General features: G+C 70.3%; 54 protein-coding genes, 5 tRNA genes, 1 other RNA gene and 1 pseudogene (1 of these 61 cut by a window edge). 25 read left to right on the top strand and 36 right to left on the bottom strand.

Features of this window, described 5'->3' with window-relative positions; genetic code table 11:
* Nucleotides 1–38: 38 nt before the first annotated feature.
* From IO20_RS0107930 to IO20_RS0107905, 6 genes are all read right to left on the bottom strand, one after another.
* Complete coding sequence (locus IO20_RS0107930; protein ID WP_030549658.1) at nucleotides 39–332, bottom strand: Dabb family protein; 294 nt, start codon at nucleotides 330–332, stop codon at nucleotides 39–41.
* A gap of 9 nt (nucleotides 333–341) precedes the next feature.
* Nucleotides 342–506, bottom strand: coding sequence for a hypothetical protein (locus IO20_RS40680; RefSeq protein WP_169749513.1), 165 nt, complete (start codon nucleotides 504–506; stop codon nucleotides 342–344).
* A gap of 416 nt (nucleotides 507–922) precedes the next feature.
* Nucleotides 923–1007 (bottom strand) — tRNA-Ser (locus IO20_RS0107920).
* Between the two features lie 67 nt (nucleotides 1008–1074).
* The gene (gene tadA, locus IO20_RS0107915; RefSeq protein WP_245684898.1) at nucleotides 1075–1503 is read right to left on the bottom strand and encodes a tRNA adenosine(34) deaminase TadA; all 429 of its coding nucleotides are present in this window, start codon (nucleotides 1501–1503) and stop codon (nucleotides 1075–1077) included.
* A gap of 104 nt (nucleotides 1504–1607) precedes the next feature.
* A complete protein-coding gene (locus IO20_RS0107910) occupies nucleotides 1608–2141 on the bottom strand; it encodes a tRNA adenosine deaminase-associated protein (protein WP_030549656.1) in 534 nt (177 codons plus the stop codon).
* Nucleotides 2142–2436: 295 nt separating this feature from the next.
* Entirely contained in the window at nucleotides 2437–2634 is a 198-nt protein-coding gene (locus IO20_RS0107905) for a hypothetical protein (protein ID WP_030549655.1), read from the bottom strand.
* A gap of 93 nt (nucleotides 2635–2727) precedes the next feature.
* Here IO20_RS0107905 and upp point away from each other — a divergent pair, with 93 nt between their 5' ends.
* Nucleotides 2728–3363: a uracil phosphoribosyltransferase gene (gene upp, locus IO20_RS0107900; protein ID WP_030549654.1), complete on the top strand. Its 636-nt coding sequence runs from the start codon at nucleotides 2728–2730 to the stop codon at nucleotides 3361–3363.
* Nucleotides 3364–3436: 73 nt separating this feature from the next.
* Here upp and IO20_RS0107895 read toward each other — a convergent pair whose 3' ends face one another.
* Both IO20_RS0107895 and IO20_RS0107890 read right to left on the bottom strand, forming a co-directional pair.
* On the bottom strand, nucleotides 3437–4066 hold the full coding sequence (locus IO20_RS0107895) for a LytR C-terminal domain-containing protein (protein WP_037634883.1): 630 nt from the start codon (nucleotides 4064–4066) through the stop codon (nucleotides 3437–3439).
* Between the two features lie 116 nt (nucleotides 4067–4182).
* A complete protein-coding gene (locus tag IO20_RS0107890; protein WP_015034993.1) occupies nucleotides 4183–4479 on the bottom strand; it encodes a type II toxin-antitoxin system VapB family antitoxin in 297 nt (98 codons plus the stop codon).
* Nucleotides 4480–4576: 97 nt separating this feature from the next.
* Here IO20_RS0107890 and IO20_RS0107885 point away from each other — a divergent pair, with 97 nt between their 5' ends.
* Nucleotides 4577–6253: a helicase HerA-like domain-containing protein gene (locus tag IO20_RS0107885; RefSeq protein ID WP_030549652.1), complete on the top strand. Its 1677-nt coding sequence runs from the start codon at nucleotides 4577–4579 to the stop codon at nucleotides 6251–6253.
* Here the strand turns inward: IO20_RS0107885 and IO20_RS0107880 are convergent, their stop codons facing one another.
* The 5 genes from IO20_RS0107880 to IO20_RS0107860 form a co-directional block, all read right to left on the bottom strand.
* Nucleotides 6254–7807: a M28 family metallopeptidase gene (locus IO20_RS0107880; RefSeq protein ID WP_030549651.1), complete on the bottom strand. Its 1554-nt coding sequence runs from the start codon at nucleotides 7805–7807 to the stop codon at nucleotides 6254–6256.
* 130 nt (nucleotides 7808–7937) lie between these two features.
* A complete protein-coding gene (locus tag IO20_RS0107875) occupies nucleotides 7938–8561 on the bottom strand; it encodes an HhH-GPD-type base excision DNA repair protein (protein ID WP_030549650.1) in 624 nt (207 codons plus the stop codon).
* A 43-nt stretch (nucleotides 8562–8604) separates the two neighbouring features.
* Complete coding sequence (pip, locus tag IO20_RS0107870) at nucleotides 8605–9555, bottom strand: prolyl aminopeptidase (RefSeq protein ID WP_030549649.1); 951 nt, start codon at nucleotides 9553–9555, stop codon at nucleotides 8605–8607.
* A 65-nt stretch (nucleotides 9556–9620) separates the two neighbouring features.
* Entirely contained in the window at nucleotides 9621–10193 is a 573-nt protein-coding gene (locus IO20_RS0107865) for an RBBP9/YdeN family alpha/beta hydrolase (RefSeq protein ID WP_030549648.1), read from the bottom strand.
* A 118-nt stretch (nucleotides 10194–10311) separates the two neighbouring features.
* Nucleotides 10312–10947, bottom strand: a complete 636-nt coding sequence (locus IO20_RS0107860; RefSeq protein WP_030549647.1) for a TetR/AcrR family transcriptional regulator — start codon at nucleotides 10945–10947, stop codon at nucleotides 10312–10314.
* Between the two features lie 202 nt (nucleotides 10948–11149).
* Between IO20_RS0107860 and wrbA the strand changes: the two genes are divergently transcribed.
* Entirely contained in the window at nucleotides 11150–11761 is a 612-nt protein-coding gene (gene wrbA / locus IO20_RS0107855; RefSeq protein WP_030549646.1) for an NAD(P)H:quinone oxidoreductase, read from the top strand.
* 56 nt (nucleotides 11762–11817) lie between these two features.
* On the opposite strand, the gene IO20_RS0107850 is transcribed toward wrbA, so the two are convergent.
* Complete coding sequence (locus IO20_RS0107850; RefSeq protein ID WP_030549645.1) at nucleotides 11818–12105, bottom strand: metal-sensitive transcriptional regulator; 288 nt, start codon at nucleotides 12103–12105, stop codon at nucleotides 11818–11820.
* 80 nt (nucleotides 12106–12185) lie between these two features.
* Between IO20_RS0107850 and IO20_RS0107845 the strand changes: the two genes are divergently transcribed.
* Nucleotides 12186–12788, top strand: a complete 603-nt coding sequence (locus IO20_RS0107845; protein ID WP_030549644.1) for a rhodanese-like domain-containing protein — start codon at nucleotides 12186–12188, stop codon at nucleotides 12786–12788.
* On the opposite strand, the gene IO20_RS0107840 is transcribed toward IO20_RS0107845, so the two are convergent.
* The gene (locus IO20_RS0107840; protein ID WP_030549643.1) at nucleotides 12764–13468 is read right to left on the bottom strand and encodes a TetR/AcrR family transcriptional regulator; all 705 of its coding nucleotides are present in this window, start codon (nucleotides 13466–13468) and stop codon (nucleotides 12764–12766) included. The two genes, IO20_RS0107845 and IO20_RS0107840, sit on opposite strands and share 25 nt — an antisense overlap.
* A 64-nt stretch (nucleotides 13469–13532) precedes the next feature.
* Between IO20_RS0107840 and IO20_RS0107835 the strand changes: the two genes are divergently transcribed.
* Complete coding sequence (locus IO20_RS0107835) at nucleotides 13533–14999, top strand: DHA2 family efflux MFS transporter permease subunit (protein ID WP_030549642.1); 1467 nt, start codon at nucleotides 13533–13535, stop codon at nucleotides 14997–14999.
* Nucleotides 15000–15097: 98 nt separating this feature from the next.
* Here the strand turns inward: IO20_RS0107835 and IO20_RS0107830 are convergent, their stop codons facing one another.
* The gene (locus tag IO20_RS0107830) at nucleotides 15098–15514 is read right to left on the bottom strand and encodes a YciI family protein (RefSeq protein WP_030549641.1); all 417 of its coding nucleotides are present in this window, start codon (nucleotides 15512–15514) and stop codon (nucleotides 15098–15100) included.
* A gap of 130 nt (nucleotides 15515–15644) precedes the next feature.
* Here IO20_RS0107830 and IO20_RS0107825 point away from each other — a divergent pair, with 130 nt between their 5' ends.
* Nucleotides 15645–16274: a MarC family protein gene (locus IO20_RS0107825; protein ID WP_030549640.1), complete on the top strand. Its 630-nt coding sequence runs from the start codon at nucleotides 15645–15647 to the stop codon at nucleotides 16272–16274.
* Nucleotides 16275–16305: 31 nt separating this feature from the next.
* Here IO20_RS0107825 and IO20_RS0107820 read toward each other — a convergent pair whose 3' ends face one another.
* From IO20_RS0107820 to IO20_RS0107805, 4 genes are all read right to left on the bottom strand, one after another.
* Entirely contained in the window at nucleotides 16306–17508 is a 1203-nt protein-coding gene (locus IO20_RS0107820) for a winged helix DNA-binding domain-containing protein (RefSeq protein WP_245684892.1), read from the bottom strand.
* Nucleotides 17509–17572: 64 nt separating this feature from the next.
* Entirely contained in the window at nucleotides 17573–18631 is a 1059-nt protein-coding gene (locus tag IO20_RS0107815; protein ID WP_030549638.1) for an aldo/keto reductase, read from the bottom strand.
* A 46-nt stretch (nucleotides 18632–18677) separates the two neighbouring features.
* Nucleotides 18678–19517, bottom strand: a complete 840-nt coding sequence (locus IO20_RS0107810; RefSeq protein ID WP_030549637.1) for an alpha/beta fold hydrolase — start codon at nucleotides 19515–19517, stop codon at nucleotides 18678–18680.
* Between the two features lie 41 nt (nucleotides 19518–19558).
* A complete protein-coding gene (locus tag IO20_RS0107805) occupies nucleotides 19559–20545 on the bottom strand; it encodes an ArsR/SmtB family transcription factor (RefSeq protein ID WP_030549636.1) in 987 nt (328 codons plus the stop codon).
* A gap of 115 nt (nucleotides 20546–20660) precedes the next feature.
* On the opposite strand from IO20_RS0107805, the gene IO20_RS0107800 reads away from it, so the two are divergent.
* Nucleotides 20661–21902: an MDR family MFS transporter gene (locus IO20_RS0107800; RefSeq protein WP_051874434.1), complete on the top strand. Its 1242-nt coding sequence runs from the start codon at nucleotides 20661–20663 to the stop codon at nucleotides 21900–21902.
* A gap of 10 nt (nucleotides 21903–21912) precedes the next feature.
* Here IO20_RS0107800 and IO20_RS0107795 read toward each other — a convergent pair whose 3' ends face one another.
* From IO20_RS0107795 to IO20_RS0107780, 4 genes are all read right to left on the bottom strand, one after another.
* The gene (locus IO20_RS0107795) at nucleotides 21913–22122 is read right to left on the bottom strand and encodes a DUF4287 domain-containing protein (RefSeq protein WP_030549634.1); all 210 of its coding nucleotides are present in this window, start codon (nucleotides 22120–22122) and stop codon (nucleotides 21913–21915) included.
* A gap of 58 nt (nucleotides 22123–22180) precedes the next feature.
* Complete coding sequence (locus IO20_RS0107790) at nucleotides 22181–24412, bottom strand: FtsX-like permease family protein (protein ID WP_106978585.1); 2232 nt, start codon at nucleotides 24410–24412, stop codon at nucleotides 22181–22183.
* A gap of 17 nt (nucleotides 24413–24429) precedes the next feature.
* Nucleotides 24430–25104, bottom strand: a complete 675-nt coding sequence (locus tag IO20_RS0107785) for an ABC transporter ATP-binding protein (protein ID WP_030549632.1) — start codon at nucleotides 25102–25104, stop codon at nucleotides 24430–24432.
* A gap of 71 nt (nucleotides 25105–25175) precedes the next feature.
* On the bottom strand, nucleotides 25176–25589 hold the full coding sequence (locus tag IO20_RS0107780; protein ID WP_030549631.1) for a hypothetical protein: 414 nt from the start codon (nucleotides 25587–25589) through the stop codon (nucleotides 25176–25178).
* A gap of 207 nt (nucleotides 25590–25796) precedes the next feature.
* Between IO20_RS0107780 and IO20_RS0107775 the strand changes: the two genes are divergently transcribed.
* Nucleotides 25797–26375, top strand: a complete 579-nt coding sequence (locus tag IO20_RS0107775) for a hypothetical protein (RefSeq protein ID WP_051874433.1) — start codon at nucleotides 25797–25799, stop codon at nucleotides 26373–26375.
* A gap of 110 nt (nucleotides 26376–26485) precedes the next feature.
* Here IO20_RS0107775 and IO20_RS0107770 read toward each other — a convergent pair whose 3' ends face one another.
* Together IO20_RS0107770 and IO20_RS0107765 are read right to left on the bottom strand one after the other, a co-directional pair.
* Nucleotides 26486–27295: a VOC family protein gene (locus IO20_RS0107770; RefSeq protein WP_030549629.1), complete on the bottom strand. Its 810-nt coding sequence runs from the start codon at nucleotides 27293–27295 to the stop codon at nucleotides 26486–26488.
* Nucleotides 27296–27423: 128 nt separating this feature from the next.
* Entirely contained in the window at nucleotides 27424–27639 is a 216-nt protein-coding gene (locus IO20_RS0107765) for a hypothetical protein (RefSeq protein WP_030549628.1), read from the bottom strand.
* 114 nt (nucleotides 27640–27753) lie between these two features.
* Here IO20_RS0107765 and IO20_RS0107760 point away from each other — a divergent pair, with 114 nt between their 5' ends.
* Together IO20_RS0107760 and IO20_RS0107755 are read left to right on the top strand one after the other, a co-directional pair.
* Nucleotides 27754–28398, top strand: a complete 645-nt coding sequence (locus IO20_RS0107760; protein WP_030549627.1) for a TetR/AcrR family transcriptional regulator — start codon at nucleotides 27754–27756, stop codon at nucleotides 28396–28398.
* Between the two features lie 82 nt (nucleotides 28399–28480).
* The gene (locus IO20_RS0107755; RefSeq protein ID WP_030549626.1) at nucleotides 28481–28909 is read left to right on the top strand and encodes a DUF3052 domain-containing protein; all 429 of its coding nucleotides are present in this window, start codon (nucleotides 28481–28483) and stop codon (nucleotides 28907–28909) included.
* A gap of 267 nt (nucleotides 28910–29176) precedes the next feature.
* On the opposite strand, the gene IO20_RS0107750 is transcribed toward IO20_RS0107755, so the two are convergent.
* Complete coding sequence (locus tag IO20_RS0107750) at nucleotides 29177–29455, bottom strand: AbrB/MazE/SpoVT family DNA-binding domain-containing protein (RefSeq protein WP_245684891.1); 279 nt, start codon at nucleotides 29453–29455, stop codon at nucleotides 29177–29179.
* Complete coding sequence (locus tag IO20_RS0107745; protein ID WP_051874432.1) at nucleotides 29448–30287, bottom strand: GIY-YIG nuclease family protein; 840 nt, start codon at nucleotides 30285–30287, stop codon at nucleotides 29448–29450. Before IO20_RS0107745 ends, IO20_RS0107750 begins: the two co-directional genes overlap by 8 nt.
* 116 nt (nucleotides 30288–30403) lie before the next feature.
* On the opposite strand from IO20_RS0107745, the gene IO20_RS0107740 reads away from it, so the two are divergent.
* From IO20_RS0107740 to IO20_RS0107730, 4 genes and pseudogenes are all read left to right on the top strand, one after another.
* Nucleotides 30404–31717 (top strand): DNA cytosine methyltransferase, encoded by a 1314-nt coding sequence (locus IO20_RS0107740; RefSeq protein ID WP_030549623.1) that lies wholly within the window; start codon nucleotides 30404–30406, stop codon nucleotides 31715–31717.
* Nucleotides 31718–31857: 140 nt separating this feature from the next.
* Entirely contained in the window at nucleotides 31858–32508 is a 651-nt protein-coding gene (locus IO20_RS42140) for a very short patch repair endonuclease (protein ID WP_342668741.1), read from the top strand.
* A gap of 118 nt (nucleotides 32509–32626) precedes the next feature.
* Complete coding sequence (locus IO20_RS38335) at nucleotides 32627–33469, top strand: Eco29kI family restriction endonuclease (RefSeq protein ID WP_078945971.1); 843 nt, start codon at nucleotides 32627–32629, stop codon at nucleotides 33467–33469.
* Nucleotides 33470–33736: 267 nt separating this feature from the next.
* A pseudogene (locus IO20_RS0107730) lies at nucleotides 33737–34270 on the top strand (PE-PGRS family protein); the annotation flags it as partial.
* 90 nt (nucleotides 34271–34360) lie between these two features.
* Here the strand turns inward: IO20_RS0107730 and IO20_RS0107725 are convergent.
* Together IO20_RS0107725 and IO20_RS0107720 are read right to left on the bottom strand one after the other, a co-directional pair.
* Nucleotides 34361–36019 (bottom strand): phospholipase D-like domain-containing protein, encoded by a 1659-nt coding sequence (locus tag IO20_RS0107725; RefSeq protein WP_030549620.1) that lies wholly within the window; start codon nucleotides 36017–36019, stop codon nucleotides 34361–34363.
* Nucleotides 36016–39657, bottom strand: coding sequence for an AAA domain-containing protein (locus IO20_RS0107720; protein WP_078945970.1), 3642 nt, complete (start codon nucleotides 39655–39657; stop codon nucleotides 36016–36018). The genes IO20_RS0107725 and IO20_RS0107720 overlap by 4 nt, the downstream gene beginning before the upstream one ends.
* Nucleotides 39658–39962: 305 nt before the next feature.
* On the opposite strand from IO20_RS0107720, the gene IO20_RS0107710 reads away from it, so the two are divergent.
* Nucleotides 39963–41225: a competence protein CoiA family protein gene (locus IO20_RS0107710; RefSeq protein WP_245684890.1), complete on the top strand. Its 1263-nt coding sequence runs from the start codon at nucleotides 39963–39965 to the stop codon at nucleotides 41223–41225.
* Between the two features lie 90 nt (nucleotides 41226–41315).
* On the opposite strand, the gene IO20_RS0107705 is transcribed toward IO20_RS0107710, so the two are convergent.
* A tRNA-Ser gene (locus IO20_RS0107705) sits at nucleotides 41316–41403 on the bottom strand.
* Nucleotides 41404–41510: 107 nt separating this feature from the next.
* Between IO20_RS0107705 and ffs the strand changes: the two genes are divergently transcribed.
* The 6 genes from ffs (at nucleotide 41511) to IO20_RS0107680 (ending at nucleotide 50028) form a co-directional block, all read left to right on the top strand.
* Nucleotides 41511–41609, top strand: an RNA gene (gene ffs, locus IO20_RS38010) — signal recognition particle sRNA small type.
* 115 nt (nucleotides 41610–41724) lie between these two features.
* Entirely contained in the window at nucleotides 41725–43854 is a 2130-nt protein-coding gene (locus tag IO20_RS0107700; RefSeq protein ID WP_030549617.1) for a DNA polymerase III subunit gamma and tau, read from the top strand.
* Nucleotides 43855–43915: 61 nt separating this feature from the next.
* Nucleotides 43916–45166, top strand: a complete 1251-nt coding sequence (gene purD / locus IO20_RS0107695; protein WP_030549616.1) for a phosphoribosylamine--glycine ligase — start codon at nucleotides 43916–43918, stop codon at nucleotides 45164–45166.
* A 259-nt stretch (nucleotides 45167–45425) separates the two neighbouring features.
* Nucleotides 45426–47339, top strand: a complete 1914-nt coding sequence (locus tag IO20_RS0107690) for a M48 family metalloprotease (RefSeq protein WP_030549615.1) — start codon at nucleotides 45426–45428, stop codon at nucleotides 47337–47339.
* A gap of 192 nt (nucleotides 47340–47531) precedes the next feature.
* On the top strand, nucleotides 47532–48992 hold the full coding sequence (locus tag IO20_RS0107685; protein WP_030549614.1) for a N,N-dimethylformamidase beta subunit family domain-containing protein: 1461 nt from the start codon (nucleotides 47532–47534) through the stop codon (nucleotides 48990–48992).
* 127 nt (nucleotides 48993–49119) lie between these two features.
* A complete protein-coding gene (locus IO20_RS0107680; RefSeq protein WP_030549613.1) occupies nucleotides 49120–50028 on the top strand; it encodes a phosphoribosylaminoimidazolesuccinocarboxamide synthase in 909 nt (302 codons plus the stop codon).
* 84 nt (nucleotides 50029–50112) lie between these two features.
* On the opposite strand, the gene IO20_RS0107675 is transcribed toward IO20_RS0107680, so the two are convergent.
* The 4 genes from IO20_RS0107675 to IO20_RS0107660 form a co-directional block, all read right to left on the bottom strand.
* Nucleotides 50113–50188: transfer RNA gene (locus tag IO20_RS0107675), tRNA-Gly, on the bottom strand.
* A 134-nt stretch (nucleotides 50189–50322) separates the two neighbouring features.
* Nucleotides 50323–50395: transfer RNA gene (locus tag IO20_RS0107670), tRNA-Gly, on the bottom strand.
* Nucleotides 50396–50475: 80 nt separating this feature from the next.
* Nucleotides 50476–50547, bottom strand: a tRNA-Gly gene (locus tag IO20_RS0107665).
* 110 nt (nucleotides 50548–50657) lie between these two features.
* Entirely contained in the window at nucleotides 50658–50999 is a 342-nt protein-coding gene (locus IO20_RS0107660) for a histone-like nucleoid-structuring protein Lsr2 (RefSeq protein WP_030549612.1), read from the bottom strand.
* Between the two features lie 365 nt (nucleotides 51000–51364).
* On the opposite strand from IO20_RS0107660, the gene purS reads away from it, so the two are divergent.
* The 3 genes from purS to purL are packed head-to-tail and all read left to right on the top strand — an operon-like array spanning nucleotide 51365 to nucleotide 54536.
* Complete coding sequence (gene purS, locus IO20_RS0107655) at nucleotides 51365–51610, top strand: phosphoribosylformylglycinamidine synthase subunit PurS (protein ID WP_030221400.1); 246 nt, start codon at nucleotides 51365–51367, stop codon at nucleotides 51608–51610.
* Entirely contained in the window at nucleotides 51607–52287 is a 681-nt protein-coding gene (purQ, locus tag IO20_RS0107650; RefSeq protein ID WP_030549611.1) for a phosphoribosylformylglycinamidine synthase subunit PurQ, read from the top strand. Before purS ends, purQ begins: the two co-directional genes overlap by 4 nt.
* Nucleotides 52287–54536, top strand: a complete 2250-nt coding sequence (purL, locus tag IO20_RS0107645) for a phosphoribosylformylglycinamidine synthase subunit PurL (RefSeq protein WP_030549610.1) — start codon at nucleotides 52287–52289, stop codon at nucleotides 54534–54536. The genes purQ and purL overlap by 1 nt, the downstream gene beginning before the upstream one ends.
* A gap of 72 nt (nucleotides 54537–54608) precedes the next feature.
* Here the strand turns inward: purL and IO20_RS0107640 are convergent, their stop codons facing one another.
* Nucleotides 54609–55013: a nuclear transport factor 2 family protein gene (locus tag IO20_RS0107640; protein ID WP_030549609.1), complete on the bottom strand. Its 405-nt coding sequence runs from the start codon at nucleotides 55011–55013 to the stop codon at nucleotides 54609–54611.
* A 95-nt stretch (nucleotides 55014–55108) separates the two neighbouring features.
* Here IO20_RS0107640 and IO20_RS0107635 point away from each other — a divergent pair, with 95 nt between their 5' ends.
* A protein-coding gene (locus IO20_RS0107635; RefSeq protein ID WP_030549608.1) for a maleylpyruvate isomerase family mycothiol-dependent enzyme crosses the window boundary here: on the top strand, nucleotides 55109–55257 show its beginning. 640 nt of this gene lie beyond the right edge of the window; 149 of the gene's 789 nt are visible here — the first part of the coding sequence; its start codon is at nucleotides 55109–55111; its stop codon lies beyond the right edge, outside the window.

Here is a 55257-nt window from a genome sequence, read left to right as displayed (position 1 = left end):
CCCGCCTCGACGGCAGGGGGCCTCAGGGCGAACGAGGACTAGAAGGCGTAGTCCGCGATCACCCAGGTCGCGAACTCGCGCCACTGGGCCACACCGGCCTGGTGCGCGGGGTGGTCCAGGTAGCGCTGGAGCGCGTCCGTGTCCTCGACGGCCGAGTTGATGGCGAAGTCGTACGCGATCGGCCGGTCCGTGATGTTCCAGTCGCACTCCCAGAACCGCAGCTCCGGAATCTGCCCACCGAGCGCGCGGAACGCCTCGACGCCGGCCACGACGCGCGGCTCGTCACGGGCGACGCCCTCGTCGAGCTTGAAGAGGACCAGATGGCGGATCACGGAGGGCTCCTAATTGATGAGTTCGGTCATGAACTCGCCGACACCCTGGGCGGCGCTGGCTATGCCCTCGAACCCTACGCCCACGAGGTCGGCCGCCCGCTCGGGGGAGTTGATGATCGTGTACAGCACAAAGACCACGACCGCGTACAACGCGACCTTCTTCGCTTGCGCCATTGCCCAGCCCTCCCCTGTTCCCCCGCCGTACGCCCGCGCCACTCTAACCGAGGCCTTATGGACCAAGGACCCGGAGATCGAGGCCTTTTGCCGCCCCCCGGAAGGGTGAAGGGCGAGCAGGATGGATGTCGAGCCCGGCGGATCTGGCAGGAATCGGCAGGGCTCCCTGGAACCGGCCCGCACTGCGGGGTCCGCGCCGCGAGCTTCCCCCTGACTGCGGCGCAGGACTGGTAGGACCGGTTCTCATCGGGGGGAGCGGCTTGTCCCCCCGATGCCGCTCCCCCCGTCCTACGGAGAAGGCCCCGGCCGCGCCACGCGCGCGTACCGGGGCCTTCTCCGTACCGGCCCTGCGCTGCCAGGGGTACGGGGATACGCCGAAGGGCCCGGTGCTGATGCACCGGGCCCTTCGATCGAAGCGGTAGCGGAGGGATTTGAACCCTCGGTGACTTGCGCCACACTCGCTTTCGAGGCGAGCTCCTTCGGCCGCTCGGACACGCTACCGAGAGAGAGCTTAGCCGAAAGTGCCGCCGCGATGAAATCCGTATCCCCGAGGAGGTCAGGAGGGGGTTCAGCGGGTGCGGAAGAAGGCCGTCAGCTGCTCCGCGCACTCCTCGCCGAGCACGCCGTGGATCACCTCGGGGCGGTGGTTCAGCCGGCGGTCCCGTACGAGGTCCCAGAGCGAACCCGCCGCGCCCGCCTTCTCGTCCACGGCGCCGAACACCACCCGCTCGACCCGAGACTGGACGAGCGCGCCCGCGCACATGACGCACGGCTCCAGGGTCACGACGAGCGTGCACCCCGTCAGGCGCCACTCCCCGGTCGCGGCGGCCGCCCGGCGGAGGGCGAGGATCTCGGCGTGCGCCGTGGGGTCGCCGACCGCCTCCCGCTCGTTGTGCGCGCGGGCGAGCACCGAGCCGTCGGGGGCGAGCACCACCGCGCCGACCGGTACGTCACCGGCCGACACGGCCGCGTCGGCCTCGGCGAGAGCGAGCCGCATGGCGTCCCGCCAGGGGTCCCGGACGGGATCGGCCGCCACCGGGCCGCCGAGCGGCTCGCTCGTCGGCCCGCTCCTCGGGTCGGGGCCGGGTACCGCGTGTGTCACTAGCGGACGGCCTCCAGGACCTCGGCCGCGCCCAGCGCGTCCGCGATCTCCGCGAGCGCGTCGCTCTCCAGCGCGAGGAGGTCGGCCGGGGGCATGCCCAGGTCCGCCAGGATCAGCCGGTCGCCGACCGGAGCGGCCGGCACGGCCTCGGCGGCCACGCTCGTGTCCTCGTCCTCGTCCGGGACGCCGTCGAGCGGCTCCCCGTCCTCCGTACCGTCCAGGTCCAGCGACTCGAGCTCGTCGACGATGTCGTCCAGGTCGTCGCCGAGGATCTCCCGGGTGAGGATCTCCCCGTACGAGGAACGGGCGGCGGCGGCGCCGTCCGAGACGTAGATACGAGGGTCTTCCTCACCCTCGATCCGTACGATCCCGAACCACGCGTCCTCCTGCTCGATGAAGACGATCACCGTGTCGTCGTCCGAGGCCTCGCGGGCAAGCTCGGTCAGATCCGACAGGGTCTCCACGTCGTCGAGCTCCGTGTCGCTCGCTTCCCACCCGTCTTCGGTGCGCGCGAGCAGTGCGGCGAAGTACACCTGACTCTCTCCCACTGATCAGAGGTGTGACGTTCCGGCGGCGCGCTCCTGATGCCCGCCCAATCGGCATCGTGACAGAAACGGCGCCCGCAGGAGAGGTCTTCTGCTCTTGCGTCGTGCATCAGTCTGAACGACCCCGCGATCGGGTGGGCGTACGACCCCGGCGCGCGCAGGGGGCGCACAGCGGGCCCGACCGGAGCCGCTCACCAGCGGAGAGGCGGGAGAGGGGGGCGGGACGGGCGTGGCGGGCGGGCGGACCCGAAGGGCTGGACGGGCGTGGCGGCTCCGGCGGGCCTCACCAGCGGAAGGTGCGCATCCGCATCGCCTGGCGCATCCGGGCCGCCCGCGCGCGCCGCGGCTGGACGCGCTCGCGCAGCGCCTTGGCCTCGTTCAGCTCGCGCAGGAACTGGGCGCGGCGCCTGCGGCGCTCCGCGTCGGTCTCCGGGCGAGGCTCCTCTGGGGGCTCGCCACGCTTCTTCGCAAGGTCGGGCATCGGACACTCCACCCCATCGCTGGGTCCCCGTGCCACCCACCTTCCCCCAGCGGCGTGGGTCGACGCCAGTGCGCGGCGGGCTACTGTTGAGTCATGCGTCTCCACGTCGTCGATCACCCGCTGGTCGCCCACAAGCTCACCACGCTGCGCGACAAGCGCACGGACTCCGCGACCTTCCGTCGGCTCGCCGACGAGCTGGTCACCCTGCTCGCCTACGAGGCCACCAGGGACGTCCGCACCGAGCAGGTCGACATCGAGACCCCCGTCACGCCCACGAGCGGCGTCAAGCTGTCGCACCCGCGTCCGCTGGTGGTCCCGATCCTGCGTGCCGGGCTCGGCATGCTCGACGGCATGGTCCGGCTGCTCCCGACCGCCGAGGTCGGCTTCCTCGGCATGATCCGCAACGAGGAGACGCTGGAGGCGTCGACCTACGCCACGCGGATGCCGGAGGACCTCTCGGGCCGCCAGGTGTACGTCCTCGACCCGATGCTGGCGACGGGCGGCACGCTGGTCGCGGCGATCGAGGAGCTCATCAAGCGCGGCGCCGACGACGTGACCGCGGTCGTCCTCCTCGCCGCCCCGGAGGGCGTCGAGGTCATGGAGCGGGAACTCGCGGGCACGCCGGTCACCGTCGTGACGGCCTCGGTCGACGAGCGCCTCAACGAGAACGGCTACATCGTCCCGGGCCTGGGCGACGCGGGCGACCGCATGTACGGCTCGGCGGAGTAGAAGTCACGCCGGCTCCGCCGAGTGGACGTCACGTCGGCTCGGCGGAGTGGTCACTACTGGATCCCGGGGATCCTCAGCACTTTCCGGTCGGTACGGGCGCGGGCTTGGTCAGGGCGACCAGGGCCGCGTCCGCCGTCGCTTTCGGGGCCAGGTTCTTGAAGGCGGTCCCGATGATCAGGTCCACGTCCGCCGTGCCCCGCGTGTCCGTCTTGGTCGTGGCGCCCTTGAGCTGGGTGCCGAGGACCGGGAAGGCGCCCTTGGCTGCGGTCGTGGCGCCGAGGAGCAGGCCGGCGCCCGGAACCTTCTTGTCGTACGCCGTGGGCGCGTTGCCGACCTTGCCGATCTTGAAGCCGCGCTTCTTGAGCTCGTCCGCGGTCGTCTTGGCGAGACCGCTGCGCGGGGTCGCGTTGTAGACGTTGACCGTGATCTGGCCGGGCTTGGGGAGGATCACGGCGGGCGCGGTGGTCGCCCTGGCGACGGGTTTGCAGTCGGCCTGCTTCCCGGCGGTGGTCTTCTTCCCCTCTTCGCCGGAGAAGACGTCGACGAGCTGGAGCGTGCCCCAGCCGGCCGCGCCGAGCACGATCACGGCGGCAGCTGCCGCGAGGACGATCCTGCGCCGGCGATGGGGGCGGCGCATGCGCGGGTAGACGTCCCCCGTGATGCGGTACTTTCCGCCCATTCCGGGGGGAGTGAGCATGCTCATGAACGCAGCGTAATGCCGCCCGTCGGCGATGCCTACTTGATGATCATGTGATCGCGTCCGGATGGGGGCGAACTGACCCCGAAAGGGTCAGTGGGAGCGGGGCCGACCGGGCCGGCTCAGTCCATTTCCAGGACGCGGGCGTGCAGCACCTGGCGCTGCTGGAGCGCCGCGCGGACGGCGCGGTGCAGTCCGTCCTCGAGGTAGAGATCGCCCTGCCACTTCACGACGTGCGCGAAGAGGTCGCCGTAGAACGTGGAGTCCTCGGCGAGGAGCGTCTCCAGGTCCAGCTGGCCCTTGGTGGTGACCAGCTGATCGAGGCGGACCGGGCGCGGGGCGACGTCCGCCCACTGCCGGGTGCTTTCCCGGCCGTGGTCGGGATACGGCTTTCCGTTTCCGATGCGCTTGAAGATCACACGGAAAGCCTACCGGGCGAGCGGCTCCCGGCGCAGCCACGCGAGGACGGTGGGATGCTGGTGCGAACCGTGACATAAGGGAAATCGGGGTGCCGTCATGAGTGTGAGTGAGCAGCCGCAGGACGCTCCGGGCGCCCAAGCCGCCCCGGCCCCGGCTGCCCCGGCCGGGCCCGCTCTCCCCGCCCCCGCCGCCGAGATCGCCACCGGATACGCCTTCGCCGACGAAGCACTCGAACTGGGGGCCCTGCTCTGGGACGGCGTGTGTCACCCGGACGCGCCGGTCCGCATCCCGCTGTCCGTCCTCAACCGCCACGGCCTGGTGGCCGGCGCGACGGGCACCGGCAAGACGAAGACGCTCCAGCTGATCGCCGAGCAGCTGTCGGCGCACGGGGTGCCGGTCTTCCTCGCCGACATCAAGGGCGACGTCTCCGGCGTCTCGGCCCCCGGCGAGGACGGCGAGAAGATTCGGGAGCGGGCCGCGCAGGTCGGTCAGACCTGGGAGGCGAAGGGCTTCCCCTGCGAGTTCTACGGCCTCGGCGGCACCGGCCCCGGCATCCCGGTGCGCGCCACGGTGACCGGTTTCGGCCCCGTGCTCCTCTCCAAGGTGCTCCAGCTCAACCGGACGCAGGAGCAGTCGCTCGGCCTGATCTTCCACTACGCGGACTCCAAGGGCCTGGAGCTCGTGGACCTCAAGGACCTGCGGGCGGTGGTGGCCTTCCTGGTCTCGGACACCGGGAAGGCCGAGCTGAAGGGGATCGGCGGGCTCTCGACGGTGACGGCCGGGGTGATCCTGCGGGCGCTCACGGCCTTCGAGCAGCAGGGCGCCGGCGGGTTCTTCGGGGAGCCCGAGTTCGACACGTCGGAGTTCCTGCGGACGGCGGCGGACGGGCGCGGCATCGTCTCGGTGCTCGAGCTGCCGGCCGTGCGGGACAGGCCGCGGCTCTTCTCGACCTTCCTCATGTGGATGCTCGCGGACCTCTTCCACGACCTTCCGGAGGTCGGCGACCTGGAGAAGCCGAAGCTGGTCTTCTTCTTCGACGAGGCGCATCTGCTCTTCGACGGGGCGTCGAAGGCGTTCCTGGAGTCGATCACCCAGACGGTGCGGCTGATCCGCTCGAAGGGGATCGGCGTGTTCTTCGTGACGCAGACCCCGAAGGACGTTCCCTCCGACGTGCTCGCCCAGCTCGGCAACCGGGTGCAGCACGCGCTGCGCGCCTTCACCCCGGACGACGCCAAGGCCCTCAGGGCGACCGTACGGACGTTCCCGAAGTCGCCGTACGACCTGGAGGAGGTGCTCACGGGACTCGGTACGGGCGAGGCCGTGGTCACCGTACTGAGCGACAGGGGAGCCCCGACCCCGGTGGCGGCGACCCGGCTGCGGGCGCCCGAGTCGCTGATGGCGCCGATCGACGCGGCGGCCCTGGACGCGGCGGTGAAGGCTTCCCCGCTCCACGGGCGGTACGCGGAGGCGGTGGACCGGGAGTCGGCGTACGAGAGGCTGACGGCCGAGCAGCGGGCGGCGGAGACGGCGGCGCTGGAGGCGGCGGCGCAGGAGGCCGACAAGGAGGCCGACAAGGAGGCCGACAAGGACGCGGCACAGGAGGCCGCCGAGGCGCGGAAGGGGGCGAGGGCTCCCCGGGAGAAGGAGGAGCCCTCGCTGGCCGAACAGGTGGTGGGCAGCGGGATCTTCACGTCCCTGGCCCGGTCGATCGGCACCCAGCTGGGCCGGGAGATCAGCCGCTCGCTCTTCGGGACGGCCCGCCGGCGGCGGTGACTACTCGGTGACCTCGTGGTGGTCGTCGTGCAGGCCGCCGCCGCTGCCCGCGTCGCCCTCGGTCGGGACGGAGACGACCGGCTTGCGCAGCGAGGAGATGTCGTGGGCGTAGGTGCCCACGGCGTTGGCGATGACGTCGATGTTCACGTCGAAGGCCGTCATGTTGACGTTGCTGAGGTCGTCGCCCGCGGCGTGGTAGTTCACGTCGTACGCGACACCCGCCTCGCCGCCGTACCTGGCCGCCTGGGCGGCGGTCTTGACGCCCTCGGCGCCGGTGAAGGTGCCGCCGGAGGGGATGCCGACCGCGATGAACGGGCCGTAGTCGGAGCGGCCGGTGAAGTCGGTGCCCTCGTGCGGGACTCCGCGCCGGTCCATGAAGTCGGTGATGTCGCGCTCCAGTTGGGCCGAGCCCTCCGGGCCCGGGTCCGCGCCGACGCCGTCGGAGTTGTCGCCGTCGTACACGAACAGGCCGTAGTTCGGCGAGGCGATCATGTCGAAGTTGAGGTAGAGCTTGATCTCCTTCTTGTCGAGCGCCGTCAGGTTGTTCACGTAGTGCTTGGAGCCGAGGAGGCCGACCTCCTCCGCCGACCACCAGGCGAAGCGGACCTTGTTGCGGACCTTGTCCTTCGACTGGGCGAGCTCCAGGGCGGCCTGGAGGAGACCGGCGGATCCTGAGCCGTTGTCGTTGATGCCGGGGCCCGCGGTGACGGAGTCGAGGTGCGAGCCGAGCATGACGGTGTTGGCGGCGTTGCCGCCCTTCGTCTCCGCGATGACGTTGTTGGTGACGCGCTTCTCCTGGAGCTGGCGGATCTCCAGGTCGAGCGAGACCGGGCCGTTCGCGAGGTCGGCGGCGAGCCGGTCGCCCTCGGCCTGACTGATGCCGCCGGTCGGGATCTTGCCGGCGCCAGGCTCGCTGAGCGTGCCGGAGAGGACGCCGGTGACGTTGTTGTAGATGACGGCGGCGGCGGCGCCCGCCGCGGCGGCCTGCTGCTGCTTGATCGCGAAGGAGCAGCCGCCGCGCTTGATCAGCGCGATCTTGCCGGTGAAGGTGCCGGAGGCGTAGTCGCCCGGCTCGCAGCCGGTGGTGCCGTCGGCGTCGACGGGCACGGCGGCGAGGGCGGCGGTGATGCCGCCGACGGGGGTGGAGGTGGTGTACGTCATCGCCCTGATGTCGAGCGGCTGGGGCGTGGTGCCGACGACGGAGGCCTTCTCGGTGAGCGTCTCCGTGTAGATGAAGTCGAACTTCTCGTACGAGACGTCGTAGCCGGCCTTCTTGAGCTGCGTGTACACGTACGCGGCCGAGGCGTCGTGGCCGAGCGTTCCGGCGGCGCGGTTGCCGCCGGCCGAGTCGGATATCGCCTGGAACTTCTGCAGGTGCTTGTAGGCGTCCTGAGCGGACGTTTCGCGGACCAGCTTCTTCGCCAGCCTGGCGGCATCGCGGGCGGGTGCGGCCGCGGGGTCCTGCCCGGCGGTGGCCGGGGAGGAGAGGACCAGCGGGGTGGCGAGGGCGGCGGCGGCCAGAATGGCCGCGGCTCGGCGCTGGGTAGCGTTCACAGAAGTCCTTCCCGTTACGGACGAGGTTGAGGGGAAGTTAGCGATCCGCCGGGCGTTCTGTGAACACCTTCTCCACAATTCCTCTCGCAAGGAACAGGATTGGAATGTGGAATTATCAATTCCCGGAGGATTAGGTGTCCTTCGCGGCTTTCGCGGCCTTCTCCGCCTTCTCTGCCTTCTCCGCCTTCGCGGCGGCCTTCATCTCCTGCTTGTGCGCACGCACCTTCGCCAGCGACTCCGGCCCGGTGATGTCGGCCGCCGAGCGGTACGAGCCCTGCTCGCCGTACGGTCCCGCCGCCTCCCGCCAGCCGGTGGGCCGCACCCCGTACCGCTTGCCGAGCAGGGCCAGGAAGATCTGCGCCTTCTGCTTCCCGAAGCCGGGCAGCGCCTGGAGCCGCGTGAGCAGCTCCTTCCCCGTGGCGGCGTCCGCCCAGACGGCCTCGGCATCGCCCCCGTACTCCTCGACGAGGAACCGGCACAACTGCTGCACGCGCTGCGCCATCGACCCCGGGTAGCGGTGCACGGCCGGCTTCTCGGAGAGCAGGGCGGCGAACTCCTCCGGGTCCCGGGCGGCGATCTCGTGCGCGTCGAGATCGTCCGCGCCGAGCCGGGTGGCGATGGTGTACGGCCCGGAGAAGGCCCACTCCATCGGGACCTGCTGGTCGAGGAGCATGCCGACGAGCGCGGCGAGCGGGGACCGGCCGAGGAGGGCGTCGGCCTCCGGCTGCTGGGCGAGATGGATCTCGGGGCTCATGCCTCAGATCATCCCGCCCGGGAAGACCGCGCGCCCGGTGGACTCACCCCTTCGCGAAGCCGTCCAGGGCGGTCAACAGATGCCTCCTGGTCTCCTCGCCGCCCAGGTGACCGGCGCCCTCGACCACCCGCAGCTCCGCCCCGGACCAGACCCGCGCCAGCTCCCAGGCGGTAATGAGGGGGCCCGCGAGGTCGGCGCGTCCGTGGACGAGGACGCCGGGGATGCCGGCGAGCCGGTGGGCGTCCCGGAGCAGCGCCCCCTCCTCCAGCCAGGCGCCGTGCGCGAAGAAGTGCGAGCAGATCCGGACGAAGCCGAGCCGGGCGTCGTCGACGCGGTCGGTGTACGGGGTGCCCATGCCCTCCAGGGAGAGCACGGCGTCCTCCCAGGCGCACCAGTCGGCGGCGGCCCTGCGCCGTACGGCGGGGTCGGGGTGCTCCATGAGGGCGGCGTAGGCGGCGACGAGTTCGGCGGCCGGGGTGCCCGTCGGCCGGTCCGCCCCGGCCCGGAAGCGCTCGTGGGCCTCGGGGAAGATCTGGCCGACCCCCTCGTACAGCCACTGGATCTCGGAGCGGCGGGTGGTGGTCACACCGGCGAGCACGATCGCGGAGACGCGCTCGGGATGGGCCTCGGCGTACGCCAGGATCAGGGTCGACCCCCAGGAGCCGCCGAACAGCAGCCAGCGGTCGATCCCGAGGTGCTCGCGCAGCCGCTCCATGTCGGCGACCAGGTGCGCGGTGGTGTTCACCGCCATGTCGGTGGCGGGATCGCTCGCGTGCGGGGTGGAGCGGCCGCAGCCACGCTGGTCGAAGAGGACGAGCCGGTACGCCTCCGGGGCGAAGAACCGCCGGCTGTGCGGGGACGACCCGGAACCCGGCCCGCCGTGGACGACGAGCGCGGCCCGGCCCGCCGGGTTGCCGGAGACCTCCCAGTGGACACGGTTGCCGTCGCCCACGTCGAGCGAACCCTGGTCGTACGGTGCGGTCTCCGGGTGCATCCGGCGGAGCCTACCGGCCGGGGACGCGGGTGGCGGAGTGGCTTCCGGCCGGCCGGTGGCCGGTCCTACCGGCCCTTGATCCGTACGGTCGGGTCCTCGCACCACTCCAGGACCGAGGCCCACTCCCCGTACCCCGAGTCGGGGTTGAGGTGCTCGCCGCCCGGTACGTGGTCCAGGTCGAGGCCGAGCGGGACCCCGTAGTGCAGGTCGGCGCCCTCGGGGCAGTACGGGTCGCCGTCGCCGTACACGAGCCGTGCGTCGAGCCCCTCCTGCGCCAGGTCGAGCCCGTCCGCGAACTCGGCGATCCCGGGAATCGACGCGGTCACGGGCGGCGAGGGCGGAGCGACGAGCAGCACCCGGTCGGCGTCGGGCCGACGGTCACCGGCCCGTAGCCACAGCAGCACGGACAGACTGTGCGCCAGGACCACGAACTCCCCCTCGGCCGGCCGCTCCCCGTGCTCCTCAAGGGCCGCGAGCCACTCCGCGAGCACCGGCGCGTCGGCCTCGGGCAGCTGCGGATACCGCACGTCGTGCCCCCGCTCCCGCAGCCGCCCGGCGAGCCAGTGCTGCCAGTGCCCGGCCGGCCGGTGGTTCTGGTAGCCGTGCAGGATCAGAAAGGTCTTCGCATCACTGGTCATGGCGCGATCGTGCGCTCCACCGGGCGGCTCGGTCCAGAGGGTTCCAACGGGTGGACGGGCGAGTGACCGCAGGGGCCGGGCCCGGCCGGCGGCACGGGCTGGGGGCGTGCCCGTCGCCTCAGGCCCGCAGGCGGAGCAGTTCCCGTACGCCCGCCTTCAGGCGGTCCGCCGACAGTTCCTGTTCGACCGTCAGGTGGTGCACGACGTCGGGGGAGAAGGGCGCGAGCAGCAGGTGGGCCAGGAGCGTGCTGTCCGAGCCGGGCCTGAGCCGGCCGATCAGCAGGGCCACGTGCGTGTGCATCACCCGGTACGCGCCGCTGTGATAGCGGGCGCGGGGCGCGGCGGAGTGGGCGGCGAGCAGGATCTCGCGCTGTTCGCCGACCCGGTCGACGAGCGCGTCGAGGAAGGCGTCGATCCGCTCGGCGGCGGGGGCACCGGGCCCCAGCGGCGGCGGCCCGCTCATGTACGCCTCCTGGAACTGGCGCTCGCGGTCGTCGAGGAGCGCCCACAGGAGCTGGGAGACGTCGCCGAAGCGGCGGTAGACGGTGCCGACGCCGATGCCGCTGGCGTGGGCGACCTGGTTCATGGTGACGGCGTCGGGGCCGTCCTCGGCGACGATCCGGGCGGCCGCGTCGAGGATCTTCCGCCGGTTGCGGGCCGCGTCGGCGCGCTCGGGGGCGGGGGCGCCGACGGTGGGGAGCAGCCCGAGCAGCGGCGCCGCCGCGCCTCCGGCCTGCGGGTTCTCCGTGCTCATCTGTCGGCTCCTCTGCCCTTGGTGCGCGTCCCGTCTCCCCGTTCGGGCCGCTCTCGCTCGTCCAGCGCGCGCGCCGGTCGTCTCCGCTCCGGGCGCTCTCTGATGCGAGCATACCCGCCCCCCTTGCGAACCGGATAGCAATCCGTTTAGCGTGAAGCCGTCCACGGGAAACGGAAAGTAATCCGGTTGAGGAGAGTCCGCCATGTCCGTCAAGGTCGCCGTCATCTACTACTCGGCCACCGGCGCCGTCCACCAGCTCGCCCAGGCCGTCGCCGAGGGCGCCGAGAAGACCGGCGCAGAGGTGCGCCTGCGCCGGGTGCCCGAACTGGCCCCCGACGCCGCCATCGACGCGAACCCGGCCTGGCGGGCCCATGTGGACGCCACCGGTGAGATCGGGACCGCGACGCTCGAAGACCTGGAGTGGGCGGACGCGTACGCGCTCGGCTCCCCGACCCGCTTCGGCAACGTGGCGGCGCAGCTGAAGCAGTACATCGACACCACGGGCGGGCTGTGGCAGCGGGGCGTCATGGCGGACAAGCCCGCGACCGCCTTCACCAGCGCGCACAACCTGCACGGGGGCAACGAGTCGACGCTGCTCGCGCTCTACAACACCTTCCACCACTGGGGTTCGGTGATCGTCTCGCCCGGCTTCACGGACCCGGCGGTGTACGCGGCCGGCGGCAACCCGTACGGCACCGCGCACCCAGCCGCCAACGGCGCCCCGGCGGAGAACGTCCTCCAGGCCGCCCGCTACCAGGGCGCCCGCCTCACGAAGATCGCGAAGCGACTCAAGGGCCTCGCGGACCCCGTCTGATCAACACGTGATCAGCGCCTGATCAGTGCCCCCGGGAGGTGTCCCCGGGGGCACTGCTATGCCAGCGACAGGAACAGCTTCTCCAGGCGCGCGCGCATCGCGTCCCGGCCCTCGCCGTTCTCCTGGCCTTCCTCGATGCCGGTCAGGCACTGCTGGAGGCCGGTCGCGATGATCGCGAAGCCCGCCCGGTCGAGGGCGCGCGAGGCGGCGGCGAGCTGGGTCACGACCTCCTCGCAGTCGCGTCCCTCCTCGATCATCCGGATCACTCCGGCGATCTGCCCCTGGGCCCGGCGCAGTCGGTTCAGTATCGCCTTGAGCTCCGCTCCCGCGAGATCGAGTTCCACAGTTACTCCTCCACAGATACCCCAGGGGGTAACTTACTCTTCAGCACGGGGCCCGTCGAAGACCAAGGATGACACCTGCCATGAACGCACCCGTCCGGCTCGACCCCGACCAGGCCCGCGTCCGCCTGGCCGAACTGACCGTCGTCGACGTGCGCACACCCGGCGAGTACGCCTCCGGCCACGTGCCCGGCGCCCTCAACGTCCCGCTCGACCGGTTCGACCAGGCCGTTCCCGCGCTCCGGGAGGCGGCGGCCCGCGGCGGGCTGCTCGTCGTCTGCCAGTCCGGCGGCCGCTCGGCCACCGCCTGCGCCCGGCTCGCGGCACACGGCGTCACCGTCCACGACCTCGACGGCGGTACGAGCGGCTGGGCCGCCCGCGGTCACGGTCTCGAGCGCCCGGCGGGCGCCCCGGCGAAGCCGGTGTGGGCGATGGACCGGCAGGTCCGCCTGGTCGCCGGTTCGCTCGTCCTCCTCGGGCTCGCCCTCGGGCTCCTCGTCCACCCCGCGTTCCAGCTGCTCTCGGCGGGCGTCGCGGGTGGGCTCGTCTTCTCGGCGCTCACCAACACCTGCGGCATGGCCCTGATGCTCGGCAAGCTCCCGTACAACCGGGGGAGTGCGGGCGTGGTGGACGACCTGGACGCGACCCTGGCCCGGCTCCGTCAGGGGGCGGGGGCGGGCGAGTAGCGGCGGAGGAACATCTCGGCCCCGTCGACCACGAGCCGCTCGCCCAGCTCCTCGCCGAGCTCCGTCCCGTACTGCTCGAACACCATCTGCGGGAAGACGAGCAGCGAGTAGAGCTGGAGGACGGCGACCTCCAGGTCGGGGATGTCGAGGGTGCCCCGGTCCGCGAGCGTGCGCAGGGCGTCGGCGACGGCGGGGTGGTGGCCGGCGGGGCCGTGCGCGTGCCAGGCGCGGCCCAGCTCGGGGAAGCGGTGGAGTTCGGTGGCGACGAGGGTGCGCAGGGCGCGGCCCTCGGCGTCGGCCCGCACGGCCCGGCCCCAGGCGCGGCCGGCCTCGGTGAGCGCGGCCTTGAGTTCGTCGGGTCCTTCGGCCGTGACGAGCCGCGCGAGGTCGGGTCCCCCGGCGGGTCCGCCGTCGGCCAGGGGCTCGTCGAGGGCGCCGGCGACGACGGCGGTGAAGAGGGCTTCCTTGCTGCCGAAGTGGTTGTAGACGGTCACCTTGGAGACGCCCGCCTCGGCGGCGATGGCGTCCATGCCGACGCCGAAGCCCTCGCGGAGGAAGAGGTCGCGGGCGGCCCGCACGACGGCCTGACGCTTGCGGGCGGCGCGGGGGCCGGTGGGGCCGGTGGGGCCGGCAGGTCCGGTGGTGCCGGTGGGGGCGGGCTTGGCGGCCTTGTCGTCCATGGGTTCACCCTACCAACGCAACTGTACTCTTGAGTTCAATTGTACTGTCCCGTACAGTTCAGTTATGCCCACCCACTCTTCCGCACCCTCCCCTGCCCACGCCCCGGGCCCGGGCTCCACCCCTCTCCCCGTCCAGCCGCCCCCCGACCCCCGCCGCTGGACGGCCCTGGCGATGATCTGCGCGGCCCAGTTCATGCTGATCCTCGACGTGACGGTCGTGAACGTCGCTCTGCCCGCCCTCGCCGCCGACCTCGACCTCGATCGCACCGCCCTGACCTGGGTCGTCACCGCGTACACCCTCTGTTTCGGCGGGCTCATGCTGCTCGGCGGCCGGCTCGCCGACGCCCTCGGCGCCCGCCGCGTACTCCTCACCGGCCTCGCCGTGTTCACGACCGCGTCCCTGGCCTGCGGCCTCGCGCCGAACGCCACCGTCCTGCTCGCCGGCCGCGTCTCCCAGGGCATCGGCGCCGCGCTCCTCTCCCCTGCGGCCCTCGCCCTGGTCGCCACCCTGTTCCACGGCCGCGAACGGCCCAAGGCCCTGGGCGTCTGGGCGGCCATCGGCGGTACGGGCTCGGCCGTGGGCGTCCTGCTGGGCGGTGCCCTCACGGCCGGGCCGGGATGGCCCTGGATCTTCTACGTGAACGTGCCGGTGGGCCTGGCCCTGCTCGTCATGCTCCCGAGGACCGTCCCGAGGACCACAGCGGTGAAGCGGAGCACGGGCGGCCTCGACGTCCCCGGCGCGCTCCTCGTCACGAGCGCGACCGGCGCTCTGGTCTACGGCCTGGTCCGGGCGGGCGACTCCGGCTGGACGTCGGCCGCGACCCTCCTCCCGCTGCTCGGCGCGTTCGCCCTCTACGGAGCCTTCGCGGCGGCCGAGCGGAGGAGCCGCACCCCCCTGATGGACGTCCGGATGCTCACCCGGCGACCGGTCGTCGCGGGCTCGTTCCTCATGCTCGTCGCGACGGCGCTGCTGATCTCGTTCTTCTTCCTCGGCTCGATGCGGCTCCAGCACGTCCACGGCCTCGACGCCCTCCGCACCGGCCTCCTCTTCCTCCCGGTCGCCCTCACCACGGCGATCGGCGCCCACCTCGGCTCACGCCTGGTGGCGACGGCCGGCCCCCGCGCCTGCGCGACGGGCGGCATGGCGGTCGCGGCCCTCGGCTGCCTGCCGCTCGCGCTCCTGAGCCCCGACTCGGGCCCCTGGACCACCCTCCTGCCGGCCCTCGCGACGGCGTCCCTCGGCCTCGGCGCGGTCTTCGTCACGGCGACGACGACGGCCCTGGGCCTGATCACCCCGCACGAGGCGGGCCTCGCGTCGGGCATCGTGAACACGTTCCACGAACTGGGCGGTTCCATCGGCGTGGCGGTCGTCTCCACGGTCGCCCTGGGCGCCACGGCCCCCACCCCGAACGGCCTCACGACCGCCTTCACCCTCTGCGCCGCGGCGGCGGCGACCACCGCCCTCGCCGCCCCCCTCCTCATCCCCAGAGGCCGCCCCCACCTGACGGGAGGCCCGCACGGAATGCACTGACTCAGCCGCCGCCGACCGAGCCGACGACAGTCCGTCCAGTGTCCGCGACGGGAGGGTGGGGGGAGAGCTTCCGTCTCCCCCCTTCCCGCCCGTGCGCCTCAGTCCTGGGTAGGTCCGGTCTCGTCGATCGGGCGGATGACGACGGGGTACTCAGGGGCTCCGGCCGGCTGCGGGCAGCGGGCCACCCGGGCGGCGATCTCCGTCACGCGGTCGAGGGAGGCGCAGTCGAGGACCCAGTAACCGGCGATGACCTCCTTGGTCTCCGCGTACGGGCCGTCCGTGACGACCGGCTTGCCGTCACCGTCCACCGTCACGAACCGGGTCGTGTCGGGGGCGGCGAGGCCCTGGCCGTCGAGCATCTCGCCGGATGCCGTCAGTTCCTCGTTGAGCGTGTTCATGTGGTCGAACATCGCGGTGAGGTCCGCCTTGTTCCAGGCGGGGCTGCTCGCGGTGGGGCGGCCCGTCATGGCCTCGTAGTCGGCCTGTGCGCCCTGCACCATCACCAGGTACTTCATGACGTCCTCCTCGGTTGCGGGTGGTACTGCCTCTCGCAGAAGAGTCGGAGCCGGGGGGCGGGTTCTCGACACCGCGCGGGCGCCAGCCCGAAAAACGGGAGAAATCACCCGACCGCACCATGATTCCGGTGTGAACGCCTTCAGCTTCTCCGCCGCCTTCATCGCCTTCTTCTCCGTCGTCGGCCCCCCGAAGGTCCTCCTCGCCTTCGCCGGCCTCGCCCAGGTGCACCCCGCCGCCCAGCTGCGGACCATCGCCCTGATCTCCTCCGGCGCCGCCGTCCTCGTCGGTCTCGTCACCGGCATCACGGCCCCGTGGCTGCTCGACCTCTTCCACATCAGCACTCCCGCGCTCCAACTCGCGGGCGGCGTCATCTTCTTCATCTACGCCGTGGGGCTCGTGCTCGGCCTCCACCTCGGTTCCGACACCACCCACCAGGACGCCCCGGACCTGGTCAGCGGTGTGCGCGAGCTGCTGATGCCGTACGTCGTGAGCCCGCTCGCGATGACCGCCGTCCTCATCGAGGCCGCCGCCCGCGACTCGTTCAGCTGGCGTTCCACGGTGGTCGGCGCGTACGTGACCGTCATCGCCCTCGACCTGGTCTGCGTCCTGCTGCTGGCGCGGATCCTGCGCCGCACCCACCACGCCACGATCGAGCTCCTCGGCCGCCTCCTGGGCCTGCTGCTGGCAGCCGTCGGCGTCGACCTGGTCCTCGACGGCCTCGCCGACCTGGGTGTGCCGGGCCTGTACGTACGCAAATGAGCCACTGAGGCCCCCCGCCCTCCCGGGCAGGTCACGCCGGGCCGGCGAGCTCCCGCTCCAGCGGCGTACGGAAGCGGGGCGTCACCCGTACGCCCCCCACCCAGCCCGCGAGCCGCTCCGCCTCCGCCCCGATCGCCCGCTCCGCCTCCGCGCCCACGTCCGTCAGGAGCCGGTGGACGATCCTGCCGTCCGGTCGCTGCGCCCAGCCGCCGACGATCCGGCCCTTCCACCACACGGTCGGCCCGATGTTCCCGCTGCGGTCGTACAGCGCGGCCCGGTGCTCCGGGTCCAGGTACCAGTCACGGGCCTGCCAGCCCATCGGCGTCGGGTCGAGCGCGGGCAGCAGCGCCGCCCACGGCTCCGGCTCCGGTACGGGCCCGAGGTCGTCCGGCAGGACGAAACCGGTCCCCTCCTCCAGCGTCACCGGCAGCGCCCCGACGGCGGCGAGCGCCTGGCGCACGTCGGTGACCTTCCACCCCGTCCACCACTTCAGGTCCGCCTCGGTCGCCGGCCCGCACGCCCCGAGCCACCGCCGGATCAGCTCGGCCCGCGCCTCCGCCGGGTCCCACGGCGAATGCGGAACGGCGGGCGCCCAGCGGAAGCGGCTCGACGTCCAGGTCCCCTGCGGCCGGCCCCGTACGATCCGCCCCTCCATGCCGAGCACGCGCAGCACCCGGCTGGCGACGGACTGGACGCCTTCCTGGCGCGTACCCGGCCCGTACACGTACGTCGACCTCAGCACCGGTACGGCCGTACCGAGGTCCGCGCCGGTCGCCTCCCCCCGTACGGCCAGCTCGGCGAGGACGAGCCGCTCGGTCTCCGCCAGCCACTCGACGCCGAAGGCGCTGCCGGCCGCCAAGTGCTTCAGGAGCGCGGCCCGTTCACGGACGGCGGCCGGATCGGTCGTCGACGCCTGGACGGCGGCGGCGAGCGCGGCCGGGAAGACGAAGAGCGTGTGCCGCATGCCGTGCATCCGGACGAGCGACCTCTCCTCGTACAGGGCCCGCTCGACGGCCGCGACGGGGCCGTCCCGCCCGGTCAGCCGCGCCCCCACCGCGAGGAACACGCTTGCCGGGTCCGTCCCGTGCAGCGCCACGAGCGCGTCCGCGACCTCCTCGGCGGACCCGGCCCGCGCGCCGCCGGCCAGCCGGTGCCGCACGCCGAGCCGGGCCCGGCGCTCGGCGGCGTAGATCGTCCTCGTCCCACCCGTACCCACGTTCATGCTCACGCTCATCCCCATACTGTCGCGGACGAGCGCGAGCGCCCGGGCCGGTTCACCGCCGGCCGGGCGAGCCGCGTCAGGAGGCGGCGCGCTCCTCCAACGGCCTTCGGCGCGCGGCCGGTTCGGTGAGGGAGGCCGGTCGCCAGGCCCCGTCCGGCTGGTAGAGGTTGGTCCCCGGCGGCACGATCGCGTCGATCCGGTCCAGGATCTCGTCCGTGAGCAGCACAGGAGCGCCCTTCAGCAGCCCCTCCAGCTGCTCCATGGTCCGGGGCCCGATGATCACCGAGGTCACCGCCGGGTGCGCGGCGGGGAAGGCGATGGCGAGTTCGGGCAGGGTGCACCCGATCTCGTCCGCGAGCGCGACGAACTCCTCGACGGCGTCGAGCTTGGCGGCGTTGCCGGGGAGCGCCGGGTCGAAGCGGTGCGGGGTGAGCGCGGGCCGTCCGCTGGTGAGGTCGATCGGCTGCCCCTTGCGGTACTTGCCGGTGAGGAAGCCGGAGGCGAGCGGGCTCCAGGTCAGCACGCCCATTCCGTACCGCCGTGCGACGGGCAGGACGGAGGCCTCCACGCCCCGCGCGAGCAGCGAGTACGGCGGCTGCTCGGAGCGGAAGCGGCGCAGCCCGCGCCGCTCGGCGACGGCGTGGGATTCGACGATCTCCTCGGCGGGGAAGGTGGAGCAGCCGAAAGCCCGGATCTTCCCCTGGGTGACGAGGTCGCCGAGGACGCCGAGGGTCTCCTCGATGTCCGTACGGTGATCGGGCCGGTGGACCTGGTAGAGGTCGACCCAGTCGGTGCCCAGCCGCTTGAGGCTGTTCTCGACGGCCCGGGTGATCCAGCGGCGGGAGGTGCCGCCCCGGTTGGGGCCCTCGCCGCCGACGGGGAAGTACACCTTGGTGGCGAGCACGGTCGCCTCGCGGCGGACCGGGTCGCGCAGAGCCTTGCCGACGATCTCCTCGGACTCGCCGGCCGAGTACATGTCGGCGGTGTCCACGAAGTTGACGCCCTGGTCGAGGGCGGCGTGGATGATCCGTACGGAGTCCTGGTGATCCGGATTGCCGACGGCGCCGAACATCATCGTGCCGAGGCAGTACGTACTGACTTCGATCCCGGTCCCGCCGAGTATCCGATAGCGCATGGGCGGCACTCTAGGAACTGGAGTGCACTCCAAGGCAAGAGGAGACTCACGGGCCGGTGAACCCGGAGCCGCCGAGGAATCCGACGATCAACCGGTGCAGGACCTCGGGCCGCTCGAGGTGCAGGTCGTGCCCGGTGCCGGGCAGGCAGGCGCCGTGCAGTCCGGGCCGGAGCCGGACCATCTCCGCGTACTCCTCGCCGCCGATGATCCCGCCCTGGTCGCCCTGGCCGAGGACCGCGAGGGTGGGGCAGGAGACGGCGGTCCACTCGCCCCAGAAGTCGCGGGTGACGTTCTCGTCGAGGGACCGCACCATCACGTCGGGGTCGAAACGCGGCCACAGCCCGTCGGCACGCTCCTCCAGCCCACGGGCCCAGCCCTCGCCCACGGGTTGCCTGCCGCCGCCGAGGTACGTGGCGGCCGCCTCCCGTGAGGGGAACGGCACCGGCCAGGCCCGCAGCCAGCCCCCGATCTGCTCCTGGACACCGGGACCGGCCCGGCCGGGCCCGGCCTCGACGAGGACGAGGGCGCGCGGCAGCCCGGGGTGGGCGGCGGCGGTGAGCAGGGCGGTGCTCCCGCCGAGCGACTGTCCGACCAACACGGGGCACCGCAGGCCCAGTTCCTCGACGACGGCAACGGCGTCGGCCACGTACGCGGCGCGCGAGACGTCCCCGGGATGCCGCTCACTGCCGCCGTGCCCACGCTGGTCGAGCGCGACGACGCGGTGACCGGAGTCCCGCAGCAGCGGGGCGAGGGCGTCCCATTCACCGGCGTGCCCGGCGAGCCCGTGAAGCAGGAGCACGTCGGTCCCTGAGCCACCCCAGTCGTGGCAGCGCAGCCGTACACCGTCACGCACCACGAACCGCTCGGACGGAGAGAAAGAAGTCATCCCCCATGATCGCCCGGTCCCGTGACCGGTCCTTTGACCGATCACGGGTCGAGGAGCCGGTCGGCGAGGGCGGTACGGGCGTAGAGGACGGAGCGTCCGCTGCGGTGGGCGGTGACGAGCCCGGCGTTCCGCAAAGCGATGAGGTGCTGGGAGACACCGGCGGCGGAGAGGCCGCAGTGGGCGGCGAGCCGGGTGGTGGAGGCGGGGGTGTCGAGTTCGCTGAGGAGCAGGGTGCGGGAGCGCCCCAGCACGGCGGCGACGGCTTCCACGGCGTCAGTGGTACGAGGCTCCCATACGGCCCCGAAACCCCTTGCCGGATAGCCGAGTTGCGGCGGATCCGGATGGACGGACCGGGTGAGGACCCGGGGCCACGCGAAGACGGACGGAACCAGCAGCAGCCCGGAGCCGACCTGATCGCGGCTGATCGAGCAGTGGCGCCGTACGAGACGCAGGGTGCCGTCGTCCCACCGCACGGTCTCGTGGAGTTCGCTCAGGACCCGGGCCGAACCGTGCTCGGCGACCTGCCGGGCCCGATGGAAGACATCGGCCTCCAGGACCTGCTGGACGCGGGCCCAGTAGGGGGCGAGGGCGAGTTCCCAGTAGGTCTCGATCTCGTCGGCGACCTTCACGAGGGCGGCGGCGGGATCGTCGCGCAGAAGCCGCGCCCGACCGGCACCCCGTTCCCCCTCCCTCTCCTTCGCCAGCATGTCGAGATCGCTCCGCACCCGCTCGGCGGGGGTCCGGCGGATGGCGTCGAGCTCGGCGTCGAGGGTCGGGAAGGGCCCGGCGGGGGTGGGATTGAGGAAGTCGACGAGGTAGCCCCGGGCGGGAACGAGCGCGGCGAGCCAGCCACGGTCGATCCCGGCCCGCACGATCCGGGGCCTGACCTGGGCGATCCAGCGCTGGTGCGGGACGGAGTCGGGCCGACGGGCGAGGACGCGGAAACTGGTGACGACCTCCCACATGGGAGAGACCGCGAAGCGCGTCTGGGCGAGGTCGGCGGCGGAGAAGGTGAGCCCGGATTCCACGTGCGATGTCCTAGGGGTGCGCGCCGGTGGGAGGGAAAGCGATCCGCTCAGGGGGTTGGATTCGGCCTGAGCTTAATCATTGGAGGGGGCGACCCCACTCGACGAATCTCCTCCCATGCCCTCAGACACCCGGTCCTCAGCCACCCCGTCCTCCCTCATCCCCTCCTCCTTCCGCGACCTCCCGCCGGTCGTCTGGACGATCTTCGCCGGCACGATCGTCAACCGCCTCGGCTACCTGGTCACCCCGTTCCTGGTCTTCTTCCTCGCCTCGCGCGGAGTGACCGGCGCCGACACCTCATACGTCCTCGGCGCCCTCGGTGCGGGCAACCTCCTCGGCCCCGCCGTGGGAGGCGTCCTCGCCGACCGCCTGGGCCGCCGCCCCACCATGCTCATCGGCCTGGTCGGCGCCTCGGCCGCGCAGGGCGCGCTGTTCCTCGCCCCCGGCGTGTGGACGATGGCGGCGGCGGCGCTGCTGATCAGCGCTGCGGGCAGCGCGGTGTCCCCGGCGGCGTTCGCGCTCCTCGCGGACGCCGTCGACAGCGAACGCCGCCGACGCGCGTACGCCCTGTTCGGCTGGGGCGTGAACATCGGCGCCGCCGTCGCGGGCGTCCTCGGCGGCTTCCTGGCGGCCCACGGCTACTGGCTGCTCTTCGCGGTGGACGCGGGCTCGATGCTGGCCTACGCGCTGGTCGTCGCCGTCCGTCTGCCGGAGGCGAAGCGCACGACGACCGCGCGCCAGCCGGAGGAGAAGAAGGACGGCCTCGGCTACGGAGTGGTCCTCCGCGACCGCCTCGCCCTCCTCCTGTTCCCGCTCCTCGGCGTCCAGCTGTTCGTGTACTCGCTCACCGAGGTCGCCCTGCCGCTCGCGGTCCACGACAGCGGACTCTCACCGGCGGTGTACGGGGCGATGGCCGCGGTCAACGCGATCCTGGTCGTGGCCCTGCAGCCGCTGTCGACCGCCTGGCTCGCCCGGTCCCCGCAGCTCGTGGTCCAGGGCGCGGGCGGCACGCTCATCGCCGTCGGGGTGGCGCTCACGGGCCTGGCCGACGGCATCGTGGGATACACGGTCTCGGTCGTGGTCTGGTCCCTGGGCGAGGTCGTGGTCGCCGGAATCGCCGCCGGCGTCGTCGCCAACCTTGCCCCGGCCCACGCCAGGGGCCGCTACCAGGGCGCCTTCAGCTGGACATGGGGAGTGGCCCGCTTCGCGGCCCTCACCCTGGGGGTCGCCGTGTACACGACCATCGGCCCGACGATCCTCTGGTGGACGGCCCTGGTGGCGGGCACGGTGACGGCGGTGGCGACGGCGGCGCTGACGAGCCGGGTCGACGCCCGCACGTCCCACGAGCTGACGGCGTGAGCGCGCGGGGCTACTTCCCCTCGGCGAGGAAATGGGCCACGAGCGCGTTGGCGTGCCCGTGACCCATCCCGTACTCGGCCTTCAGCCAGCTGACGAGCTCCATGTGCCTGGTGAGCGGCGAGGAACGGATGAGCTCCTGCCACTCGGAGACGGGCCGCCCGTACTTCTTCTCGATGGAGGGGAAGTACGCGGCAGGACCCTTGACGACGCTCTCGGCCATGGTGCTCTCCTGGGTGAGTGATGGTGCGACGACGGGTAGACCGTCACCCGCCCGGAAACTAATCGCGCCGGATGTGCTCGGGATCGACGTGCCGCCGCACCATGGGTACGGAGGCGACCCCGGCCGCGAACAGCACCCCAAGCGCAGAGACGAGCAGCAAGGGCAGCCCGTCCCAGTCCCAGTGCACGGCACCGCCCCCGGTGATCAGGTAGCTGGACTCGGCCAGCCACCCGGTAACGACCGCCGCCCCCAGCCCCACCACCAGCGGCAGCAACACCTGCACGACCTGCACCACCCGCAACGTCCCGGCCCGAGCCCCCAACAACACGAGCGCGGCAACCTGCCCGCGCCGCTCCATGGCCCGATCAGCCACGGAGACGACGAACGCGGCGACCCCGATGACGAGCCCGAGCACCATCCCGACGAAGAGAAGACTGCGGATGACGCTGAGCTGAGCGAGCGCGTCGATGACGATCCCGACGGGGTCGACGGAGGCGGTGGGAGCGATGGCCCCGATCCCGTCGAGAACGGAACGGACGGTGGCGGGGTCGGCGTCACTCAGGAGAACGAGGTTGCCGTCTGCCATGACCGTTCCGCTGGGGAGCATCGACGGGGGAATGAGCAAGCTTGGCCCGGAGAACTTGGAGGGCTGGTAGGACCGAACCGCGACGCTTGCGTCTGGGACAGTGACGTCAAGCTTGCGCCCATTACTCAGGAGGAACGGAAAGCTCTTGCCCGGCACGGCGTCGGCGTCGATGGAGAAATCCTGATCCTGGATTCGGAGGACCTTGTCGTCGATGCATCCCTCCGCCTGCTCGACGAAAGCGGCCAGCTGCTGACAGGTGGCAACCACAGCGTACGTTCGAGGACTGCCATCTTCAGAGGATGTATGGCGGGACGTCGAGGACATCGCATGGGTGCGGACACCTGCCACTTTGGTCGCCTCAAGTTGCTGACGGGCATCCAGGTGGCTGAACGGAATCGCGTACTCCTGTACGGGACTGGTGGAGCGGCTCACCTGGTCCAGTTCGACGAGCACGCCTTGAGTGAGCGACGTTCCGAACACCAGCAGGACGAGGCCCGTAACCACCCGCAACGACGACCCGGGATCGACCTCCGTACGACGCATCGCCAATGCCATCGGCAGTGACTTGGCCGTTCCCGCCAGCCGCCGAGCCAACCACGCGGTGATAGGCGCCAGGCCGAACACGAGCCCCACACCGGTCAGCAGAACGGCACCAGGCACCAATACGGAGTTGGCCGACCCTCCTGAGGGGTCCCGGCCCATCATGCTGAGCACGCAGTACCCGCCGATGACCCCGACGCCGGGGACCAACAGCAGCATCCCCAACTTCTTCGGTCGCTTCCCTTCCCCGGTCCGGCGCACGCTGATCGGAGACTGGGCGGCTCGGCGCGCGCTGGACTGCCCTACGAACCAGGCGAGCGTCGGACAGCCCAGCAGGCATGCCGTAAGGGTCATGCCCGTCGGTCGGCCATCCGTCGGATACCAGTGCAGTCCGGGCAACCCGACGCGTGCCATGACTTCGTTGGTTGCGAAATACCCCACGACTCCGAGTACGGCTCCCACTGCGGCGGCAGCAGCGCTTTCTCCCGCATTTACCCGCAGAGTGTCCTTCTCGCTGAGCCCGACGAGGCGGAGGGCGGCGAGCCGTCGGGCGCGGGATTCACCGGAGAGTCGGGCGCAGACGGAGAGGAAGATGACGAGGGGAAGCAGCACGATGCACCCGAGGGTGAATCGGAGAACGGTGAGGGTCGACGGCTCGACGATCTCGCGCCGCGATCGGTTGGTGCCGAAGCTTCCCAACTCCTCCGCTCCGGTCAGCTCAGCCGGAGTGGTACCGATGTAGGCGTAAAGATCCTCGGTGTCGCCCAACCCCTCCGGCGCGATGATTCCCGATACACGACCCGGGACAAGTCCGGCTGCCTTCGGGTTGGCGGCGATCACCTCGGCGAGTTTCGGTGAAACGATCGCCTCGCCAGCATCAGGAAGCCCGGAGACGCCTGGAGGCACGGGAGTGGGGCCAGGGCTCGTGCGTGCGACGAACACACGGTGGAGCGGCTGGGACCCGTAGGGGTCGCGAAACTCCTGGTAGACGACGTTACTTGTACCGGAGTCCGGAGTGCGGGCGGCCGTCCGGGCATCATGGGCGGTGAGAATGGACGGAATGGTCAGCACAGCGGCAAGGCACGCCACTCCGAGGGCCGAGCCGAAGGCCATCAGGAGAAAACGGGCCTGCCCTCGGCTCCCGCTGCCCCACAGCAGGCGCATTCCGAGAAGAAACGGGCTCACACCGCCACCCGTTGAGCCAGAACACCATCCGTCATCGTGTACTGCGTATCGGCTTTGGCGGCCACATCAGCGTCGTGGGTAACGATGACCACGGCCGTCTTCTGCCTTCGCGCGAGCTGAAGAAACTCGTCCAGCACGGCAGCGGCGTTGGCGCTGTCGAGCGCCCCGGTCGGCTCGTCCGCGAACACCACGTCCGGTCGGTGAACCAGGGCCCGCGCAACAGCCACACGCTGGCTCTGGCCACCCGACAGCTTCGAGGTCCTGCGCCGCAGAAGATCGCCCAGCCCGAGTCGCCCCAGCACCTGGCCGGCCATTGCATGGGCATGGGTCTTGCTGATGCCGGCGAGCCGGAGGGGAAGCGCTGCGTTCTCCTCGACGGTCAGTTCCGGAAGGAGCTCTCCGTACTGGAAGACGAAGCCGAGGCGCGTACGGCGCAGGGCGCTCAGCTCCCCATCAGGAAGGGTGGAGAGCTGCACCCCGTCGAAAGTCACGGCCCCGCGGGAAGGGGGCAGGACTCCGGCGAGGCAGTACAAGAGAGAAGACTTGCCCGACCCGCTGCTGCCCATGATTGCGGCCACTTCGCCACGCTTGAGCGTGAAATCGGCGCTACTGACGGCCTGCTCAGTGCCGTAGAAGAGGTCCACGCCCTTGGCGCGGAGAATGACGTCCATCGTGGTCCGCACTCCCTATGAAGATATGGAGAGGGGAGCCGCTGGTCGACGGCTCCCCAAACGGTCGGCTGCTAGCGCTTGAAGGCTTGAATATGCGAGCAGTTGTTCGGCCGAAGTGCCCCACGGTCACGGCAGAGTCGCATGTCAGCCGAGTTGGTGTAGCGGGTTGCACCGTCGTGGACGGATGCCTCCAGGCGGACGCTGCGCTTCTGTACGCCCTTGAAGCGCTGCCACGGGTAGGCGTGCGGCCTCACCTCCAGGTACATGTTGTGGCCGTCGTTGTGGTCGCCGTCATGCAAGTACCCACGGAAGTGAAAGGCGCCGTGCTTCGCGCCGGCGGGCTCCCACCTGTACTCGATCTTGCTGAACTGACCGCCTGTGGTCGTAATGGGCTCGGCGACGGAACGCCACGAGTCCGCAACCGCCACCCCCATCCCCCCGAAGAACAGCCCCGCAGCCACCACTGCCGTAGCCAACTTCCTCATCGATAACCCCTGTTTGGTCGAGCCGACTGGTCATCACAGAAAGTATCGGCATCACTACACACCGGTGACCGCAGTAACGTCCCTCCCTCTCATCACCCCTCGATCCAGTGAATGACGCCCCTTGACGGCGTGATCGGCGCCTTCCCGTAGGAGTGATCAACGGTGCGCCTGCGCGAAGGAGGTGTCGGCGGCCTCAAAGATGCGCGCATGCGTTCTTCCTCTCCTTCCGCCCCCTCCTCCTCGTTGCTGCGGCGCGCCCTCGTCCCGTTCGTGGCCGCCGTCGCGCTGCTGGGTACGGCCGGCGCCTCCGTCGCCGGTGCCGTCGAGGCCTGCGGTTCGGTCATCACGGCCCCGCTCGCCCGGCCCGTATCCGCCGACGACCCCTGTCCCAGCACGGACCCCGTCGTGTGCCGGATCCGCGTCCTGCCGATGGACGAGAAGGTCGAGGCCCAGCGGACCCGGATGCGGTACCACGGGCTCCTGGACGACATGCGCCGTACCGAGGCCGCCATGCGTGAGGCGGGTTCCTCGGACGAGGAGATCGCCCGTGAGCTGGTCGACATGCGGAACCAGGCGAAGGAGATCACCCGCGCCGGTATGTCCCCGGAGGAGGTGCGGATCCTGGAAGAGCGGAACATCGCCAAGTACGGGAACCCGCTCGGCCCCACGGCTGACCAGCTCTACGCCAAGTACGGGTCCTGGCCGCAGGTGATCGACGCGTCGATGCGGACCAGCTACGCCGTCGACCGCGAACTCAGCCTCGAGTACCGGCCCTGCCCCGTCTAGTCGGGCGGCGAGCCGGCACGGAACACGCTTACGCCGGAGGGCCGGACCGCTGATGCGGTCCGGCCCTCCGGCGTGGGGCACGCCCTGCCCACGCGCGCGCGTACCCGGTGTTACTCGGCCCAGGGGAGCGTGCGCGTGCCCTCGGTACCCGGGACGGTGGCGTGGGCGTCCGCGCGCATGGCGACGTGCGCCTCCGCCGCCTCGGGGGCGTGGACCCGGCGGACCAGGTCCGGCGGGAGGACGACGGTCTGTCCGGTCGCGACCTTCTCGGTGCGGCCGTCGCAGGTGACTTCCAGGGAGCCGGCGGTGACCGTCCAGACCTGTTCGCGGCTGATGGTGTGTTCGGGCCCGGTGGCTCCGGCGGCCATCTCGACCGTCCACGTGCTGAGTTCGGCGCTGCCGCGGCTCGGGGCGGCGAGGCCGGTCATGGTCGCGTTGGGTGAGACGGTGACGGTCTCGTCCGAGGGGCTGATCACGTGCACGGCGGGAGCCTCTTCCTGTTCGGTCCGGGCGTCATCGGTGTCAGGGGTCTCGGACGTGCCCGGCGTGACCCACTCGACGAGCTGGACGACGACGCCGTTGGGGTCGGTCAGCTGGAACAGCCGCTCCCCCCAGGGCTCTTCACGAAGCGGCATCGTGATGGGGGCGCCCGCGGCGCGCAGGCGGGCCTCCTCCGCCGCGAGGTCGGTGACGGTGAACGCCAGGATCAGGCCGGCCGCCTGCTGGTCGCGCTGCTCGGGCGGGAGGACCTCGGTGCCGCGGCCGAGCAGCACGATGTCGACGGCGGCGTCCTCACGGGTGAGGGAGGCGAAACCGTCGGCGGCCATGGCCACCTGGTAGCCGAGGTGGGTGGTGAGGAACTCCCGGGAGGCGTCCACGTCGGCGACGGTGAGGGAGAGGGTGGAGGTAGAGACGTTCACGGCGGCTCCTCGGCAGGTGGGCGTGTGCGCGGGCGTGGGGGTACGGGCGACGGTGCGGTGCTCTGGCTCGGTGTGACGACCCGAGGGGCTGACCCGGGTCAGTACGACCGGGGTCGGTACGACCGGGGTCAGTACGTACGCCGCGGCGCGTGGGTCCGGGTGCGGGCAGGCGCCTCGCGGCGGCCGGTACGGGGCAGCTCGCGGAGCGGGCGCGGTGCGGCGGCCAGGGGCGTGGTCCCGGCGGTGGTGAGCGGTGTGACCGTGAGCGGCGCGTGGGCGAGCGGCGCGTGGGCGAGTGTGGTGAGCGTGCCGAGGGGGAGCGCGGTGGGGTTCAGCTTTCGCAACAGGTGGTCTCTTCCCGTGTCGTCCTACGAGGCGATTTTTGCAACGGACGTAACTTTATGCACGGACTTCCGGGTGCGTCAAGACTAAATTTGCGACGAGTGTAAGATTCGCCCATGGGTATCGAGAGCATGGGACTCCGCGAGTCCAAGAAGCAGGAGACCAGGCAGCTGATCTCCGACCACGCCACCCGGCTCTTCATGGAGCAGGGCTTCGAGCAGACGACCATCGCCGAGATCGCCACGGCGGCCCGCGTCGCCAAGAAGACGGTCACCAACTACTTCGCGCGCAAGGAGGACCTGGCCCTCGACCACCACGAGGCGTTCACCGCGTCCCTGGCGCGCGCGGTCGCCGACCGGGCGGCGGGAGAGTCGGCGCTCGCGGCGCTGCGGCGTGAGTTCGTCGCGGCGGTCGAGCAGTGTGACCCCGTCGCGGGCTTCGCCGGTCCGGAGTTCGCCCGCATGATCGCCGACAGCCCCACCCTCACGGCCCGGCTGCGCGAACTGCACGACCTGCGGGAGGAGGCCCTCGCCGCGGCGCTCGCGGCCGACGCCCCCGCCGCCGCGCCGGCCATCGCCCCCCGGGCCGCCGCCGCGCTCCTGGGGGCAGCGCACCGCCTGCTGTTCCGGCGCATCCAGGAACTCACCCTGGCCGGGGAGTCCAACGACCGGATCGCGGCCGCCGTGGCCCCGGAGGCCACGTACGTCTTCGACCTCCTCGGCACCGGCGTCGGGGAAGACCTCCCAGCCATGAAGGCCTGACGCGGCTCGGGCGAGGGCCGAGGCTGTCATCCTGGTCGGTCAACGGGTACGCGTTGCCTTCACGACGGGGGAGGGGAGCACGATGACATCTGTTGCTGAGCCCGAAGAGGTCGATCACGGCGCTCGGTTGGGGATTTCCCACGGCCTGGTGGTGCAGGAGCTCGGAGAGGATGACGATGTCGACGACAGCCTGCGGAAGTCGGTCGAGGAAGCCGTCGGCGGCAGCCTCGTCAGCGACGACCATCAGGGCGCGGTCGACGTCGTGCTCCTGTGGTTGCGGCAGGCCGATGGTGACCTCGTCGACATCCTGACGGAGGCGGCCGGCCCGCTCTCCGCCGATGGCCACGTCTGGGTACTGACGCCGAACCCCGGCAAGCCCGGCCACCTGGAGCCCAGCGAGATCGAAGAAGCCGCTTCGGCCGCCGGCCTGTCGCAGACCGGCACCGTCACGGCGGGAGCCTGGACCGCCTCCCGACTGATTCGACCCAAAGCAGCCGACGTGCCCGGGTAGAGGGGCGCGTCCCACGCTGCTCGCGGAGCGACTGAGACGGAAACTGAGACGGACAGCGAAGAAGGGCCCCGTGAGGCACTGGCGGAGGATACGAGATTCGAACTCGTGAGGGGTTGCCCCCAACACGCTTTCCAAATGTTCGTACGGGGGTCCGGCGGGGGTCGTAGGTGTCCTGACCTGTGGCGGAGCGTTCGGGGTGGCTCTGTCCGAACGGGGCCAGACGGGGGTGAATGTAACCAGAACTGCAACCACGTGGCCGCCGTTGGATCACAGCGAACCGTTCTCCAGCAGGTCGCGGATCGCATCTTCCTTCCGACGGACAACGATGCGCCCATCTCCGTCGCTGTACACGACGACGGCTGCTCCTGGCGACAGCCCGGCCCCCGCGAGTACCCCCAAGGGGATCTCGACGATGCCGGCTTCAGAGACGGTGGTCTCGGCCGGCTCCCTGAATATCCCGTCAGTGTGGCACCGGAACTTTCGCGATCTACGGCCGCCGCTTCGGCTGCTGACTGTGGTGCTGGTCTGTGTCAGCTGGTCAGTCATCCATCGACGGTGGCTCGGCTTCGACAACCCCCGCCGGGTCCGCCTCAGGCACGGCGCTGATGCGCTCGCCATGGCGGTAGTACCGCCACGCGCTCCTGTACGTATTGGGGCTGTCGTCGTACATGATCACGTAACCCATGAGGGCGGCGACCTGCCACTTGTCCGGTATCTCCGCCGAGATCAGCTGGAAGACCTCGTCGGCGGTCATCGCGGCCGATGGCACGTGAACGCTTCGAGCCTTGAACTCCGCCGACTTTCCATACCTGAAGATGTACGGGAGGCCAGCCTTGATCGCTTCTAGGAGTTCATGCAGCGTCGTCTCGCCAGCCTGCAGACCCTCGATCGGCCGGTCCAGGTCAATGGGGAACAGAACATCGAAGTGATTCCGCTTAAGGACCGTGCTGTCTCGCTGACGGCCCGGATCCTTGTTGCCGAAGCCGTTGTTGTTCCAGGGGATGTCGCCCTGTCCCTTGTGGTGGGTGATGAGCAGCTGCTCGGGTGCGAGGGCGGAGAAGTCCTCCGCCACGTACAGACACGAGAAGGCCATCTCATCCAGGGAGATGTTGCGACGCCCAGAGATCTTGCGCAGATGGTTGCCGAGGCGGGCCGGCAGCGACTTGTCGGCCTTGCCGACGTAGACGAACTTCCCGTTCAGGTAGAGCTGGTAGACCCCGGGCTTCTCTTTGAGTCGCGCGATGCTCTCTTCGGAGAGAGGCGCCCGGCCAAGCTTCTTCAGCGCGTACGCCAACTGGTCGCCGAGCGCCTTGGTAATGCTCAGGGTGAAGTCCTTGTGGTACTGCGTCCCGTCCTCGGAGCCCACCACCGGCACCATTCGTCCACTCCCTTGGTCGACATGATCCCGGAAACCCTATCGGTGGCCTGCACATGTGGCCGAACCTTCACCTCGAAATGGCTTGAAGATCTACAACTCCGCGGTATGCTTTTTGAATGGCTGAACTGCAAGAAGGATCAAAGAAGGACCGCACGGGCGTCGAACTCTTCGCGGGCGCTGGCGGTCTGGCCATGGCTGTCCACCGCGCCGGATTCCGCCCCCTGCTCTTCAATGAGTTCGCCAAGCGGGCATGCGAGACCCTGGAGGCCAACGGGGCCCAGCGGCTGCCCGACGGCCAGAAGCCGACCCGAGCCCCCGGGCCTGACGAGAAGGTGCCCCTCGTCGCGGGCGATGTCCAAGAGCTCGACATGGACTATCTGGCGGGCCAGGTGGACGTGCTCGCCGGCGGTCCTCCCTGCCAGCCGTTCAGCCTCGGCGGCGTCGCCAAGGGCGACGAGGACAAGCGGAACATGTTTCCCCAGATGTTCAAGGCCGTCCAACAGATCCAGCCGAAGGCCGTGATCTGCGAGAACGTGCGCGGCCTGCTTAGGCCATCGTTCCGCCGCTACTTCGACTACATCCAGCGCGAGCTGGAGTTGCCCTTCGAGGAGCGAGGCGACCGTACCTGGGAGCAGCACTACGAGTACCTGCTGGAGCGGCGGGAGAAGGAGCCGGACGACCCCAAGAAGCGGTACGACATCGTCATGATGCCGGTGAACGCTGCCGACTACGGGGTGCCTCAGATCCGCAACCGTGTGATCATCGTTGCTTTCCGTCGCGACCTGAACGTCGACCTTGAGCTGTTCAAGGAGCTCGTGAAGCCGACGCACTCCGAGTCTGCTCTCCATCGGTCCATGGAGGACGGGAGCTACTGGGAGCGGCACGCGGATGTGCCCACCCATGTGCGCGAGTGGGTCATGGCCCGGCTCCCGAAGACCATGCCGATGGACGACGGCCTGCTCCCCTGGTACACCCTGCGTGACGCGATCGCCGGCATCGGCGACAACAAGCCCCTGCCGGATGTGCCGGACGAGTGGCTGGACCGCACCGAGCACTTCCTCGGCGGGTTCACGGAACACATCGGCTGGCCCGGTGCCCGGATCTACGACGGGCACACCCCCAACGAACTCGACCGCCCGGCGAAGACTGTCAAGGCCGGCGTTCACGGTGTGCCCGGCGGCGAGTCGGTCATGCTCCTGGACGAGTTGGTGGCCGACAAGGCCGCTCAGGGTGGCGTCCGGTACAAGTACAGGTACATGACGGTCCGCGAAACCGCGCGCGTCATGACGTTCCCCGACACGTGGGAGCTCAAGGGCCCCCGGGGGGAGAAGATGCGCCAGCTCGGCAATGCCGTGCCCGTTGCCCTTGGCGAGGTCTTCGCGAAGGCGGTCGCCACCGTCCTGGAAGAGGCGGAGGAGCGACAGAAGTGACCGGGCCCACCAGCAGGGTGCAGAGCGGCTGGAAGCACGACTCGCCGCCGGACCGGGCGTGGAAAGGGCGGGCTGGTAGGGCCCGGGCTGTCATCGCGGCCGAACAGGACCGAGCTGCGGGTGGTCGCCACAGGCGCTCTGTGGATCTTGGCGAGGGGCGGTTCGCCCGGGCGTCGGTGGAGTTGAAGGTACTTCCCGACACGCGACGCATCCGCGCGTACCTGCGCTGGTCCGATGGCGGCAAATCTCCGGCCCGCTACCTCGGGCAGGTCGAGCATGAGACCCGGGCCGCGAACCTCGCCGAGGGCTGGAAGATGGCCTGGGAGAAGGGCCTTCTCACCGAGGAACCGCCGGCGGAAGGCTCCTGGGCTTCCTCGCCGTCGGTACGCGCGGTGATGCGGGCCAATCGGAGCAAGGACACCCGACCCGAGCTGAGGCTCCGTTCCTTGCTGCACAAGCAGGGGCTTCGCTATCGCGTGGCGGCACGTCCGCTGCCCACCTTGCGCCGCACCGCCGATCTGATCTTCTCTAGGCCCAAGGTCGCGGTGTTCGTCGACGGCTGCTTTTGGCACGGCTGCCCGGACCACCTTCGGGAGTCGCATAAGAACGCCGAGTTCTGGCGAAGCAAGATCGAGGGCAACCGAATCAGGGACGTGGAGACGGATCGCCTCCTGCGAGAGGCGGGCTGGACAGTCGTCCGTATCTGGGAGCACGAGGACGCTGACGTGGCAGCCGCGAGGGTGATAAGTGCTGTGCGGGGCTCGCCGATAAGTCATCCCGAATCGGGATGACATGCGTCTATTGTGCACAGCTTGCTCGGATCGGCGGCGCTCGGCGTCGGGCCGGAATCTGACAGGTTGTTGATCCCTGGAGGCCGGGGAGTCTCCGCCCGTGGGTAGGATCCCGTCCATGGCTCCCAGCCCTGCATCCCCACAGTTCAATCCGTTGGGCCTTGACTTGCTCGGCCGTAATCTCCGGGAGGAGATGGACCGTCGTCCACGGGTGCCACTGGACCAGGTAGAGCCGTTCCCAGGTGCCGGGCTCTATGCGCTCTACTACAAGGGCGACCTTGCAATTTATAAGGGCCTGAAGGGCACCGATATCCCCATTTACGTGGGGAAGGCTTCGGCTGGTGATAGTAGCTACGGAGATCCGCCGAACCTGACTCAACGTAAACTGTTCGACCGGATAAGTGATCACCGTAGAAGCATTAAAGAGCCTTCCAATCTCCAGGATTCGGACTTCGACGTCAGGTACCTGACCCTCGATGATGTCTGGATCGTATTGGGCGAACGGGCCCTTCTGCGCGCCTACAGTCCGGTCCTCTGGAATACCGTGATGACCGGATTCGGGGGAAACCCGCCAGGTCAGGGTCGGAGGAATGCTCGCTCGGTCTGGGACTCGATCCATCCGGGGCGGAAGCGGGCGGCCGGGCTTCTCTGCAACCGCAGTTACAGCGGTGTCGAAATGGAGGAGCTCATCCTGGACGGCATCGAAATCTCGCTGATGGATTCGGGTGATCAGCGCGATGCGAAGCTGAAAGAATTCCGGAATCGTCCTGCAGAGATCATCTGGAAGGAAACTAAAGGTCCGGGGAAGGGGCCCAAGCCTGTTCTGGTGTTCCGTGAGGATGTGTTCCTGGAAGAAAATTGTCGATTCGGGGTCGACCTCAGTGATGTCGAATGGAAGTCAACTGGCATTCCCGAGCAGAAAACTGTAGAGGAAGCTGTTCTTGACGCTCCCGAGGGATGAATTTTGAGGTCCGATTTCGGCGAGGCTTTCCGCTCCTTGGCGCTGTGTAGCGGTCGGTCGGGCCTACTCCCCGATGAATCCCCATGGCTATGCCCCGCCGGACCGAGCTGCTAGCTCGCCAGACTTCCCGCTCGTGCAGCTCGGCCAGGCGGACTGGCTTCCTCGCGACCCGCGCATGGGTGGCAGGCGAGGAAGGAGCGCGGTTCCATCAGCCCTTTTTCGGTGATGTCCGCATCGTACGGGCAGCAGACCTGGCTCAATGGACACATGGAGTTGGGTCAGCACTGGGGCTTCCGAGCGAGGCCCAAGGAACTGGGCAGCATGGTTCGCAGGGTCGAGATCGTGCGCGTGGGTGGGCGTGGCAGGTCTGGTTGGCTTCATGTCCGGTTCCTCGAAGGCGATGACGCGGGGCTGCAGGAGTGGGTCAACCCAAGCTGTCTTGTAGCGCGCTGGGAGGACGTTGAGGCGTTTCGTGCGGACGATTCAAGTGAGCTCGCGCTGGCCGTGGTGTCGCGGGAGGTGCGTGGGAGCGCAGACTTCGAGGCCGCGCGGATGGTCCTCGGATTCGTCCGTCCGAGGAGCAAGCTGCGACTGCGCCGAGGTGTCTCGGACGCCGGAATCCTGGAACTGAGCCGCCTCGAAGAGGGGGCCCGGCTGGTCGGTATGGACGCTGCGGAGCTGCGAAGCGACCCGATGGTCTACGAGAACCGCGACGGCCTCTGCCTGGCCGGGTGGCCGGTCACCGAGCGCATTGCGCGCCTCGTGGCCGGCCGTCGCGCCGAGGACATCCTTCCGGAGGTGTGAACCGCAGGCAGCGACTTCGCGGACCGCCGCCCCTGGTTTAGAAGCCCCCAACGCTTCCGTGATGCACAGCGACGCCGGGGACCACCCTTATGGCGTGACCAAGGTATCCGGGCGGCGGATCGCCGCCGAGATTCCGCGGAAGCCTGCAGCGAACCCACTCTCGTGTCGGCGAGCGCCGCCAACCCGCAGGACACCGTCGTTGGAGCCCTGCGCGACCCGTGCATGCTCGTCGTCCACGATCAGCTCGGCGCGGACCTGATCCTTCAAACGGTCGCCCCGGGCTTCGGAGACGGCGGTTTCGTCCTGGCAGCGGTCCGCCACGTGTCGCCAGCGGTCGGCGGAATCCGGATCACCGCTCCACGTCCACAGACCTGCGGCTGCCCGTGCCACTTGGGCCATGAACTCCGTTCCGCCCATGTGGGCGGAGTGTGCCCGCGCCGAACCGGGTGATCCAACCCAGGCGTAGTTGCCGATGACTGCTTCGAGCGCTCCGTCCCTCCCGTCGAAGATCAGGAGGCTCGCACCGCTGCCCGTCCGTTCTTTGGCCGGCTTCAGGAGATCCCTGCCCAGCCGTTCCACGGCGTGGTAGCCGATCCGGTGCAGCAGGTCGACGATGTCCTGTGGGTTGGTTCCCTCGTCCGTGTCGCCGTAGAGGACGTCCACGCGCACCCCGCGCGCCACCGCAGTCTGGATGGCGTCGCCGAGCTTCAACAGCCTCTCCATGTTCGCCGTGGGCGAGGCGATCAGGACGTGGTTCGCCGCCGTGGCCAGTGCCTCGGCGATCACGAGTTGGTGGGCCTCCTCGCCGGACACTTCCGAGAACAGGGCCGCTTCGGTCGACTGGTCCGTGGGACCGTCATCGCTGCTTCCGAAGGGTTCGGTGCCGTAGAGCCAAGGGAAGGGGGCGCTTGTCTGGGGTGCCGCTGTGGCCCCGAGCGCGGCGGCCGCAGGCTTTCGCCCCAGGATGCTCAGCGGTGTCGGCCGGCGCCCGGGGCCGGTGGCTGGCATCTGAGCCTGTACCGGAGGCGCCACCTTCACGGCGATCGCCTGTGGCGCCGGTTGGACGTCCGGGACGCTCTCCAACTCCTCCTTCCTGGCCTGTGCCACTGCCAGGATCTCGGCTGACAGAGCCTGGTGCCAGCCCCGAGGAAGCCCCGTGATGAACCGGTCGGAGAGGTCGACGCGCACGGGGAGGAATCGGTCGACCGTCACGAGCCGGGGCCGTCCGATGCTGCGCACCCACTCGCCGCTATTTCGGGGCAGTAGCTTCTGGATCTGGGACTCGTCCAGCGCGTTGCGCACGATGCGCAAGGGTGTGGACGGGTTGAGGTCCGGCCGTGCCTCCTGCTTCGAGACGGTCAGCACTTCACCTCGCCTGGCCAGTTGTCCTGCCGTGCGATCGAGGACCACGGTGCAGGGCGCGGCAGGAGCCACGACGACCGATGCCGGGTCCTTGCCGGACAAGCACGCCTGCTGCCCTTCGTCGGTGAGGACGAAAGTGGCCTCCCGGCCGCTGGTGACGGCGACCCATCCCGCACCGACCAGGGTCACCACGGCTTCGACCATCAGCCGTTCGTGGACGCGGAAGGTGTCGCACAGAGAGGTCAGGGTCGCGCCCTGGTCGGGGGCGACACCTGCCTGTGCGGCGATCTCTTCCAGAACCCGCCGCTCCAGACGGCTGTACGGGCGGCCCCGGGCCACGCTGAAGTTGACGCTGAACATGCTCACGGGTACGAGGACGATCACGAGTGCTCCCTGAGGTCAGCCGGGATACGTAGAGCCCTGCCATCCAGGAACCATTCGTCGAGCAGGGTGACGATCTTCTTGAAGGACCACAGGGGCTGGGACTCGTCTTCGAGACGTACTGCCTGCACCTGGTGGAGGAAGAAGTCCCAGGACCCGACGAGGATCAGCAGGCGCTCCGCCCGCGAGAGGAGCACGTTCATCCGGCCTGGGTCGTCGAGGAATCCCAGGCCGTGACCGATCTCCTTCTCGTTGTTGCGGACCAGGCTGATGGCGACGACGTCCGCCTGGTTGCCCTGGAAGGAGTCGACCGTGTGGGCGGGGAACCGGTTGCTGTTGTTCGCTTCGGCCTTGAGACCTGGCTGGACCTGCAGTCCGGCGGGGAGGGGAGTGTCCCGCAACTGCTGGCTGAGCAGGCTCACCTGCCGTGAGTACGGGGCCAGCACCGCGAGCTTGCCCTGACACCCGCCGTCCGGTCCGAGGGTCCGGAGGAAGTTGGCGAGCGCGCGGGCCTCCGACGGATTGGTGTACTTCGACTGGCCGCTGTTCGGACCGACCTCATGGGTGGCGGCATCGTTGCGGCACCACGGCACGTCGAGCCAGACCACGGCACGGTCACGAAGGCCGCTCGGGGTGTGGAAACCGTGACGCACCCGCTCGACCGGTTCGCCCTGCTTGTCCAGGGTGCGGTTCATCAACCGCCCCTGGTAGTAAGCCTCGGAGATCAGCCGTCCGATGTCCGGGTGCATGCGGTGCTGGCCGATCAACTGCCCCGCAGACGCTCCCTTCGCCTCCGTGTCCGTGACGAGACGGTCCGCACCCGTGGCCACGGCGCAGTACTCGTACAGACGGTGGAAGGTCTTCAGCCATTCCTTGGAGTACTCGCGGAACTCGTCCCGGTCCGCCTGGCTGCGGCGCTCCCACGAGTCGAGCCATTCCTGGTCGAGCATGCCGGAAGCCCGTGGTTTGAGGCGGCCGAGGATGTGCGCCACCGGGTCCAGCTTGTCGATCCCCTTGTGGTAGTCCTCGTACCGGTAGGGATCCAGCTGCTTGTGGTCACCGATCAGCAGCCAGCGATGACCTGCCTGCAGTGGCAGCGCGAGGTCGAACGCGTGCGCCTTGCCCGCCTCCTCGACGATCGACCAGTCGAACGCCTGACCAGCGGCGAGGGCGACCAGGTCGCCGGCGCTGGTGGTGCAGTACGTGAGGTTCGCGCCGCGTTTGACCAGCTCGACGAAGTCCGACGAACGGGGACCGAGGTCCCCCTGCTCCTGCATCATGTTGATCTCGCTGACCATGGCCTTCGCGTCGTCCAGCCAGGCGAGCTGCACCTCGCTGGGCGAACTCATGGCTTCGAGCTGGGAGATGCTGCGCTGGAGCACCTGCCTGGCCACGCCCTCGACGCCGTCCTCCGGCAGGGTGGTTCCGGCCTTGTGTGGACCCCGCAGCCGGATCTGTAGCGGCCTGTCGGCTTCGGGTACGTCCTGGAACGCCTCACCCACCTTCGACCTGAGCACGTCGACGGCTCCGTGGGCCTGTGCCGTGACCAGCACCTGGACGACGGGATCCTCTGTGATGATCTCGCGCAGCAGCCAGGCGACGAGGGTGGTCTTGCCCGTGCCGGGCGGCCCTTGCAGCGTGTAGATGGGCCGTACCCGCAGGATGTCCTCGATGCTGGCCCGCTTGGGCTCGTCGACCCGTTCATGGTCGAGCTCGACGGGAAGCTCGGAGGCGCCGGTGTCCATGCGGACGTGGCTCGGGGTGGCCAGCGAGCGCAGGAGGTATCCGTGCTGGTCGAGGGCGTCGATGGCCTTCTTGCGACGCCGGAACAGACTGATCTGGCCGGGCATGCCAGCGCTGCGGAGGAACCCCTCCTTCTCCAGCTTCACCCGACCTTTGCTCAGGCCCGGGCGGCTGAGCGTGATGCACTCGGTCGCCTGGTCCATGGCGTCCACCTGCCACACGTTGCCGTCGTCGTCGGACTGGGGGTCCCGGGGCGGGAGCTTGAGGCGGGCGCCGTCGCGGGCTCCCGACAGGATCACCTTGCGGTCGCTGCCCCGTACCTCCTTCTGCAGGAAGTCGATCAAGTCCACGCGGAACGGCTCGAAGATCTCGTGTCCTTCGGGGCGCGCGCGCTCCTTGACCACGGCCCGCTCCACGCCGTCCTCCTGCCACGGGGGGCGGACGACTTCGTACGGGAAAATCTGTGAGTCGAGGAGGAGCAGCTCGATCTGATTGCTCACGCGGACGAACTCGTGGAAGCGGCCGAGCTCGCGCGAGACCTGGGCACTGCGATCGATCTTCGGTAGCGCGAGCTCCCACGACGTGGCGTTTTGCGCGATCGTACGGTCGCGGGCCACCTCGTCCCTGGCATAGGCGAACACGCGGCCAGGCGGGAGCTCGCGGAAGCTGTCGTCGCCCTCGCTGTAGAGCAGCGGCTGGGCGGACCGGCAGTCCGCGACCTGCCAGCTGGACGTGCCGTCCTTCCCCCGGTGCGGCGTGATCCTCAGGCTGAGCCTGCCGCCGACGAGGATGAAGTACGGCCTGTTGGGGACGGCGTACAGAAGGGGCTTCTGCAGGTCCTGGCGGACGAACTCGCACGCCTCCTTCCGGTGGATCGGGTCCCCAGGGATGAAGGTCCCCATGGGGTCGAGGCGCAGGTGGTCGCGCAGCCCGCTGTCCATCAGGTGATCGATGAACTCCGGCCGCCGCAGATCGAGGGCCAGGACGTACTGGGCGTCCTCCTGCTGGGTGCGCAGGGGGTTGGCCAGGGCCCGAGTGATGTCCTGGATCCGGCCGATGATGTCGTACGGCGCGGTCAGGCGCTCCAGCGGGTCTTCGGCGACGAGGTCCAGCAGCAGCTTGCGTTCGGCCTCGGTCAGCTCGGCCTTGGCGGTGTCGATGGTCTTGAGCACCCGTGCGTGACGCTCGGGCGGGGAATTGGTGGTGAAGCGTTCAAGGTCGAGGAGCAGCCGTGCGCAGAGGATGCCGAAGGCGAACCAGTCGTCGTCCTGACGCCAGGCAGTCACGCCGCCCGTGGTGCGCTCGGGTGGAACCGGCCAGCCGACAGGAGGTCGGGTCCCCACCGGACGGCCCAGTTTGACGGACCACTCGAAGCCGCCGAGCCGCAGGGATTCGGCACCGAGGTCCGCGTCGAAGAAGAGGGAGTCGAGGTCCACGCCCCGGTGCAGGACCTGTCGCTCGTGCAGCAGGTTCAGCCCTGTGGCGACGCGCCGTAAGCCGTTCCACAACTGTTCGCGGGCGGCTGTCCCGCGGTTCGAGAGCCACGGGTAGCGTGCCCGGCGTCGTAGCGCGGTGGCGACGCGCTCGTAGCCCGGCGCCTCCAGGACCATGACGAAGCAGTTGTGTCCCCGGTCGAGGCCGGCGTCCTTCAGCACGACCAGGGCGTCGTCTGCCCTGGGACTGCTCGCGATCTTGTACAGGGTGCGCAGTTCGTGGTCCCAGAGGGCGCGCTGCACCCTGTCCGGTTGCTCACCCTCGTACGTCCACGTCTTGAGCAGGTACGTGTAGCCGTCGCTGAAAGCCTCCCAGACCTGGGATTCGCCATCACCTGTATGCGGACCCGCGGTGATCTCGTACCTGTTCTGCAGAAGCAACGTCCCGATTGTGGGAGCCGTCATCCATCCACCTTCACGACCTGGAGAGCGGGTGAGCAGACACTACGTGCGGCCCTACCTGGCCGCGCGAATGAAGCGTGATCCTACTCACGCTCGTGGAGTCATTGCGGCTGGTTTCGGACATCCGCACGCACGACTCGGCGGGATTGAGGCAGGTTGTCGCGGAGCCTTTGTCCACCTGGGAGTTCGAAGGTCCTTCCGGCTGCTCGATTCGCCTCCGGGCGGGTCGGTAGTGCAGGGCAAGTGCTGCCAACACCTCTGAGCATGCGCTCTGTTGGAGTACCAGTGGTCCTTCCTATGGTGGAGAGGTGGCAAATGGGGTGTGGCACACCGGATATGGCATAGAGATCAATCTGTCCCTGCCCGACCTCGGTCACCCGGGGCGTCCCGATCTGCTGCGGGAGATCACCGGCAGGGTCTCTGACCGCGACCCGCAGCTGCTCGAATGTCTCGCGCACCACGACGGGCGGGAATGCTTGTCAGAGACCGGCGGGAAGTCGCCGTGGATGTTCATCCGCCGAGGGCGGGTCGGGGGTCGGCGGCCGCTCGTGGCCTCGCACCTGCCGATCACGCATAAGGCGACCCCGGCGGAGAGCGCGCAACACAAGGCCACCAAGGAACGGGTCGTCGAGACTGCCGCGCGGTACGGCCTGGGCGCCGAGGCCGAGGTTCCCATGGCCAACCGGCGGAGCGTCTCGGACGCCGTCGTCACCGGGCCTGGTGGACTGCGGATCGGCTGGGAGATCCAGTACCACCATCTCAGTCCCAGCAGCGTGCACCGGCGCTCGGTCAATGCCGTAGAGCACGGCATCACCCCGCTCTGGGTGGCGAAGGACCGGACGGCTTCCCTGATCGACCGGGCACCCTGGGCGCGCGTCGATGACATGCCGTGGAAGGACATCTCCGATGGCAAGGAGATGGTGATCCGTGGCGGGTACCGGCACCTCGAAGTCTGGAAGTGCGTACCGAGCAGCGAGCGCCACTGTCTCGTCAGCGACGGCGCCGGCCATTGCGGCGCGATTCACGCGGACTGGTTCGTGCCGGCGCTGTGCCTCCCGGAAAAGAAGCCGGTCTTCATCGAGGACCTTGTCCTGCGGAGCGCGATGGGGGAGAGCGTCCCCGTCTACGTGCCCAGTCGGGGCAGTGGCCGCGCTGGGCGGCACATGTGGGTGTCGGCGGCCGATCGTGCGCTCTGGGAGGAGATCGTCGACGAGAAGGCGCCCCTGCCCGTGGTCCCCGTCGAAGAGGATGACGACGTGATCACCTTCACCGAGCAGGAGATCGACCGTGCCTGCCGGGCAGGCGAGGACAGCTGGTTCGTCAGTGACGCCCGGCCTCTTCGCGATCTCGACCAGCCGACCGGCGGCTTCACCCTGCCCCGCCTGCCGGCACAACGCTCCGGCGACCCGGCGCGGATCACTCCCGTCGAGCGGGCGGCGGCCTCCGCGGCGCTGGGCTGCCCGCCGTGGGAGCTCGGGCTGTGCGCTGGCTGCAGCCAGATGATGCGGCGGTACGGGCAGAACCCGGCCATGTACTGCAACGAGTGCCGGGCCGTCCTCAACGGGCGATAGCCGGGAACTGCAATCAAAACTGCAACCACACACGTCGAAGGGCCCCACCGCGAACGGTGGGGCCCTTCGACATCGTGCCCGGTGAGGCACTGGCGGAGGATACGAGATTCGAACTCGTGAGGGGTTGCCCCCAACACGCTTTCCAAGCGTGCGCCCTAGGCCACTAGGCGAATCCTCCGCCGCAAACAATACAAGACGTTGAGGGGTGCTCGCGAACGTGATCCACAAGAACGTTCCGCGGGCCCCCGTGGGGAGCCGCCAGGTCCCGGGATCGGGTACCCTTGGCGGAGCCCCTCACGCGGTGCTATCTGACTGAACTCCCCCAGGGCCGGAAGGCAGCAAGGGTAGGTCGGCTCTGGCAGGTGCGTGGGGGGCGCTTGCGTTCCCCGGCGGTCCGGCTTCCCGAGGTGCCCGGTTTCCAGGGGCGGGAGTGGCGGTCGTGATCGTCCCCGTCGTCGGTGGGCCCTGGTTGTCGGTGGGCGCCTATAACCTCGTATACGTGTCGTCTCTCGCGCTCTACCGCCGCTATCGCCCCGAGTCCTTCGCCGAGGTCATTGGGCAGGAGCATGTCACCGACCCGTTGCAGCAGGCCCTGCGGAACAACCGGGTCAATCACGCGTACCTGTTCAGCGGGCCCCGCGGGTGTGGCAAGACGACCAGCGCGCGGATCCTGGCGCGGTGCCTGAACTGCGAGCAGGGGCCCACGCCGACGCCCTGCGGGGAGTGCCAGTCCTGCCGTGACCTCGCGCGGAACGGGCCGGGGTCGATCGACGTCATCGAGATCGACGCGGCCTCGCACGGTGGTGTGGACGACGCCCGTGACCTGCGGGAGAAGGCATTCTTCGGGCCCGCGTCCAGCCGCTACAAGATCTACATCATCGACGAGGCCCACATGGTCACCTCGGCGGGCTTCAACGCCCTCCTGAAGGTGGTCGAGGAGCCGCCGGAGCACCTGAAGTTCATCTTCGCCACCACCGAACCCGAGAAGGTCATCGGGACGATCCGGTCGCGGACCCACCACTACCCCTTCCGGCTCGTGCCGCCCGGCACCCTCCGGGAGTACCTGGGCGAGGTCTGCGGGCGCGAGGGCATCCCCGTCGAGGAGGGCGTGCTGCCGCTCGTCGTGCGCGCCGGCGCCGGATCCGTGCGTGACTCGATGTCCGTCATGGACCAGCTCCTGGCCGGCGCCGCCGCCGACGGTGTGACATACGCCATGGCGACGTCCCTGCTCGGCTACACGGACGGGTCGTTGCTCGACTCGGTCGTGGAAGCGTTCGCCGCAGGGGACGGCGCCGCCGCCTTCGAGGTCGTCGACCAGGTCGTCGAGGGTGGCAACGACCCGCGCCGGTTCGTCGCCGACCTCCTTGAGCGGCTCCGCGACCTGGTGATCCTCGCCGCCGTGCCGGACGCGGCCGAGAAGGGGCTCATCGACGCCCCGGCCGACGTGATCGAGCGCATGCAGGCCCAGGCGTCCGTCTTCGGCGCCGCCGAGCTCAGCAGGGCCGCCGATCTCGTCAACAGCGGACTGACCGAGATGCGGGGCGCCACCTCGCCCCGGCTCCAGCTGGAGCTGATCTGCGCGCGCGTGCTGCTGCCCGCCGCCTTCGACGACGAGCGTTCGGTCCAGGCACGGCTCGACCGCCTGGAGCGCGGGGCGGCCGCCGCGCCCGCGCCCGTCTTCACGCCCGGGCCTCCTGCGCCCGCCATGGGGTACGTCCCCGGGCCCGAAGCCCACACCCCGATGGCCCCGCCGCCGCCGCCCGCACCCGCACCCGTTCCCGCTCCTGCCCAGGCCGCACAAGCACCGCAGCAGCCCGAGGCCGTCCAGGCCCCCGCCGCTCCCGCCGCGCCCCGGCCCGGTGCCTGGCCGGGTGCCGCCACCCCCGGCGGCGGCGCCCCCGGTGCCTGGCCCGGCGCGTCCGCCCCGGCCGCCGCACCCGCACCCGCTCCCGTACAGGCTCAGCCCGCGCACGCCCCCAGCCCGGCCCCCGCGCCCACCGGCGGAGGCGGCGGGGACATCGCCCAGGTGCGGAACCTCTGGCCGCAGATCCTCGACGCCGTCAAGAACCGGCGCCGCTTCACCTGGATCCTGCTCAGCCAGAACGCCCAGGTCGCGGGCTTCGACGGCACCACCCTCCAGCTCGGCTTCCTCAACGCCGGGGCCCGCGACAACTTCGCGAGCAGCGGCAGCGAGGACGTCCTCAAGCAGGCGCTCTCCGAGCAGTTCCACGTGAACTGGAAGATCGAGGCGATCATCGATCCCTCGGGCGGTGCCTCGCCGCCGCCCGCCGCCACCGGCTTCGGCGGCTCGGGCGGCACCGGAGGCTTCGGCGGCGGCCGGCCGCAGGCGCCCGCTCCGGCCTTCCAACAGGCCCCGCCGCCCGCCCCCGCCCCGTCGCAGGCCCCTTCGGCGCCCGTCTCCGCCTTCCCGCAGGCGTCGGCCCCGGCCCCGGCCCCCGCGCAGGCTCCCGCGCCCGCGTACACGCCGCCCGCGCCGCCGCCGGTGGCGCCCGAGGACGACGTACCGGAGGAGGACGATCCCGACCTCGTCGACTCCGCCCTCTCCGGGCACGACCTGATCGTGCGCGAGCTCGGAGCCACCGTTGTGGAGGAATACACGAACGAGTAGGGGCGTCTCGTTCAGTGGCCCGCACAAGGGTCATCCCGGGCGGCGGGCTACCCTGGCTGACGTGAAGGTCCTCGTCATCGGCGGCGGCGCCCGCGAACACGCCCTGTGCCGCTCTCTCTCCCTCGATCCCGACGTCACCGCTCTGCACTGCGCGCCCGGCAACGCCGGAATCGCGGAGGTCGCCGAGCTGCACCCCGTCGACCAGCTGGACGGCGACGCCGTCGCGCGCCTCGCCACCGAACTCGGTGCCGGGCTCGTCGTCGTCGGCCCGGAGGCCCCGCTCGTCGCGGGCGTCGCCGACGCCGTCCGCGCGGCCGGGATCCCCGTCTTCGGCCCGTCGGGGGAGGCCGCGCAGCTGGAGGGCTCCAAGGCGTTCGCCAAGGACGTCATGGCCGGCGCCGGGGTGCCCACCGCCCGCAGCTACGTCTGCACGACCCCTGAGGAGATCGACGAGGCGCTCGACGCCTTCGGCGCTCCTTACGTGGTGAAGGACGACGGCCTCGCCGCCGGCAAGGGCGTCGTCGTCACCGACGACCTCGCGCAGGCCCGCGCCCACGCCCTCTCCTGCGACCGGGTGGTCATCGAGGAGTACCTCGACGGCCCCGAGGTCTCCCTCTTCGCGATCACCGACGGCACCACCGTCCTGCCGCTCCGGCCCGCGCAGGACTTCAAGCGCGCGCTCGACGGCGACGAGGGCCCGAACACCGGCGGCATGGGCGCCTACTCGCCGCTGCCGTGGGCCGACCCGAAGCTGGTCGACGAGGTCCTCGCGACCGTCCTCCAGCCGACGGTCGACGAGCTCCGCCGCCGTGGCACGCCGTTCTCCGGCCTGCTGTACGCGGGTCTGGCGATCACGAGCCGCGGCGTACGGGTCATCGAGTTCAACGCGCGCTTCGGCGACCCCGAGACCCAGGTGGTCCTGGCCCGGCTGAAGACCCCGCTGGCGGGCGTCCTGCTGAACTCCGCCAACGGCACCCTGGAGGACCAGGCCCCGCTGAGCTGGAGCGACGAGGCCGCTGTCACCGTGGTCATCGCCTCGCACAACTACCCGGACACCCCGCGCACGGGCGACCCGATCGAGGGCCTGGACGAGGTCGCGGAGAAGGACGCCCCGCACGCGTACGTGCTCCACGCCGGGACCAGGCGGGACGGCGACGCGATCGTCAGCGCGGGCGGCCGTGTCCTGTCGGTCACCGCGACCGGAACGGACCTGGAGCAGGCACGCGAGCGCGCGTACGCGGCGGTCGGCCGTATCCGCCTTGACGGCTCCCAGCACCGTACGGACATCGCGCGGAAGGCCGCCGAGGCCTGAACAACGCGCTGATGTGCTGATGTGTCGAGCGGCCGTGCGGTGAACCGTACGGCCGCACGAGCGCCATCACCTTTACCCAAAGCCATTCCATCGAGTGACGGCTCGGCCATCCGGATGACGTCCGCCAAAGCCCCAACTAGGGTGCGGCACAGGCGTTCCGGCACTTGGCCCACCGGCATTGCGATGTCGGTGGCGGGTGCCACAGTGGGGGAGTGACCAACACCGCCACAGGCAGTCCCGGCATGGACAGGAGGGGGTGATGTACGGCGTGTCCGGTACCGGTTCCGATGTCGGCGAGGAATGGGGTGTGCGCGCCGCGCGCTCCCGGGCCCTCGGCGTCCTCCGGGTCCGCGGCAGGGCCCTCGGCCTCGCGGTCCTTCCCGCGGCCGTGGCCGTCGTCCTGTACGCGGGCGGGGTCACCGGCCACTTCACCGGCTCCGGCTGGGACGCGGCCCGCTGGGTGGTGACCGTCCTCGCGGTCGTCGTCCTCCTCGCCGCCACGGCCGTCGCCCTCGTCGTCGCCAGGGCCCGCCCGGCCGCGACGCCGACGGTGGAGCTCTCCGAGGCCGCCGCCCCCGATCTCTACCGGCTCGTCCGGGACCTGGCCGACCGCCTGGAAGTCCCGGCCCCCGCCGGGATAGCCCTGACCCCGGACTGCGACAGCTGGCTGGAGGACCGCACCCACCGCGCCCACGGGGCTCGACGCGCCCGAGGGGATCACCGCGCACGGCGTACGTGGTCCGGAGACGGCGCCGAAGAGGGCGCTCCCGTCCTCGTCATAGGCTCGCCCTTCCTCTGGTGGATGCGGGTCGGCGAACTGCGCGCTGTCCTCGCCCCCGTCGTCGCCGGCACCGGACCGGCCGCCCACCCCGACATAGCCGCCGCCCGCCGCTTCGTCCGGGGCCTGGACGCCGCCGTCGCCGTGCCGCGGGCCCCCGGCCTCGACCCGGTCCGCAGACTCGGCGCGCACGGCGTCGGACAGGTCGCCCGCGTCCTGTTGCGCGCCTGCCGCGGGCACGCGGCCGAGATGGAGCGCGGGGTCGCCGTGGCCGGCTCGGAGCGCGCCCAGGCCGTGGACTACGGCGTACGGATCGTGGCGCAGGAGCAGGTCGGCCTGGCCTACGCGGGCTGGGACCGTCTCCTCACACGGGTCGCGCTGCCCGCCTGGCGGATGGGCCGCTGGCCCTCCAGGCTCGACGCGGGCGTGGTCTCCGCCCTGACCGAACTGTCGCGCCGGGACAGGCTGGCGGACGGCTTCTCCTCCCGCCTCGGCGAGCGGCCCGCCTGCGACCTCTTGGAGGAGCCGGGCGCGGTCGACGAGGCCACCTCGCTGCTCGCCGCCCGCCTCTTCCACGGCGGCCCGGCCGAACCCGGCCCCGACTGGTCGCCGGTGGAGTGGAGCGAGTACCCGGAGGAGGTCGTCGACCGGAAGTGGCGCACCGACGCGGCGCGGCTGCACCAGGTTCTCGACGGGCTCGGCGTGGCCGGCGCTCCCGCCGACGCGTCGTCCGCCGCCGACGGCCCGACCCTGACCCGGGTGATCGCCCACCTGTCCTCGGAGCCGAGGAAGCCCACCGACACCCACGACGACCCGCCCCTCTCGGCCGACGACGACAGCGATCACCCGCTCTCGGCCGACGACGACAGCGATCACCCGCTCTCGGCCGACGACGACAGCGATCACCCGCTCTCGGCCGACGACGACCACGAAGAGCCCGTCAACCCCGCCGCAGAGGCGCTCGCAGGAGCCCTCAGTGCTCTCCTCTCCCGTGAGGAGGCCGCACGGGAGGCGCGGGTGGCCGCCACCGTCCTGAACGCGGAGGCGGCGGCCGGGAGCGCGGACAAGGACGACCGCTCCGGCAGCGCGGCTCCCGTGGCCGTCTCCGGTCCCGACGGGCCGTTGCCGCTCTTCCCGCTTCAGCCGCCCCGTTCCGGCCGCGATCTGCTCGCCGACCATGTGACCGCGATGGTCTGCTGCGCCGCCGTGGACACCGCTGCGGCGGCCCCGGGCCTCGACTGGCTCGACGGGCCCGCGCTGCTGGTGGGCGGCGAGCGGGCGGTGGACCTCGGCCCCCGTGTCCTCGCCCTGGTCGAGGACGGCGACCCGGAGCCGCTGCGTGTCTGGCTGGCCCGCACGGGAGTGCGGGCGGAGAAGCCGGTACGGCTGGTCTGAGGGCCCGCCGAGGGGCCCCGGAGACGTCCGCGCGCGACGTCTTCCCGGAGCCTCGGCTTCCACTCTCGTCAATTCGCGACGAACGGTGACGGAGTGCGTGCGTTATGTGATGTGCTGGAGACCGTCACTGACAGAGACACGGACCAGAGGCACTGACCAGCCGACCCGGGGGAGTCGAGGGAGGGGCGCAGCATGGGGGCGGACCAGATCAGACGGTGGGAGTCGGGCGCGCTCGCGCACGCCGTCACGGATCCCTTCGGCCAGGGTCCGCTGCCCTGGCTGCGCGGATCCGAGAACTACTTCGACGACACCGGCCAGATGGTCCCCTGGTACGCGGACGAGACCCTGGCCCGGGGCGGCAGTGGCGGCCCGCGCACGGCCGACGACGTCAGGCGCCAGATCAAGGGGTTCGCGTCCGACGGTGCCGTGGCGCCCGGTGAGTCGATCGACTTCCATGTCACGGTGGACCCGCCGCAGCAGTTCTCGGTCGACGTCTACCGGATCGGTCACTACGGCGGTGACGGCGCCGCGAAGATCACCACGAGTCCGCGCCTCTCCGGCATCGTCCAGCCGGCGCCGCTGACCGCCGACCGCACGGTGTCCTGTCATCACTGGTGGCAGTCGTGGCGGCTGCAGGTGCCGACGTACTGGTCGATCGGCGCGTACGTCGCCGTCCTCACCACCGCCGACGGCTACCGCTCGCACATCCCGTTCACGGTCCGCGACAACCACCCGGCGGATCTGCTCCTCGTCCTTCCGGACGTGACCTGGCAGGCGTACAACCTCTATCCGGAGGACGGTCGCACCGGCGCCAGCCTGTACCACGCCTGGGACGAGGACGGCAGGCTGCTCGGCGAGCAGGAGGCGGCCGTCACCGTCTCCTTCGACCGCCCGTACGCGGGTGCGGGCCTGCCCCTGCACGTCGGGCACGCCTACGACTTCATCCGCTGGGCCGAGCGCTACGGCTACGACCTGGCGTACGCGGAGACCCGCGACCTGCACGCCGGCCGGGTCGACCCGAGCCGCTACCGGGGCCTGGTCTTCCCCGGGCACGACGAGTACTGGTCGGCGCCGATGCGCAGGACCGCCGAACTCGCCCGCGACCAGGGCACCTCGCTGGTCTTCCTCTCCGCCAACACCATGTACTGGCAGGTGGAGCTGGGCCCTTCGCCCTCCGGCGTGCCGGACCGGCTCCTCACCTGCCGCAAGCGGCGCGGCCCCGGCCGTCCGGCCCTGTGGCGCGAGGTGGACCGGCCCGAGCAGCAGCTCCTCGGCATCCAGTACGCGGGCCGGGTGCCCGAACCGCACCCGCTGGTCGTGCGGAACGCCGAGCACTGGCTCTGGGAGGCCACCGGAGCCGGTGACGGCGACGAGATCCCGGGGCTGGTGGCGGGTGAGGCCGACCGCTACTTCCCACGGACGGCGCTGCCCGAGCACCAGGGCCGCATCCTGCTCGCCCACTCGCCCTACCGGGACGGCGACGGGGCACTTCGCCACCAGGAGACCTCGCTCTACCGGGCGCCCTCGGGTGCCTGGGTCTTCGCCTCCGGGACCTTCGCCTGGTCGCCCGCACTGGACCGGCCGGGCCACGTCGACCCCCGGGTCCAGCGCGCCACCGCGAACCTTCTCGACCGGATCTGTAAGAGGGACTGACCGGATCCGTACGAGTATCGACCGAGGCTGACCAGGACGGATCAGGACGGACCGGGCCCGCTCGCCGACGACCCGGTCCGGTGCGAGAGAATCGACATGCTCCTGGATCAACCTACGCGGAGGAACCGTGTCCGGATTCGTAGAAAAGCCCGAGCCTGTCCAGGTCCCGGGCCTCACCCATCTCCACACGGGCAAGGTGCGCGACCTGTACCGGAACGAGGCCGGTGACCTCGTGATGGTGGCGAGCGACCGCATGTCCGCGTACGACTGGGTCCTGCCCACCGAGATCCCCGACAAGGGCCGGGTCCTCACCCAGCTTTCCCTGTGGTGGTTCGACCGGCTCTCCGACCTGGTCCCCCACCACGTGCTCTCGACCGAGCTGCCGGCCGGCGCCCCCGCCGACTGGGCGGGCCGCACGCTGATCTGCAAGTCGCTGAACATGATCCCGGTCGAGTGCGTGGCCCGCGGCTACCTCACCGGCTCCGGTCTCGTCGAGTACGTCGAGTCCCGTACGGTCTGCGGCCTGGCGCTCCCCGAGGGTCTGAGCGACGGCTCCGAGCTGCCCGCCCCGATCTTCACCCCGGCCACCAAGGCCGCGGTCGGCGACCACGACGAGAACGTGTCGTACGAGGAGGTCGCCCGCCAGGTCGGCGCCGAGACGGCCGCGATGCTGCGTCAGACGACCCTGGCCGTGTACAGCCGGGCCCGTGACATCGCCCGCGACCGCGGGATCATCCTCGCCGACACGAAGTTCGAGTTCGGCTTCGACGGGACGTCCCTGGTGCTGGCCGACGAGGTCCTCACCCCGGACTCCTCCCGGTTCTGGCCGGCCGCGCAGTGGGAGCCGGGCCGTGCCCAGCCCTCGTACGACAAGCAGTTCGTCCGGGACTGGCTGACCTCCCCGGCCTCGGGCTGGGACCGCAAGAGCGAGCAGCCGCCGCCGCCCCTCCCGCAGGAGATCGTGGACGCCACGCGCGCGAAGTACCTGGAGGCGTACGAGCTGCTGACCGGCAAGACCTGGTCCGACAGCTTCTAGGCCCCGTCCCTCGGATCAGGCCGGGGGGCCCAGGGTCCGAAGGCACGAGAAAGCCCCCGGTCGGATCGACCGGGGGCTTCTTCATGGAGCGGACGACGAGATTCGAACTCGCGACCCTCACCTTGGCAAGGTGATGCTCTACCAACTGAGCCACGTCCGCATGCGCCGTAGCGCGGAGCCAACTATACCCAACGTTTCGGGTGCGTGGGACACGCCGCCGTGTGGGGCGCTTCACACCGTCCGGGCGTACGACGAAGGCCCCGGTTCCTGAGAACCGGGGCCTTCGCACTCCTGAGCGGACGACGAGATTCGAACTCGCGACCCTCACCTTGGCAAGGTGATGCTCTACCAACTGAGCCACGTCCGCATTGCTGCCGCTCAGCTTTCACTGGGCGGTGCGAGCACTACTCTACCTGATCCACACCAGTGGTCGGTCGAGCGATGCAGAGCGGGTGACAGGAATTGCACACTGCGCCTTCCCCCTGGAAGGGGGATGTTCTACTACTGAACTACACCCGCACGCTGCGTGAGGTTCGGCTTTTCGGCCTTGCCCCTCGGCGTGATCCAGACTCTACCGGATCATCGGGGGTGCAATGCAACTCGGCTCCCGGCGTCGCTCGGGCCGGAGGTCAGCTCGCGGCGCGGAAGGCCTCGTAGACGCGCTTGGGGATGCGCCCGCGGGCCGGCACCTCCATCTTGTTGGACTGCGCCCAGGCGCGGACCGCCGCCGGATCGGGAGCGAGGGCGGTGTGGGTGTACGCCTCCACCGAGGGGTTCCGGCCGGCCGCCGCCCTGCCCGTGATCTTGCGCCCGGCGGTGAGGTACGGGGCGAGTGCCTTGCGGAGTTTCTCTGCATTGGCAGCATTCAGGTCGATCTCGTACATCTTCCCGTCAAGACCGAAGGCGACCGTCTCAGCCGCTTCTCCGCCGTCCATGTCGTCGGAGAGAGTGACCACCACACGCTGAGCCACGGATATCGGTCCTTTCATGCGGCCGGTGTCGCGGAGAGGACGCTTGTGGCGCCTCTGACGTGCGACGATGTCGACCTTACGGCTGTGCCGGGACAATGCTGCTTTCTTCTGCATTCCTTTGTACAGCGGTAGGCGTCGCATTGTGAAGCCCTGGCAATTGTTTCAGCGTGTCCCGGAGCAATGGACTCCGCAATATTTCACTCGAATTTTGTGTGCGCGGGCCGGGGCGGGGAGGGTGTGGCGTTCGTCGGCCGAGCGGTCTCGCGGCCTGGCTTTTGGAGGATCCTTCAGATCTCTACCCGCGTAGAATTTGGAGGCAGGTACGCTGATGGAACCGCCCACGCAACACACCACCGGGAGTGCCAGTGGCACGCGTCGTAGTCGACGTCATGCTCAAGCCGGAGATCCTCGACCCTCAGGGGCAGGCGGTGCAGCGTGCACTGCCCCGCCTGGGATTCGCCGGAATCGCCGACGTCCGCCAGGGGAAGCGCTTCGAGTTGGAGGTGGAGGGCCCGGTCGACGAGGCCGCCCTCGCCCGCATCCATGAGATGGCCGAAACCTTCCTTGCCAACACCGTGATCGAAGACTTCATCGTGAAGGTGGAATCGTGACCGCACGCATCGGCGTCGTCACCTTCCCCGGCACGCTCGACGACCAGGACGCGCTGCGCGCAGCCCGCCTGGCCAGCGCCGAGCCCGTCTCGCTCTGGCACCGCGACAAGGACCTCAAGCAGGTCGACGCCGTGGTCCTGGCAGGCGGCTTCTCCTACGGGGACTACCTGCGGGCCGGAGCCATCTCCCGCTTCTCGCCGGTGATGGAGACGATCATCGAGCAGGCGAAGGCGGGCATGCCCGTCCTCGGCATCTGCAACGGCTTCCAGATCCTCACCGAGGCACACCTGCTGCCCGGCGCGATGCTGCGCAACAACCACCTCCACTTCATCTGCCGCGACCAGAAGCTGCGGGTGGAGAACGCGGAGACCGCCTGGACCTCTGACTACGTCAAGGGCCAGGAGATCGAGGTCCCGCTCAAGAACATGGACGGCCGGTACGTCGCGGACGAGCGTGTGCTCGACGAGCTGGAGGCCGAGGGGCGGGTGGCCTTCCGCTACCTGGACACGAACCCCAACGGCTCGCTGCGTGACATCGCGGGCATCACCAACGCCGCGGGCAACGTGGTCGGCCTCATGCCGCACCCCGAGCACGCCGTCGAGCCGCTGATCGGCACCGGCAAGACGGACGGCCTCGGTTTCTTCACCTCGATCCTCAAGAAGCTGGTCAACGCCTGATGAGCCTCGACACCGTCAAGCACGCCACCGGGACCCCCGAGGCCGAGCAGCCCTGGAAGGAGCTCGGCCTCAAGGAGGACGAGTACGCGCGCATCCGCGAGATCCTCGGCCGCCGTCCCACCGGCGCCGAGCTCGCCATGTACTCCGTCATGTGGTCCGAGCACTGCTCCTACAAGAGCAGCAAGGTGCACCTGAAGCAGTTCGGCGAGAAGGTCCCGGAGAACGACGCCATGCTCGTCGGCATCGGCGAGAACGCCGGCGTCGTCGACGTGGGCCAGGGGTACGCGGTCACCTTCAAGGTCGAGTCGCACAACCACCCCTCGTACATCGAGCCCTACCAGGGCGCGGCCACCGGCGTCGGCGGCATCGTCCGCGACATCCTCGCCATGGGCGCCCGCCCGGTCGCGGTCGTCGACCCGCTGCGCTTCGGCGCGGCCGACCACCCCGACACCAAGCGCGTGCTGCCCGGTGTCGTCGCCGGCATCGGCGGCTACGGCAACTGCCTCGGCCTGCCCAACATCGGCGGCGAGGTCGTCTTCGACTCCTGCTACCAGGGCAACCCGCTCGTCAACGCCGGCTGCATCGGCGTGATGAAGCACGAGGACATCCACCTCGCCCAGGCCTCCGGCCCCGGCAACAAGGTGATCCTGTACGGCGCCCGCACGGGTGGTGACGGCATCGGCGGCGTCTCGGTCCTCGCGTCCGAGACCTTCGACGACACGAAGCCGACCAAGCGCCCCGCCGTCCAGGTCGGCGACCCCTTCCAGGAGAAGCTCCTCATCGAGTGCACCCTGGAGATCTTCAAGGAGAAGCTGGTCGCGGGCATCCAGGACCTCGGCGGCGCCGGGCTCTCCTGTGCCACGTCCGAGCTGGCCTCCGCCGGTTCCGGCGGCATGCGCGTCGAGCTCGACCGGGTGCACCTGCGTGACGCGACCCTCTCGCCCGAGGAAATCCTCATGAGCGAGTCGCAGGAGCGCATGTGCGCGATCGTCGAGCCGCAGCACGTCGAGCGCTTCCTGGAGATCTGCGAGAAGTGGGACGTCATCGCCACCGTCATCGGTGAGGTGACCGAGGGCGAGCGCCTGGAGATCTTCTGGCACGGCGAGCAGATCGTCGACGTGCCGCCGCGCTCCGTCGCCCACGAGGGCCCGACCTACCACCGGCCGTTCGCGCGCCCGGCGTGGCAGGACGCGCTCCAGGCCGACGACGCGGGCAAGCTGCCCCGGCCGCAGAACGGCGCCGAGCTGAAGGACCAGGTCCTCAGGCTCGTCTCCTCCCCGAACCAGGCCTCCAAGTCCTGGATCACGGACCAGTACGACCGGTTCGTGCAGGGCAACACGGTCCTGGCGCAGCCCGAGGACGCGGGCATGGTCCGTATCGACGAGGAGACCAACCTCGGCGTGGCCATGGCGACCGACGGCAACGGCCGGTACGCGAAGCTCGACCCGTACACCGGTGCGCAGCTCGCCCTGGCGGAGGCGTACCGCAACGTCGCCGCCTCCGGTGCCAAGCCGCTCGCCATCTCGGACTGCCTGAACTTCGGTTCGCCCGAGGACCCGGACGTGATGTGGCAGTTCGCCGAGGCCACCCGTGGTCTCGCGGACGGCTGCCTCCAGCTGGGCACCCCGGTGACGGGCGGCAACGTCTCGCTCTACAACCAGACGGGCGAGACCGCGATCCACCCGACGCCGGTCGTGGCCGTCCTCGGTGTGATCGACGACGTGAACCGCCGTACGCCGATCGCCTTCGCGGAAGAGGGCCAGCTCCTCTACCTGCTCGGCGACACGCGGGGCGAGTTCGGCGGCTCGGCCTGGTCCGAGGTGATCCACCAGCACCTCGGCGGCATGCCGCCGGCCGTGGACCTCGACCGGGAGAAGCTGCTCGGCGACATCCTGATCTCGGCCTCCCGCGACGGCATGATCGACGCGGCGCACGACCTGTCCGACGGCGGTCTCGTGCAGGCGGTCGTGGAGTCCTGCCTGCGCGGCGGGAACGGTGCGCGCCTGGTCGTCCCCGAGGGCCTGGACGCCTTCACGTTCCTCTTCTCGGAGTCGGCGGGCCGCGCGGTCGTCGCCGTCCCGCGCAGCGAGGAACTCCGCTTCACCGACATGTGCGGTGCGCGGGGTCTGCCGGCGACCCGGATCGGTGTCGTCGACGGAGACGCGGTCGACGTCCAGGGCGAGTTCGCGCTCTCCCTGACGGAGCTGCGCGAGGCGCACGAGGCGACGATCCCGGCCCTGCTGGCCTGATCCGACGCGGTACGTGAGACGGCCCCCGGTCCTGCGCATGGGACCGGGGGCCGTCTCGTATCCGTGTCACGTTCAGTCGGGCGGTCCCCAGAAGGCGTCGGATTCCTCGATGTCCGCGACGCACTCGTCCACGTCGGTCATCTTGCCGCCGACGATGCTGAAGAAGAGCCCGCCCTCCATCTCGATGCCGCGGTCGCCGCGGTCGCCGTGCCACTTGTGCACCGCCATGACATGGCCCCGGCCGTCCGGATAGACGCCCTTCAGTTCGACCTCGAACGTGCCGTCGGTGAGCTCCATGAGCTGCCCGAAGTGTTCGAGGATGTTGTCCACGCCCTTGAAGTGGCCGGACATCCGGCTGCTGCCGGGCGAGTGGTGGGTGCAGTCCGCGGTCATCATCGACCGTATGGTCGCCATGTCGCCCTTGGAGAACGCGGCGTAGCCCTGGCGGACCAGGGCGGCGTCAGGGTGCTCAGCCATGGCTGATCGACCCCTTTCGTACGGGTAGACGCTGTGCTGGAAGCCTTCCCTCTCCCGTCTCTCGACCTCTCCAGTCTCCGACTACGCTCGCCCCCATGCCACCGGCCAAGAAGCGCACCCGCAGCTATGACTCCGCCAAGATCAGGTCCGCCGTGCTCGCCCAGTTCGGCCACGTACGGGAGGCAGTCGGGGCGCTCACGCCCGAGCAGCTCGACGGGCCGACCAGGCTGGGGGAGTGGTCGGT

Origin of the sequence: Streptomyces exfoliatus, from assembly GCF_000725545.1 — a bacterium.
Lineage (GTDB): Bacteria > Actinomycetota > Actinomycetes > Streptomycetales > Streptomycetaceae > Streptomyces > Streptomyces exfoliatus.
Note: the sequence above shows the minus strand (reverse complement) of the source record. Positions and strands in the feature narration are given on the sequence as shown.

Excerpts from the sequence above, each read along its gene's own strand:
- IO20_RS40680 (WP_169749513.1), bottom strand. The coding sequence starts at position 506 with ATGGCGCAAGCGAAGAAGGTCGCGTTGTACGCGGTCGTGGTCTTTGTG.
- tadA (WP_245684898.1), bottom strand. The coding sequence starts at position 1,503 with ATGCGGCTCGCTCTCGCCGAGGCCGACGCGGCCGTGTCGGCCGGTGAC.
- IO20_RS0107905 (WP_030549655.1), bottom strand. The coding sequence starts at position 2,634 with ATGCCCGACCTTGCGAAGAAGCGTGGCGAGCCCCCAGAGGAGCCTCGC.
- upp (WP_030549654.1), top strand. The coding sequence starts at position 2,728 with ATGCGTCTCCACGTCGTCGATCACCCGCTGGTCGCCCACAAGCTCACC.
- IO20_RS0107895 (WP_037634883.1), bottom strand. The coding sequence starts at position 4,066 with ATGAGCATGCTCACTCCCCCCGGAATGGGCGGAAAGTACCGCATCACG.
- IO20_RS0107885 (WP_030549652.1), top strand. The coding sequence starts at position 4,577 with ATGAGTGTGAGTGAGCAGCCGCAGGACGCTCCGGGCGCCCAAGCCGCC.
- IO20_RS0107875 (WP_030549650.1), bottom strand. The coding sequence starts at position 8,561 with ATGAGCCCCGAGATCCATCTCGCCCAGCAGCCGGAGGCCGACGCCCTC.
- pip (WP_030549649.1), bottom strand. The coding sequence starts at position 9,555 with ATGCACCCGGAGACCGCACCGTACGACCAGGGTTCGCTCGACGTGGGC.
- IO20_RS0107865 (WP_030549648.1), bottom strand. The coding sequence starts at position 10,193 with ATGACCAGTGATGCGAAGACCTTTCTGATCCTGCACGGCTACCAGAAC.
- IO20_RS0107860 (WP_030549647.1), bottom strand. The coding sequence starts at position 10,947 with ATGAGCACGGAGAACCCGCAGGCCGGAGGCGCGGCGGCGCCGCTGCTC.
- wrbA (WP_030549646.1), top strand. The coding sequence starts at position 11,150 with ATGTCCGTCAAGGTCGCCGTCATCTACTACTCGGCCACCGGCGCCGTC.
- IO20_RS0107845 (WP_030549644.1), top strand. The coding sequence starts at position 12,186 with ATGAACGCACCCGTCCGGCTCGACCCCGACCAGGCCCGCGTCCGCCTG.
- IO20_RS0107840 (WP_030549643.1), bottom strand. The coding sequence starts at position 13,468 with ATGGACGACAAGGCCGCCAAGCCCGCCCCCACCGGCACCACCGGACCT.
- IO20_RS0107835 (WP_030549642.1), top strand. The coding sequence starts at position 13,533 with ATGCCCACCCACTCTTCCGCACCCTCCCCTGCCCACGCCCCGGGCCCG.
- IO20_RS0107830 (WP_030549641.1), bottom strand. The coding sequence starts at position 15,514 with ATGAAGTACCTGGTGATGGTGCAGGGCGCACAGGCCGACTACGAGGCC.
- IO20_RS0107820 (WP_245684892.1), bottom strand. The coding sequence starts at position 17,508 with ATGAGCGTGAGCATGAACGTGGGTACGGGTGGGACGAGGACGATCTAC.
- IO20_RS0107815 (WP_030549638.1), bottom strand. The coding sequence starts at position 18,631 with ATGCGCTATCGGATACTCGGCGGGACCGGGATCGAAGTCAGTACGTAC.
- IO20_RS0107810 (WP_030549637.1), bottom strand. The coding sequence starts at position 19,517 with ATGACTTCTTTCTCTCCGTCCGAGCGGTTCGTGGTGCGTGACGGTGTA.
- IO20_RS0107800 (WP_051874434.1), top strand. The coding sequence starts at position 20,661 with ATGCCCTCAGACACCCGGTCCTCAGCCACCCCGTCCTCCCTCATCCCC.
- IO20_RS0107795 (WP_030549634.1), bottom strand. The coding sequence starts at position 22,122 with ATGGCCGAGAGCGTCGTCAAGGGTCCTGCCGCGTACTTCCCCTCCATC.
- IO20_RS0107790 (WP_106978585.1), bottom strand. The coding sequence starts at position 24,412 with ATGCGCCTGCTGTGGGGCAGCGGGAGCCGAGGGCAGGCCCGTTTTCTC.
- IO20_RS0107785 (WP_030549632.1), bottom strand. The coding sequence starts at position 25,104 with ATGGACGTCATTCTCCGCGCCAAGGGCGTGGACCTCTTCTACGGCACT.
- IO20_RS0107780 (WP_030549631.1), bottom strand. The coding sequence starts at position 25,589 with ATGAGGAAGTTGGCTACGGCAGTGGTGGCTGCGGGGCTGTTCTTCGGG.
- IO20_RS0107775 (WP_051874433.1), top strand. The coding sequence starts at position 25,797 with ATGCGTTCTTCCTCTCCTTCCGCCCCCTCCTCCTCGTTGCTGCGGCGC.
- IO20_RS0107760 (WP_030549627.1), top strand. The coding sequence starts at position 27,754 with ATGGGTATCGAGAGCATGGGACTCCGCGAGTCCAAGAAGCAGGAGACC.
- IO20_RS0107755 (WP_030549626.1), top strand. The coding sequence starts at position 28,481 with ATGACATCTGTTGCTGAGCCCGAAGAGGTCGATCACGGCGCTCGGTTG.
- IO20_RS0107750 (WP_245684891.1), bottom strand. The coding sequence starts at position 29,455 with ATGACTGACCAGCTGACACAGACCAGCACCACAGTCAGCAGCCGAAGC.
- IO20_RS0107745 (WP_051874432.1), bottom strand. The coding sequence starts at position 30,287 with ATGGTGCCGGTGGTGGGCTCCGAGGACGGGACGCAGTACCACAAGGAC.
- IO20_RS0107740 (WP_030549623.1), top strand. The coding sequence starts at position 30,404 with ATGGCTGAACTGCAAGAAGGATCAAAGAAGGACCGCACGGGCGTCGAA.
- IO20_RS38335 (WP_078945971.1), top strand. The coding sequence starts at position 32,627 with ATGGCTCCCAGCCCTGCATCCCCACAGTTCAATCCGTTGGGCCTTGAC.
- IO20_RS0107720 (WP_078945970.1), bottom strand. The coding sequence starts at position 39,657 with ATGACGGCTCCCACAATCGGGACGTTGCTTCTGCAGAACAGGTACGAG.
- IO20_RS0107690 (WP_030549615.1), top strand. The coding sequence starts at position 45,426 with ATGTACGGCGTGTCCGGTACCGGTTCCGATGTCGGCGAGGAATGGGGT.
- IO20_RS0107685 (WP_030549614.1), top strand. The coding sequence starts at position 47,532 with ATGGGGGCGGACCAGATCAGACGGTGGGAGTCGGGCGCGCTCGCGCAC.
- purL (WP_030549610.1), top strand. The coding sequence starts at position 52,287 with ATGAGCCTCGACACCGTCAAGCACGCCACCGGGACCCCCGAGGCCGAG.
- IO20_RS0107640 (WP_030549609.1), bottom strand. The coding sequence starts at position 55,013 with ATGGCTGAGCACCCTGACGCCGCCCTGGTCCGCCAGGGCTACGCCGCG.